Origin of the sequence: Cohnella sp. (genome assembly GCF_041640265.1) — a bacterium.
Lineage (GTDB): Bacteria > Bacillota > Bacilli > Paenibacillales > Paenibacillaceae > Cohnella.
This window is the reverse complement of sequence record NZ_JBEQAP010000034.1, coordinates 1-57,671: the sequence shown is the minus strand read 5'-3', so window position 1 is coordinate 57,671 and position 57,671 is coordinate 1. Positions and strand designations below refer to the sequence as shown.

The following is a 57,671-nucleotide window of genomic DNA, read 5'->3' as shown; positions in this document are numbered from 1 at the left end:
TAAGGGGTAAAGAGATCGCTCTTATTATGCAAAATCCGATGTCCATGTTTAACCCCATGCTATCGATTGGAGACCATTTTGTAGAAACACTGCAAGCCCATATAAAAATAAGCAAAATAGATGCTAAGATTAAGGCGCTTGAACAGCTGTCACGTTATCAGCTGCCAGGAGATCATGTGCTAAATAAATACCCTCACGAGCTGAGCGGAGGGATGCTGCAACGGATCATGATTGCCATAGCGGTTAGTCATTATCCATCCCTGATCATTGCGGATGAACCAACAACCGCTCTGGATACGATGACACAGCTGCGCATCTTGGATGAGCTGCAGGCTTATCAGCAAGACTCAGGAGCCAGCATACTTATTGTTTCTCATGATTTAGGGGTCATTGCCAAAATAGCTGATGAGCTTATCGTTATGAGACGCGGGATCATGGTCGAATACGGCCCCGCTTCCTTAGTCCTTGATAACCCGCGACATCCATACACCCAGGCTTTGCTGGCCGCTAAGGAAAAAAATCGCAGCTTAGATGAGCTTGTTGATCAATATGACGAGCCTATAGTGGAGCCTTTAGTTGAATGGAAACCTGGATATTGGGTGAGGCAATAAGATGGAGGGAACCCATGATTGAATTCATCAACGTATCGAAGCAGTTTCGTGAGGGAATATGGTGGGGACAGAAAAAAAACGTACAGGCACTGCACGATATTTCCTTACAAATCAAGGAAGGAACCTGTTTTGCCATTGTGGGGGAAAGCGGTTCAGGTAAGAGTACTTTAGGAAAACTGTTGATCGGTCTCGAGAAGCCGGATACGGGACAGATTATGTTCCAAGGCTCCAACCTGCATGAAGCGGATCGCCAAAAACGGCAGCTGTTGCGCAGAGATATGCAAATCGTCTTTCAAGACTGTTATAGTGCCGTCAATCCCCGAATGAAAATTAAAGATGTTATAGCTGAACCGATGCGAGTCCATTTCCAATATTCCGCGGCTGAAATAAAGGAAAAAGTGAAGCAGCTGCTTGAAGCGGTTGGATTAGACGAAGAAGCTGGCGAGCAATATTCCCATCAATTTAGCGGCGGGCAGCTTCAGCGGATCACCATTGCAAGGGCGATATCGATTCAACCGAAGGTCATCGTCTTGGATGAGGTGATTAATAGTTTGGATGTACTCGTGCAGATTAGTATATTGAAGCTGTTAAAACGATTACAACACGAATTGAACTTGACCTATCTTTTTATTTCACATGATCTGCATGCGGTAAAACTGTTTGCTGATGAGGTAGCTATACTAGATAAGGGTGAAATAGTAGATTGTGCACATCAAGTTAAGCATTTTGATAAACTGACTCATCCTGCCAGTCGAAGATTAATAGAAGCTCAGCTTCCTATTGTACCTCAGCTGGCTAAGGAGGAGTACCCGGTAAAGAAAGGATTGTATGTATCATAAGAACAGGTCCACTCTCTAAAGAAATGCTTCAAATGTATGCACTGGCGCTTCTTTTCTTTACAGCAAATGCTGTCCTGACCGTCATTTTCCCTTTACAGGCAGCGGGACATGGCTTTAGGGAAGGTGAAATCGGCATCATGATGGGACTGTACATGTTTGTATGTATGGTGCTACGGCCCTGGGCAGGTCAAATGGTTTCCAAGTATAGTGTGTTGACGATCATGAAATGGTTATTGGCAGGTCATGCGCTAGCCTTGCTGTTATATGTTTGGCTAGGAGTGGAGAGCTTGTATATCGTCCGTGCGCTTCAAGGTGTCGTGACGGCATTTTTTTCGATGGCGATGCAAATTGGAGTGGCAGCGATTTTGCGAGATGAAGATCGAGGACAAGGCATGTCCATGTATTCTTTATCTACTGTGCTGCCAGGCTTGTATGGACCTGCCTTAGCTCTCTTGCTTTGGACTCAATATGATCATTTTTATATATTGCTTCTGATTGGCGCCTTAGCGGTGCTTCCATTTTTATTTGTATACAGCGCTCCATTACCAGCAACAAAAGATGAAAAAGGCGGGTTTACTTTCCGCGAGATGATTGCGGTCTTTAAGGATGCCTGTCGAAATAGAGGTTTAATAGTATCTGCCTTTGTTATGCTTATCGGTGCAACGGTTTTTGGTGCGGTTTCAACCTTTTTACCTTTGTATATGGTGACGACAGGCTATGGCAATGCGGCACTGTATCTATTCGTACAGGCGATCGTCGTGGTGGTGAGCCGGTTTTTGCTTCGAAAGTCGATCCCTTCTGATGGCCAGTGGCATCCGGGTTTTATGTCGATTGTACTCGTTAGCTCGGTCATTGGAACAACCTTGCTGGCACTCATGCCGCAAATCGGTCACTTTATTTATGTGTCAGCTATATTTAATGGTTTGGCTGCAGCGATGCTGTATCCAACGATCGTCACGTATATGTCCTTTGCCATTCCAAAAGAAACCAAGCATATTTTACTTGGTGTTTTTCTTGCTTCTTATGATTTAGGCTTTGCCTTTGGCTGCTTTGTTATGGGATTTGTTATACAAATTAGTTCTTTTTCATCGATGTTTGTCACTTGTTCAATTTTTGGACTGGCAGCCATTATGTTCATTTGGGGAAAGCGGAAGGAAACGGATGTCATTGTCGTGGACAAGGGTGCCGTTGCTTAAAGAAAGGGGTGAAAGTGTGAGAGGAGCATTGTCTTGGCATTTTTTACGTTTGTATCTATTGGTTCTTCTCTTTTTTAGTGCCAACTCTATACTGAATGTCATCATCCCTTTACGGGGAGAATCATTAGGCGCCAGTAATACAACGATTGGGATCATCATGGGGGCCTATTTATTTACCACGATGTTCTTTCGGCCTTGGGCAGGTCATATGATTCAAAAGCATGGGCCTATAAAAGTATTACGAATTATTCTAATTATCAATGGCTTTGCATTAATACTCTATACGTTTACTGGATTAGAAGGGTATTTGTTCGCCCGTATGCTGCAGGGTGTATCGACGGCGTTCTTTTCAATGGCACTGCAGATCGGCATTATTGATGCTTTGCCTGAGGAGGATCGCTCACAGGGCATTTCACTTTACTCGTTATTTTCTTATGTTCCGGGAATCATGGGTCCCTTACTTGCGTTAGGGATATGGCAAGCTGGGGATATGAATTATTTTACAGTGGTGATGATAGCCATTGCTATCTCTACAGGTCTGTTTGGTTATTGTGCCAAAATGGATAAAAACACAGATCCACCTGTTCCGAGTCACCCTGAACAGAGAGTCAATATGTTTACATCATTTAGTCAATTAGTGAAAAATCCGTTTTTGTTTAAATGCAGTGTATTGATGTTGATTTCTTCCATTGTATTTGGGGCAATTACATTCTTTATCCCATTGTATGCTATGCAATTAAAAAGCGGTAATGCTGGTATTTATCTCATGCTGCAGGCGGGTACTGTTGTCTTTGCTCGTTTTGCTTTAAGAAAAAAAATCCCTTCAGACGGCAAATGGCATTCTTCTTTTATCATGGGGATAATGCTTGTATTAGCTATATCGGCTCAATGTGTAAGCTATTCTATAACGGGTGGACCTATCTTTTTCTATCTCGGCGCTATTTTGATGGGGGTAGCGCAGGCACTTATCTATCCAACGTTAACCACCTATTTAACCTTTGTTTTACAAAAGGTGAATCGTAATGTGCTGCTTGGTTTATTTATTGCGATGGCTGACTTGGGGGTTTCACTGGGCGGAGTCATTATGGGGCCTTTAGCTGACCTTTTTTCATACTCATCCATGTATATGATTTGCGCTATTTTAGCTGTGGCAATGGTCATTTTTTCCTATGACCGACGAAAAATATTTGTTGAGGTAGCTACAAGAGAATCTTAAATACATAAGCGTCTAATATCCCCCAGCTGTTCCTCCGTTTACGAGTCTGTCAGAATAGAGGCATCTCATTAAACGGAGGTTCTAACATGGAGCAAGCAGCAACCATTTAGGTTCTTTAACCTCATGTAGGGGTCGGGAATATAGGGGGCGTGCCAACATGCTATAAATAACAACTTTGGTTTTTCTTTAAACAACAAGAACGTTGTAGCATCTCGCATATTAAGTGCTATAATAAATCCTCCGTGACCACAATTTCCGAGCATACGGTTAAAAACCATATGAAAAATATTCTGCATAAGCTCAAATTGGACAATCGAGTCCAATTGACCCGGTTCGCGATCGAGCATCAAATCGTGGAGACTTGATTATGTTTCATAAAGCTGAAGACCTCCAATCCCTTGAACAAGCAAAGGACTGGAGGTTGACTTTGTTTAATGGTGATTTGCCGAAGACTCAGATTCGCCTGTTTCATGCTGCTCGAGTGCAGCAATTCTTTCGATGGCTTCCGCTCCGATCGCGATGCGCTTCGCAGGCATTACCTCCAAATTTGAGGAGGCGACGTGACTTTTCAAAATATAAATGCCATCTTCGCTGAAGACATGCTCGGCTTCATAGAGTCCGGGAGAGCTTTCGCTTGCCTTAACCGTTACTGCCTGATCCATCTTGTTTTCCGACCAGATAATGAATTCCGCCAGTTCGGCTTGTTCGAATGGCTTTCCGCTTTTTTTGACATCCAGCTTTAACACAACAATTTGCTGAAGTTCTATGTTGGCAGGAATCTGAAGATCGACTGTCAAATGAGGAGAGAAACCTCTCTCATCTGTATCTGCTACATCCGTCGTACAACTGCTGAGGATGATCATCACAATCAGAAACGTGAATCCAAATAAAAGTCTTTGTGTTTTTGTCATTTCTATCCCATCCTCAAGCAGAGAACCAGTGCCGAAGCGGCTTGATCCTGCGAATAATTAATAGGTCCAGCACAAGTACGACAATGATAGATGCCCCGACCAAAGGCATTACAGCTCCGCAAATCAGAAGCAAGACGAGAACAGTAAGCGTAACTCCCTTATCCTTAGGCCTTGAAGGAGCTCCCAGACCGTCAGGCTTGCGTTTGCGCCACATCATATAGGAACTCACGGCCATCAATATGAGCCCCAAAGCTGCGACAAGCCCAAGCAACTGATTAGCTATTCCGAATGCCTGCCTTCATGAAAGGCAATCCCAAGAGTGATAACCTTGGCCATCACGCCATATTCTGAATAACGGACATCTGTCAATACAGCACCGCTATATTGATCGATGTGGAGAGTCGCATTCTTGCCCGGCGTATTATGAGCGGTCGATAAGGTGTAAACGCCGGATTCACCCATAGGCAAAGTGATCGTATAGGGCAAAAGGACATTTTGTTTATCGGCAATCATTTCAATGTAGTCGACACTAAGGGGCAAGTAACCTCCGCTCGCTGAAGCCGGAACAGGCAAATTCTCGGCGGCCCAAGGCAGATCCTCGGCAATATCTTTGGCCACAGTTACCGACTCCGGTTTCGCTCCAAAGCTATAAGCGAATGGAGGAGCATTCGTATTGGTCTTATTCGCCAGCTTGTCGATCTGTCCGCCTAAAATGCCGGACCAAGGAAGCCCTGATGCGATCATTACCACAAGCAGAAGCGATAGCCAGAAAGCCGGAACCGCGTGGATGTCTCTCCAGAAGGTTCGGGAGCCAGGTTTGCTTAGTCTGATAAGGATCGTGCCCCAGATGCCTGCCTTGTTGCGCGGCCACCATATGATTAAACCGGTCAGGATGAGAATCAATGCCCAGCATGCTGCGAGCTCAACAAGCCGATTAGCCCATGTTCCTCCGATGACAAGCTGACTGTGCATCTTCTTGAAAAATGCGGAAAATGTTTTTACGGATTGGCGAACCAGAGAGGGGCTCGTTTTCTCGCTTGTTTGAGGAGATGGTGCTAATTTTTCAACTGGCATGCTGCTCATCGTTACTGCCCCCGCTTTATGATTTATCGATAAGTTTAAGTATATAAGGGCGAGGATGGTGTTTATATGACTCTTTCGAGCTATTGTCGTTTCTATTTTGTGTCGTTATTGTTTCCCGGAAAGCCAATTCGCTAGATTGACCAATTATTCTTCCGACAACTTGTCTTCGAATGCCGGCATGCCGCCACCGCCGTTAGCGATTTTCTTGTGAATTTATAACCCGAAAGAGTCATCCCAAGAAGCTGAGTCTATGGTATCCTTTAATTTAATTAAAGTAGAGGAGTATGAATTAATTGAAAGCGAGAATTCAAGCATTTACCGCAACTTTATTAATGGGGCTGCTTCTCTTCCCGCAATTGATATATGCACATTCAGCGCTTGTTTCGGCTGTTCCTGCTGAATCGAAACCCACTACTTCCGAGGTAACTGAGATTAATCTGAAATTCAATACCCCGATTGAGCCAGTTAGCAGTCTGAAGGTAACGGATGAATCTGGTTCTGAATTTCCATTAAAGGAAACCAAAACGGATGATGATAATCTGATGGGTGTTTTAGAACAGCCATTAACAAATGGAGTTTATAACGTTAATTGGAAGATCATCGGAGAAGACGGACATTCTATTAAAGGAAGCTATTCTTTCGAAGTACGAATTCCAGAGGAAGAGGCTATTCCATCAGACGAACAACTTCCTACTGATTCCGAGGCGCAAGAACAAGTAGTGCTCCCTACACCCGCCGCAATAATAACACCGTCTGAAACTCCAATAGCTCCAGACAAAGAAGACAATAAATCTACAATAGAGAAGAAGAATACAATCATAGATGTAATTCTAATAGCAGTTTCTGCTCTGGTAGTTATTTCTTTTGTTTCTTTACTTTTTAAAAAGAAAAATAAATGAACTGTCGGAGACGGCATACGAAAATCAACCCAAAGCGTATCGAGTTGTTGCGGATCATACCCGCACGGCAGTATTTATCCTAGGTGATAATTACGGCATTACTCCGTCTAATGTCGACCAAGGCTATGTGCTGCGAAGATTGATTCGCCGAGCTGTTAGATTCGCAATGCAATTGAGTATTCAAGAAGGCGATCTAGCGGATATCGCTAGCGCTGTGATTGACAAGTACGAGCTAATATACCCAGAGCTGCAAAGCAATCGAGATAAAATTATTAGGGAACTCCAGGCGGAAGAAGCTCGTTTTCAAAAAACGCTCGCGCAGGGACTTCGTGAATTCGATAAGCTTTCGATTTCATTAGTAAATGGTCAAATAGACGGTGCAGCTGCATTCAAACTTTATGATACGTATGGGTTTCCCATCGAATTGACCATGGAACTGGCAACAGAGCGTTCCATCGCCATCGATCTGGAAGGATATCTAGAGAAATTTCAGAAGAATAGAGAGTTATCTCAAGCCGGAGCAGCCCAAAAGTTTAAAGGCGGTTTAGCAGATAATTCTGCACAGACGGCAAATCTGCATACGGCAACTCATCTTCTGCATGCTGCACTACGAAAGGTTCTCGGAGATGAGGTGGCGCAAAAGGGCAGCAATATAACGGCTGAGAGACTGCGCTTTGATTTTTCGTTCCATCGTAAAATGACTGAAGAAGAGATCGTGGCAACCGAGCGGCTGGTCAATGAAGCGATTGCCGAAGGCGTCGGGATTACGTTCGAAGAGATGACGCTTGAAGATGCACGTAGAACAGGGGCTATTGGTCTATTCGAGAGCAAGTATGGCCAGATGGTAAAAGTATATACGATGGGCAGATTCTCCAAAGAGATATGCGGCGGTCCTCACGCGGTGAATACGGCTGACCTTGGTACTTTTAAAATTGTTAAGGAAGAGAGCTCGTCTTCTAGCGTAAGGAGGATAAAGGCAGTACTTGAAAGCACTGATGCTTTACGCTAACGAGGAACGTTAGTAATACCAGCTGCCAGATCGCAAGAGAACAGCATATTCACAATCGACAAGTTCGCATGATGAAAAATTCATATCGAGAAAAACAATAACCCCCGACGGTTGCTGATGCTGCAAAGCAAAGGACGACTGTCGAGCGACAAGAACATAGTCCGATTGGAATCCGCTTAAACAGCGGCTTTTTTCATTTATAGGTACAAGTTCTTGTCGATATGCGACAAGAACTTGTACCTATTATCGAAGTGAAATATAATATTATGCAAAATACCTCTATAATGACATCGTAAAACCCATAATGTGGTAAAATATAGTTGTGATCTTACTGAACTATACCAGCTAATAGGCTGTCAATATTTAATAAATATTGAGCGAAACGAAGGATGCTATACTGGTAAAAAGGTACGATAAATAACCGTCCCACAGTATATGGGACGGTTTCCCTCAATGTCTAAGGCTTGCCAATTCAGTCTAAGCGGAAAGCTTCTTTCTTGGTTAAGATGGCATAAATCCAGTGGATCAGTTTATTTGCACAAGCGATCACAGCTACTTGGGTACTGTATCAGAAGCAATAATCGACCGTATCAAGCATAATTCATTTGAAATACTCATTGATGGCAAGTTTTCAATGCGTGAACGACACGGATTAAAAGCGAAGAAATCTGAGGTATTTGCTAATGAATAAGCAAGATTTCAAAGAACGATACGAAGAAGTATATAATCTTTACCATGAGTTACTATCAACACATCATGAAACCTTGATAGAAATCGGTGAACTTAAAGTTAAGACTGAGCTCATGAAAAACATGTTAATTCAAAATGGCATTAATGTTTCCGATATCTATTCTGAATTTTAATTTTGTCTCTTGTTGAGGGTGGTTAAACATATCATCCTCAACAATTACTGTTATCTGCTCTCTCGTCGAGAAGAGTGCTCTATATCTCCGAGAAAGGTGCTCTCGAATTCCGTGATGTGTGCTCTACTGCAACGAAATATTCAGCAATTTCCGGGTTATCGTAAAATGACGTGGAATTTAGGTTCTGTTTATGGTTTAGCTGTAGGCCATTTCCATGCATACCAGATAATTAGACAAAGAAGAGCGACTTCTACAACAGCGCCAAACACCATGTGCACCCAATGCTCTCCTGTCAAATTAAACAATGTATAGGGAATATACACCGCGGCAATAATGATATTTGCCCAGCGACTTACTTTTGCCGGCAGGGCAACAGAAAGGAAAATCATAAGAGCTGGAATTGTTACCGAAATCAGTGCTATCAATAGAAAGACATATGAAATGTCAAATATAAATATTTTTCCTGCCAGAATACCTTCTATTTTGCCCGGCATATATAAGGCGAAATAATCAACATAAATATAGAGAAACATAAAACTCGCCCACAGCGTAGCAATCTTCAGTTTCGAACTGACTTTGATGTCTTCCAGTGCATTTTGTGCTTTATTTTGTGTATTCATATTAATCTCCATTCATAAATTAAAAGTTGTAATCCCTATATTCCACGTCATTTTACATAACCATAATAATTCGATATTTTCGCATATCCTACGAAGAATTCAAGTAGTTACTTCTACATTTTAACATTTTTCATGCTCCTTTCTCAACACACTTGATAAAAACGTACCCATTCCATTTTTCTAACCCTCCTTTTTTAGAAATATATCACAAAGGAAAATTAATACCTAGATACTAAAGTGTTGTTTTTGCATACTGACTTCATGTAAGCAAGTTCAGTTCTTGTGTGCGAAAAATTGCTTCGGTGCGGCTTTTGACTTGAAGCTTAGAAAAAATTCGTTGATTATGCCCTTTAATGGTATTGAGGGTGACAAATAGTCTCTTACTGATCTCTTCATTGGTGAGTCCCTGAGCAATTAATCGTAAAACCTCCAATTCTCTTCGAGTTAAGGGAGCCGTTAATGGAAGTTTCGTTGAAAAATGTGCAAGTATGATGTTTATTTGATCTGTCATAATTTCAAATTGAAGTGCGTTTGTCAAAAGTGCTTGCATTGGGGCTCCTTCATCCAAAAAAATACGTAGATGACCTTCTGCTTTGGCTATTTCTAAAGCCTTTAATAAAGGTACCAAAGCCTTTTCTAGTTCATCAGCCTGAAAAAGTGCTAATGCATGCAAAATCAGCATTTCCATTGAAGCTTGAGACATAGATTCTATTTTGAATAATGCTTGAGCTGTTTCACCTAAAGCCAAATGCACACGAATTTGCTCCTTAGGTAGATCATATTTCTGAACAAGATATTCTGCTGATGGAATATCCTTTAAGTGAAGTCGGGTGAGTACTTCAACCTGTGCAACCTTATACATGTTCTTGGAAAAGTTATACTTATGCAGAGACTGACCTGCTTTTTTGAGTAATACGGTCGTCTGGCTTATTTGTCCTTGGGCAAGGTTTATTTTCGCATGAAATGCTTCACAAACCGCGAGGATATCCATGTTTTCCAAGTGCTGTGCTAATTGTATGGCTACTTGAATGAGATCCAACGCTTCAGTTATCTGATTAAGCTGGTAAGCTATATGTGATAAACCAAGGTAAGCCACAGCCGAAGCTGGAAAATTTAAGTGTCCATCTAAACCCAGCACTCTCATGTAGCTGCCTTTAGCCAATTGGAGTTGGTTTTCAGCTTCAAATACATTACCTAATCCAATTGATGCAAGTACTGTGATAACAAAATGTCCAATGGCTTCACTGCTCTTCTGTGCTTCTTCATAAGATTCTCGTGCCATTTTATTATTGCCTTGCATCTGGTGAGCAAAGCCCAATGTCCATTTCGTTGTAGCAAGCACTGGTATGTTTAGAGGACTAAGGTTTTCCATAGCATGATGAGAGAATTCAATAATACGTGATAAATCGTTCTGCGAAACTGCTAGTGTTGCTCTGATTGCAGAAATTTGTCCTTTTAGATTTTTATTTTTTTCATTATGAGGGAGTGTGCTAAGAGCAAACTCCGCCGTGGCCAGCATTTTCTCCACTTCTCCGACCCTGCCAACAAACAATAGAGTCGAGGCATACAGCACTCTAAGAGAGGGGATAGCATCCAATATATTAGAAGGCAACGATTCCAGCCAACGAAGAATCGGTGTTGCTGCGCCTCGATAAACTAACGGAACGCCTCCTCCTTGAACCAATCTAGCAGCACTCTCAATATCATTTGCTTCCACAGCATGGTAGAAGGCCTCAAGCGTGAAGTGGTTATTCTCATACCAAAGGCTTGCGCGCTTGTGCAGCTCAGGAATAATATCATGGCTGCGGAAAATGCCTTCCCGGTTTTTTTTGAGTCTAATTTTTAATATATCTGCAAAAAGATGATGATAGCGATACCAACGTCGTTCACTATCTAGCGGAATAATAAACAAATTATTTCTTTCCAAATATTCAATAATTGTAAGGCTATTCCAACCAGAATGATTCAAACCATCAGAAAATAAAGCATCACAAAGCGGTGCAGAAAACCGATCCAATATGGATGTAGCCATTAAAAAAGTATGTACGTCTTCAGGTAGCTGGACAAGAACTTCATCTAATAGATAATCCATGACGAAGTGATGACTACCCCCAAAGGATTCGAATAACCTGGTGACATCGGTATCCCCTTGAAATGAAAGAGCTGCAAGTTGAAGACCCACGGCCCATCCTTCTGTTCTTTTTTCAAGCTCAGCAATATTTTTTTTAGTTAAGCTAAGCCCCATGACTTGATTTAGAAAATAGGTCGCTTCTATGTCTGTAAAACGTAAATCGTTAATATAGAGTTCAGTTAGTTGGTTTTTGGCACGGAGCTTGGATAAAGGCAGAATGGGAATATCTCGTGATATGATGGTTAGATTCATATGAAGAGGCATTTGAGTAACTAGGAAGCTTAGACCTTGCTTAATAGAAGGGTTATTCACTAAATGATAATCATCAATGACCATGGTAAAGGCCATCTGCAATGTGTTAAGATCATTAATTAATTGACTTAGGACAGAATTAATTTGTGGCAATTGTGGTGATCTTAACGCAATGAGAATCCCTACTCCTACAGTTGGAAAAACAACTCGAATTGCTTCTATTAAATATGTGAGGAAGCGTATAACATCATTATCCCTCTCATCTAACGAGAGCCATGCAACAGGCCTGTTACAATTTGATGCCCATTGACTCACTAAGGTTGTTTTTCCAAAGCCTGCAGGTGCTGAAACGAGACTTAGCTTATTATCCTGACCTCTATTGAGTAGCTCAATTAAATGTTCTCGACCAACCATCAAATGACGTAAGGGCGGTTTTTCTAGCTTCGTAGTTAGAATATCGCTTGTCACATGAGGTATTGTTTCTTGATTCATATTGAGTTCTCCTTAAACTTGCAAATATAACAGTTGCTAACATTATAGCATATTGATATATTCCCCTCTCATTTATATAATCTTTCTTGTTGACGAAGCACAAAATAAGGCTGGTTAGAAAGGTTTTCCTCAAATCCAGGATATTGCCAAGCCATTCCTGATTCATCATGGATTGTAAAAAAATAAATAAGCGGAAAAGGTGTCTGAGTATACACTTCAGAAATTATGGCTCTATATTCGGATCCATCTTGCTTCATCTCAGCACAATTATAGGATTCAGCAAAATTATGAAGGGGGTATGTATATATTTAATAGGTACAAGTTCTTGTCGTTTATAGGTACAAGTTCTTGTCGCCCGACAAGTGTCGGAAGACAAGAACATTATCCAAATGAGGTCCGCGTAAATCGTGGTTTTTTTTATTTATCGGACAATGTTCTTTGCATTTGACGATGACAAGAACATTGTCCGATTCCCGTTTTGTGACAAGAACATTGTCCGATTACCGATATACTTCCGATAGTAATTGGTCTTATTTAAGCAGCGCAGTCAAGAACATCGAATTATATCAGATTGAAGCCTCTGTTCATGACGTCATTATAGGTTAAACTAGAAAATGTAACAGCGACGAGGTTTTAGGAGGAATTTGGTTGATAGGTGAGCTGCCTATGTATTAACAATGTGTATTGGATGGTAATGAATTTGGGATTGTAAATATTACCAAGTGGTTTTTTGCTTTCGATAATCTGAATATTAATAACCATCTAAACATAATGAAGAGGTGCTACATGTCAGAAAGATATGTTAGAGAAAAACTAGCACAACATTTACGATCTCGTATAAGTGCAAATATTGAACATCTGAAGAAAGCAATGAATTATGATATTAGATACTTCATAATGTATCCGTTAATCTTTCTGGAAGAGGAGTCTCTAAAAAGTAAAGGGAATTTGGCTACGATCTCACATTCAGTAATGAGAACTTCGTTGTCATGGTTTCTTAAAAACATTGAAAATAAAGGCGATTTAGACGATTTGAAATTACGCTTTAATTTAGCACAATATGAGAAATTCAAAAATAAATTTTATCCCTTTATTAAAAAATGTTTTCAGGATTATAGAAATTATCTTGAAGTTTGCGATCACGGTACCTATGCACATAGCCAGTTAACAGAAGTTGAGGGTAACATATGGAGGTTAGAAACTTCACTTGTGAGTAATAAATACTATGTAGAGAAATTTTATTTTGAACGACATTTTGAAGAAAAAAGTATAACAGAAGCTGAAATGGATTTTCGCAATGAGACCGATATAAAATTTTTCGAATTAGTATTAAAAACTATTTCTGAAAACCAACATAAACCTAACCAAGAACTTTATGAAATGTGTCTAAGGAATTTAGAATTCGATTTTAAATTTCTCGGACCTACTCCAATAAGCTCCTTAATACCAGATTTTGATGCATTCAAGAAAGTTTTGGCATCGTTGCAGTATATGGCTAGAGTGAACTTAAGTAAGAATGTTTTGATTGCAGATATTAAAGGCACTATTGAATATAAATCATTGCTATTACAATTTGAAAAAGACAATCTTATTATGAAGATTATCGAACTAAGTGGTTATTCAAAAGAAGTTGTCTCTAATTGTTTGAAATATTTAAGTCTAGATACTGTAGGGAGTTTATTTGAATTTCCACTCATTCAAACTAGAAATAAATTTCTATTGATTCCTTCTTCAATATTAGTAAACGATTGGCATTTTTCTTTCGTAAATGGACATTATGCTCGGAATAGAGATTTTAAAAATAGAAATTCGATGATATCAAGCAAGGTCATTGATATTATTGAAGCTATATCTAGTAAAGCCGGAAATATTAAAACTGCTAGAGAACATTATTATGAATGCCTTGATAGCTATGGAAAACCCATTAACTCAGATATTGATTTTGCTTTATATGATCGAGACTCTAATGTTGTTCTAGTACTTGAGGTAAAGTGGAAGAGCAACCATTACATTTCAGAAATTGATTATAACCATCTAAAAATCCAGAACAGTCTTTTTGAAATATACAATGAGCAAATAAATAAACATAAAGAATTTTTGAGAGATCATAAAAATATTGAGGAACTATTTAAGTGCGAAATTACTATTCCTCCTAAAATTACATATTTAGCAATTGATAAAAGAAATCAATTATATTTAGGGGAAGAAAAAATGATGTCTGTATACATGCTGGCTGCATTATTGAGATCTTTCTTAATAAGCAACTCTATTCACCTCCAAAAGATGATTGAGGAAATTAATTCCTTAAAGACAAAAGTTGAATATTTTCATAGTGAAAGTGAAAACGTAATCCAAATAGATGAACTAACTATTCTAAGTGATCAAATCAGTTCAGATGATTATTTTCAATTATGAGACTTTCAAACGTATGGAATGAATGCAAAAGCAAAAAGCGGCAGCACCAAGCTCTATTAGAGTTTGGTGCTGCCGCTTTTTTATTCACATTTTTTTTGAGAGAAGGTCCGATTTGCCCCTAAAAAAGAAACGTATGGTAGAGGGACGCGCCCTCGACCGTTCTTTGACAATAACATAACCACTCATCCGGTACGTTCCCCGCATGCCTGAAAGGGAAAGCCAATTTGCAGGTACGCCACGGCCATCCCTTATTTGGTTGCGAGCGATCATTACCTAATGCAAAAATAAATAATGGAATCATTTGGGCGATAATCCATGCGGAGGGATAATGATACTTCCGTCTAACCACAGTTATCGCAATGGGGGCGGTTTGCAGCGATCTTGGAAGAGGCGAGAGCCTATGGGGACGGTTAACCGCCGTCCACTGGATGAGTTTTTTATAGTTGAACGATACATATCCGTGTTATGATTTAAATTGATTTACGTGTTCAATGTATTCAGGCATGTGGACTGCCGTGTGTTGCTTGCTCGAAAGGAAGTAACGTTTAAGAGCCGCATTTACCTAATATATTTCGTTTACAAACTCATTTGAGAAAAGTCAAAATGGCGAATGAGAATTGAATTCGCAGAATCTGTTGCAGGATTTATCTTGAAGGAGGAAAGTCGGGATGATCGATCCTATTAATAGCGGTTTGAAAGAGTTGATCAAATATGCAAAAGGGGAGGAAACATTCCAGGACCGAGCCGCTTGGCTCGCCGGACTGACGGCAACCGCAACAGCGCTAACTTTTGCCGGAGTGGGGAGCGATATGGCGACGGCTTTTACGGTCTTGGGCAGCGGTGTTCCGTCAACAGTCAAACAAGTATTGAAGGCGTTGAATCGGCGGGACTTGGAAGTTCAGGCAGTCGACTCTTATGAGAGATGCCGATTTGTCGACTACGCTCTAGCCCGCATGGCTGTCACGCAAGCGATGGCAAAGCTGCTTTCCGACGGGGAACGATTTTTCGCCCGATGGCACTTGAACAAACTGACGAAGGATGAACAGGAGAAACTACATAAGAGGGACGAGAAGCGCGAGGAGCAGCAAGTGCAGAACTACCTAGACAATGGGGTGCTGGGTCACGAGGTTTATTGGGATGACCTTTTAGCAGCTATCCTTCGAGTGGTCGAGGTGGAGGAATATGGTGAGGTAGCATTCAGAGAAAAAATGATCAGCGAGATTAGAAAGACATATGAAGCGTATAAGAATCGTGTTATGAGCGATTCGAAAGAATTCGAGCAGTATATGAACAGCACCGTTTTACCAATGAGACTGACTCAAAGCGTCAAGCGGGAAGTTGAGTCCATGATGAGGGGCTTTTTTCTTACTATTAATCCGTTCTTATTCGGCAGGATATTAGAAAATCGGGGGGAATAGAGCATGGGGGAGAAGGGGACACTTTCGTTTTTGTCGAAAGATCCTTCGCGGGAATAGCTACTTCGCGAGATGAATGACCGCTTCAGCGTGGATTGCCTTGTTCAGGATCCTCATTTGATGCTGAGGGATATGCGTGTTCAAAAGTTGCTATACGTCAATGACGATATCGAAGGGACCCTCTTTTACATTAGTCAGCTTCAGCTTCGGCCTCATCAGTTAATGAGGGAAATTCCGGACCGTTAGTATCAGATTGTGAGCGGCGAGCTGTCGATTTCAATAAGCGAGCTGTTTTTGTACGACGCTAGTAGGCATGCTTTTGGTTGGGAAACTGTGGATCTGTCGGTGCAGGAACGTAACCGAATAATCGCAGAGACAGAGAATCGTTACCAGGCATTGCAGTTAGCGCGTCGCGTGCAATTTACTGTCGGCTTTAATTTTGAAACCCATTAGTGAAACTTGGGTAGTGGTGGGGAATCGGACAATGTTCTTGTCATCAATCGATCATCAATGTCTAGTGACACAAAAGCCCCAACATAAAAATTCCGTAAAGCACGATAGAAGAAGATTTAAGTTGGAACAATTGTGTCGTAAGGAAAAGCACAAATTTGCCAACATTGTAGTTAAACGACACAAATCATCCTACAAAGGAGAAAAAACTTCATGAAATTTATTGAAGATATTAAGAAAATAAACCAATCTGATGAAATATTAGAGCTTCTTATTGATGAGGCGTCTGACTTTACGTTTAAATTTTGGATTAAATGGGACGGTCATGTAGAAATATATTCTAAATCATTTGAAGAAGGACGTTTTTGCCCTTCTGATTATGAAATGTTCACTGATTTGTTGGCAAAGGTTTATGATATTGCTCAAATTCATTTTGGAGATTCGTGGGAACCTAGAACGTGATTGATCCCAGCTGAAACAGAGTGAATACGAGATGCTTTACAGGACTCAGAATTTCTTATGTAGGGGCTATTGTGTCATTTATGTAGGAACATTTGTGTCCTTAGACAATCAAGAGATAAATGAATGGATTGATTGATTGATTTATAGACATATGTATAAAATACGGGTTTTGTGAATAAGTAATTATTGCAGAAGCCATCCCATTGAACCTAAACCTATCATTTTGGCATATAATCTAAAACTTACAGTCAATGAATTCTCTAATGAGTATATATCATCGTTGTTTTAACTGATTCCTAACTGTTCTTTTAATTTGGTACATCGTTATTTTCTTCGTGATAGTTTGCTCTCTCTTCATATTCAAAACTCACTTTCTGTCTGTAGTTTCCGCGATCTGCATAATGTATTTTTGTTCATCTTCGTCGCGTGTTTATCACTGATTTTCTCAGCTGAGAAAGGATTGCTATTAATGCAGAAGATAAAATAAATCCCCGAAGAGAAGTCATTCTCTTCGGGGATGTCTCTTTGATCTTTCAAGAACACTTTTTGTTCTTTGAATATCGATATCATAAGTTGGATTATATTTATTAAAAGTCTCGAAGAAATCTTGCGTACTATTCGTAATGAATTCAAGAAATTCTTTTTTTAGGGAATATCCATTCTTCACTAGTATAACTCCAATCCATCATATTGGGACGCTTAACAATGAATTTTAGTAATCTATCTCCACCGTTCACTTCTTCAAAGCTGTAATCATAATGAATTTCCCAAGTTAACATAATATTTATTATGTTGTAAATTCAATTAGAACAATTTCGCTAGCCGCGCTTTATTCCTATCCGCCGCCATAATGATTATAAATGTTCAACAAAGCTAATTAATAGATTTGCTTGCTGCTCAGTCAAACTTTTTCCGCTCTGGGCGGAAACCTGATTGACGTATGCTCCGAGCATACCATCTCTAGCATTCAAATTACCTTGCTCCGCTTTTTCTTTGGCCGAAAGAAGCTTTACTGTGAGTGAATGTGCGATTCCTTCTTTGGTAACGAAGGACTCGGTCAAGCGACTTAAGCTGTCATAATCCAATGTAATGCTAAATTCAATTTCAGCCATAGTTGCATTCCCCGCATTATCGGTTGCCGAAGCGGAGAGCTTATGAACACCTAGTTGAAGACTATAAGCCAAAGCTTCTAGTTGGGGGCATTCCTCTGATTGAATACCTGACAATTCGTCATATGCAGTGCAGGAAATGGCAATTGTTGAATCTACAGAATACTCATCTTGGCGGCCAGTAAACGTAATAACAGGAGCAGTCGTATCCAATGTGATCTCTTGTTGTATAATCTCGCTAACATTCCCAGCTTGATCATTGAATTGCATATAAATTGTTTTTATGCCATCTCCAGAAGGGAGTGAGAACGTCTTCGAAGTCACATAATTCTCCCAATCCATCCATTCACTTTGATCTGTCCGGAATCGCATCTGATGAACTCCACTGATATCATCCTGCGCTTCTATAGACAGAAGAGCTTCCGTAGCATTCGTGTATTTATCCCCGGAATTAACCATGAAGCTTCCGGTCGGAGGAGTCATGTCGTCGGGTGGTAGAACCGTTACAATGGCATGCGCGTCAAGGCCCGTGTCATTCGTTGTGGCTGTAATAACAGCCGAACCCTGAGTAATCGCAGTAACCAAGCCATACTCATCAACAGTCGCAACCAGATTATCCGATGAAGACCATCTGACTGACTTATCTATCGTATTCTCAGGCAATACCGTAGCTGTTAGCTGATCTTGCTCTCCAGCTTTTAATGTTAAGGAGATCTTATCTAGAACCACATCATAGGACGTATAATCCTGGAGGTACACCTCAAATTCCCATAAGGAGTATCCATATTTGGTCCCCCTTTTGATACCAAACATCTGAACATAACGCGCCTCTACTTCATCTAATGCGATGATCTCCGTTCCGCCCTTGCCGGTGGTCGTATTATACACTGTCTGCCAGTTCACTGCATCATCAGAGACACGAAGCTGATAGCTTGCTCCATATGCGGTTTCCCAGTACAGCCTAACTTCATTAATTGTCTGCTTGGCTCCAAGATCCACATAAATCCATTGTGCATCTGTCCGTGCGGTGCCTGCTCGTGTATTCATCTTACCATCGAAGGCTAAACCAGCTGTGTCAGTGTTTATAGGATCATTGGCGGAGATGAAAGCAGACTTATTCAAGGCTAAATTCCCGTCAACTCTAGGCTCCCGATTCTGCACAGGTAATATGGTTACCCCGTCATAGTACTCTAACAGCAAGAAGTTCATGTCGAACAATCTGGTTGCAGGGGTAATGCTAACACCGGTTGGGCTGTTACTATCTGGCATATATACATTCTCGAACGCAACATCCGTAATCCATGCGGTTTCATGCCCTTTGATCTTACCAAAGGTCTCGCCCTTCTCACGAACTGTAATATTCTTCACTGTAACGTCTGTTATGGGTCCGACGCCAGTAGAGTTATAGACCGAGTGTAGCGTCATCCATGAGCTGTTATCATCATTCTTACCTCTGATCTGTTCAACATCCATATTCTCAAACGTGACATTGCTAATCGTTGCAGAGCCCCACTTATGGTGGATCCCGAAGCCCACAGCTGCTCGATACACAACCCCATTCCTAAAGGTGATGTTATTCTGATTCTGTTCGACGCCCTGACCAACCTTATAGCCATAACATAACGTCCATGCTATTAAATCCTCGAACAGAACGTTATCAACTGGTTCAGGATTGCCTGGCCAAGGAAAATCTCCACTGGCAATATCCGTATGCGCCGCCCATGCCTTCGTCGAGAACGGATCATCCAGCGCGATGCCAATGACATTCTTAACATGAACATTCTGTGATTCGTTTATATCAATTCCATCATTCTCACTCATACCCAAGCTGTTAAAAATTTTAAGATTCGTAAATACCAAATCATTGGAGCGAACGGGTGTCACAGCCCATGCAGACGATTCCCGTACAATAATACCGTCCATCTTGAAATTCTGCGTTGAAATTGGAACTACCAGATTGTTGATCATGCCTCTAGTGTGCGTACTGGAGCTTCTATCACCTGACAGCGCTGAACCGTTGCCATCCAATGTGCCGCGGCCATAAATCTTAATATTCTCCGAGTCATATTCGGTGGAGATCCACCAGGTTACCGGCTGCAGCTTGGAATCCTTATACCAATGCCTGATGTAGTCATCTGCCTTTCCTGTGCCAATAAGGACTGCACCTGGCTCGAGGTAAAGAGCGGAGTTGCTCCTCAGCAGTAAATTCCCAATGTAATATTGACCTGCCGGGACATATACAACACCTTGCTCGCCATTACCCTGAGCCGTCCCATAAGCGCTTGCATCATTAATTGCAAGCTGGAGTGCCGCTGTTCTTTCCGTTGCTCCGCTAACCGCCCCATCGTTGGCAACATGATACGGTGCTTCCGTCACGTTGAATATGCCTGCTCCTGCCGATTCAGGCTTATCCAACTCCGCTGGATCTGCAGCAATGACCATCCGTGTTGTTCTGTTATTCATCATAATAATGAGGTATTCGGGTTTATCCGTTGAGAAGGTAATCGTTCTGCCCTCAACCTTACTGGCTGTGATCCCCAGCTTCTTCGGGCTAATCGAATATTCATGCACCTTATCGGTGTTCAGAATCGTTAGCTCGTAAGTAATCAATCCTTCGGATGCTGAGAAGTGAGCGTAATCATAATCGTTATAAGCACGAATGACCGGAACAGCTACTCCGTTCGCTTTTAACGTATAGTTTGTAGAAGCTTGATATTTGGTCCCCTGCGTATAGGGAAATACCTCAGCATCTGCCGCGGTGGAAGCCGCTACAGAAATTGACGCTGCCGGAGCAATTAAGAATACGAAAGATAGAACAACGATAAGAAAGGTAGATACTCTTCTTTGCAGCTTTTTCATTTTATTAATATCCTCCTTCGTGTTAGTGCATGCAATATTAGAATAGAACACAATTACCTCATTCGTAATGAGGTAAACCACAGCTTAAGGGCAGGTAATCCCACATAACGATCGTTTACAGGCGAAACTAAACAGCCTTAGTCCGATGGAAGTTCGAACCAAGGCTGCCTAAGTATTTTATTATATTCTACTGTCTACTTGACGGGGTGCAGTCCACTGCCATAATTCCCAACTGGCCGTTCTCAATCTCTTGCAGGATAGTAAGTTTCTGTTCCGTACTGAACAGTGATTTAGACATGAAAATGCTCCCCTTACAGCAACAGGTTTTATTATTTCACCTGTCTACCGTATGGGGAGCATATCACGACGGGACAGCATCTTTTTTTACGATAAAGCGGTATCGAAAAAACTTATTAGATGACGATTTGAGCCCAGCGTATTAGGATTTCCGCTTGTTCAGGCGTAAAGAATTTACCTGAATGGTCTTTAACCTGATCGATAAAGCCAGCCATAATGCCTTCGGCAGCTTCGAGTTTGCCGCTGTCGGCCTTCTCTTCGGCCTGATCGAGCTTATGATTGTACGAGCCCGCCACAGATTCCCAAGCTTTGTCGCCAGTTTCCTGCAGGAAGGAGTTCGTCACGGTCTTCAAACTGTCAAACGTGACTGTTACCTCAAACGTATGGGTAACCGTCGTTTGATTGCCCGCCATGTCCTCTACTGTGACTGATACTGTATGCTGGCCGGAGGCTAATGTGTAAGCATTGACCAGAATCAGCGGTTCTTCGCAAGGTGAACCGTATACGCTCGAAACAACATCGGCAGCGCTGCATGTTATGGTCACTGTCTGGTCGATAGTGTACGATGCCTCTCCCGTGATTTGCACCGCAGGCGCCGTAAGATCGATTTTGACCTCCAGCGAACTCGTCTCTCCTGTATCAACGGAACGGCGATACAGAATGTGATGCGTTCCCTCTTGGTTCAAGTTTACAGGTGCACTGTAAGCAGACCAGGTGCTTCCGCCGTCCAAGCTGTATTCCGCGATCGCCGCAGGAGACAGAGTCAACGTGACTGGCGATGTGTACCAGCCGTTCTTGCCGCTTGGCTCAGAAGGATCCAGGGAAGCGGTAATTTCTTTCCACTGCAGTCCTTTGAGCGCCGCTTGCAGGCTCGCTGCTGCCGCATTGATCTGTTGTTGTGTTGCTTCATCATTGTTATTTACGGATTGTGCATTGGCTAATTCCGTTAATAACTTCTGAACGCTCTCCTCCGTGTAAAGCTCGGTGTCGATTGCTGCAGCTTGTTCCAGCAATTTCGGGAGGATGGCTTCTTTCTTATATTGAATAATCAATTGTGGCGCATATTGGCCAGGGCTGCTGGTACCCGTAACAAATTCTTTCGATAACGGATTCCCTTCGCCGCTTGGAACAGACAGCAGCAAGGTCGCTCTGTCCCCCTGGTTGGCCTTCAGGATCTGCGTTACATCAAGATTCCAGGTCGCATTAATGCCATGCTCCGCATAGCCGGTTTCAGGCGTTAATCCGGCAGAAACGGAAGGCGCCGAGAAGAAGCTTGCAATAGCTTGTGAGCTTCCGTCAAAATACTCGTTTTTCAACTGGGCGCCAAGAGTTCCGCTGCCGCCCGGTTCGAGCCAGCCGTCCCACTCCAGATGATGCGCTTGCATCGTTGCCGTTCTCGTATTGTTCCGGTACATCCGAAGCGTGACCGATTCAATATCCGCATCATTGAAATTAGGAATGTTGTTAAAGGTTACGATGCCGTACCTCTTCTGCGTTTCAACATTCGCTCCGCTTGACAGAATCGTCAACTCTTTGAAATCACCGGGAGCGTTCAAATTAAATCGAATCGTTGCATCCTTTTCAACTTGAACGACGATCTTTCCATCTTCGTCGGTGTAAAGCTTTGCGGTTCTCTCGCTTTCCTGCTTAAACCGAGCTGCTGCCGATACATAAAGCGTACCTGAGCCGACACCGATTTGCGGGATGCTTACCTCAGCAAACGTGCCGTCGGAAACGGCTGAGCCTAGAAGCTCATTTTCCGTTGACGTGCGATAAACTTTGACTACCGTCCCTTCCGCCAGCCCTGCAACTTCAACCGTATCCGCAAAACCTTCCGGATTGTTGGTTATTGTGATATCGGATTCGGACGGCTGCGGTGTTACAGCGATTTGCTTCTTATACTTAATAATCAATTCAGGTGCGTATTGACCAAAGCTGCTGTCACCGGAAACATATTCTTTCGTTAACGGATTCCCTTCGGCGCTAGGGGCGGATAGCAACAAGGTCGCTCGATCGCCCGTATTGGCCCTCAGAATCTCCGTCACATCCAGATTCCAGGTCGCATTCACACCATGCTCCGCATAAGCGGTTTCCGGCGTTACTCCGGCCGAGGCGAACGGTCCTGAGAAAAACTCCGTTATTGCTTGCGTACTTCCGCCAAAGTACTCGCTCTTCAATTGAACGCCGAGCGTGCCGCTTCCCCCCGGTTCGATCCAGTCGTCCCATTCCAGATGATGGGCTTGCATCGTCGCCGATCTGGCGTTGTTCCGGTACATCCGGAGCGTGACCGATTCAATATTCGCATCATTGACGTTCGGAACGCCCGCGAAGGTGACGATGCCGTAGCGCTTCTGCGTCTCGTAATCCGTCCCGCCGGAAAGAATCGTCATCCAGTGAAAATCGCCGGGAGCGTTCGCATTAAAGCGCACCGTAGCATCCTTCTCCACCTTAAAAACGATCTGTCCGTCTTCGCCCGCATACAATTTTGCCGTCTTTTCACTTTCCAGCTTGAACGGCGCGGCTGCCGAAACATAAAGCGTACCCGATCCGGCGCCGATCTGCGGGATGCTTACCGATGCAACCGTCCCGTCCGAAACGGCGGAGCCCATCGGTTCGGTGTCGGTTTCCGTACGGTACACCTTGGCAACCGTTCCTTCCGTTAGCCCCGAAACTTCAACCGTATCCGCCAGTCCTTCCGGATTGTTCCTGACCGTAATATCGGATTCGGATGGCGTCGTTGTGACGTTATCCGTCTTATATTTTACAATCAGTTCAGGACCGAATTGTCCCGGAATGCTGGTGCCGGACGTATATTCTTTCGTATGCGGATTCACTTCTCCGCTCGGAACCGACAACAGGAACGTCGCTCTGTTTCCTTGATTCACTTTCAGAAGCTGCGTCACATCCAGATACCAGCTTCCGTTAATGCCATATACCGAATTCTTATCTTCATTCGTTATCATAGCCGAGGCATGCGGTCCTTCGAAGAACGCGAGAGCCGCTTCCGTGCTTCCGCCAAAATACTCGCCCTTCAATTCGGCTCCCAGCGCACCTCCCGTCTCCTTCCAATCGTCCCACTCAATAGGGTGCGCGCGAAGGAGAGCTGATCTTCCGTTGGAGCGGTACATTTTTAACGTAACCGACTCAATATTTTCATCGTCAAATTCCGGTACGTTATCAAAAGTAACGATGCCGAATCGTTTATTCCCTTCGTCCTGCCCGAAGGAAAGAATGGTCATCGAAGGGTCGCCGCCGCCCGTATTCATGTTGAACCGCAGCGTGGCATCCTTCTCCGCCTTCAGCTCAATCAGTCCGCTCTCGCCCGGGTACGACTTGGACGTTCTCGCACTTTCCATCCGGCCCGGAGCGGTTACGGTTACATACAGAATGCCCGTTTCCGTGCCGATCTGAGGAATGCTCACCGTCACGAGTTCGCCGTCGGAAACGGCGGAGCCAAGCACGGTCATATCTATAGGAGAACGGTACACCTTCACCTTCGCGCCAACCGGCAGACCCGTTACTTCTATCGTATCGTCAAGACCTTCAAGGAAGTTTTCCACCTTGATGCTTGATACGTGAGGCGCAGGTGTTTCATTCGGCGGATAGACCGTATCGGAAAATCCGATGATCGTTCCGTCCATAGCAATGGCTGCAACTTTATAGGCCGGGAAATTGTCGAAGCCCGGTCCGATATCTGTATACGTCAATAACGGAGTCCCGGAAGCCAGAACCGTCCATGGGGAGTTTTCCTCCAGCTCCAAAGTACCCGCTTTGAATACCGGGTCGGTTGAGCTTGCTTCCTTATTGTCCGTGCGGAACAGACTGAATTTGACTGCTTGGTCCGGCTTATTCCAGGCAAGCGAGATACTGTTGACGTCTCTTTGCACATATGGGTATACCTGACCGCGCGGCAATTCTTCTGCCGATACGTTGCTGAAGCTCGCGTCTCCGGAAGTTGCAACACCCGCATAGACCGCATAAGGGAACGGAGTGAACATCCGCTTCACCATCTGCCATTCCGCGCCGTCCTTAGACACATAAGCATGGATATAATGCGAATCGTAATCGCGAACGAGCTTCAGGTACGGATAATCTTCCGCACGAAGTCCGATCAGATTTGCATTCATCGGGCTCTTCTTCTCTTCCGAGAACGCGTGGCGTGAATCCCGGGTACGGTTTTGCAGGACTAGATTACCGTCTGGATCTACGCCGAAGTACATGTAACGGGTGTTCTCTTGCAGCTTGTCGCGGAACATGATGCCGTTTACGTTTCCGCTCCGGTTGTCCAGCTTCGCGCTGACCGAAAAACTGCCGGCTGCAACCTGATGTACTAAATGCAACGAATCCCGGATGTCCCGGTCGTAGATCATCAGGTCGTCGCCTTCGCCCAAGCCATGGCCGTTAGCGCCGGTGATCGCGATATTCGATCCGGATACCGCCGCGTTGCCCGATGAAGTGCCGATCCGGTCGTCGCGCCATGCCGAATTCCCAAGTCCCGACACAGGGGCGGACAAATCGACTTTGGCATGGTGGGAGGACCATCCGGCCCCGTTGGCGTTCACACCGGTTACTTTGTAATAATAGACATTGCCGTTCTTTACCTTAGTATCCTTGTAATAATTGCCCTTGACTCCGGAAGCGACCGGTTGGTAAGGACCTTCCGCTTTGCGGGCGCGTTCAATCGTGTACGTTTCTGCTCCCGCTGTCGTTTTCCATGTGATGCCGGCATATCCGTTGCCCGCCAGTGCGCTGACGAAGTCGACATGATGCGGCTTCAGAGCAGCATCCGCAGCCGATGTCAGCTTCAAGACCATCGCCTTCTTGGACGGAATCGTCACCTTGCCATTCTTCACACGAATCAGGCTGCCCGATACAAGATCCAGCACGGTGTTGCCACTGTAATCCGAAGGCAATTCCACTTCAAAGGTTTGCGTGTTTCCGTATTCATCCCGGGTCGTATTGAAAATCATGAAATACTTGCCGTATCTTGCCGTCAGCAAATCCGGATAACCAGCATAAGGCGTGTCCGCCTCGAAATTATCGCGGTCCGTCCTGCCTACGCCCGGCTGATACGTCATCGGGATCATTTCGCCTGCCATCGACTGCGGCGCTGTGGCGCCATTCGTCACTTGATCTTCGAAGAAAATCATATCGACTTCGTTCATTCGTATATAATAATCTTCATACTGAAATTTGCTGTTGGTCGCGATTTGGACAATATGGTCGTAATTTTCACCCAGCACATGAAGCCTGCCGTTGGCTCTGTAGCCTTTGTTCAGCTCGTTCAGGTTCGCAAAGATCCGAAGATCGCCGTCCCGCATCGAGATAAACATATTGTCAATGTCCGCCCAGGCAAACTGTTCGTAATCGGCCGGGTTCACATTGAGGGCCGCAATTTCATCTGCCGTATAATAATCGAAATCCGTCTGCGCAAGGACGGCGCCTGCTGTCACCTGACCGCCGAAGCGGCTGAAGCCGGCCCGCTCGCCGGAGACGTATTTATAAGTGTCTGCCAGATGGTAATCCTCTCCGCTGTTCGTGCCTCTGGTTCCGAAGGTGAAATTGAACAGTTGGTGATCCGCAAGCTGCTGCTGCGCGAAACCGACCGCTTCCTTCGCATACTGCCAGTACTCGTCCCATTCCGGACCGCTGTACCTTTGCTCGTTGTGAACCATCTCCATTTCCAGAGAAGCGTACTGCAGCGACATGCCAGTTACAGTTCTCGCGCCATACGCGTAGAAACCTGACAGAGCCGTGTTCCGCTCATCCGTAACTTGTTCCGCTCTCATAATTCGTTTCCCGTCATCATCCAAAGACGAGTACCGGACAAACCCGCGGGCATGCATGTTTTTCAATGCCAGCTTCAGGATTTCATCGTTCAATTCCTCGTCGCCGGCGTGGTTTAACGTTTTGTAGAAATACTTCAGAAGGTAGTTGGCCGCCTCGCCGTAATTGGCGACATATCCATTTTCCCTTGTCAGCCCCGCTTCCGTCAGGTTGTAGTAATGCTCGCCGTACGGCAGCCGTCTGACGACGTTCCCATTCGCATCCAGCTTGCTCTTCGCGAGTCCCTTGGCAACAATTTGCACATAATCTTCCGTAAATCTGGCCGTCTGATCATGATAGAACAAGGAATGGTACAAATCCAATTGTTCGCCGTTCGGGCCGACCAGCACTTCTTCTCCTAGGAACGGTTGCCCCCCTAACGATTCAAGAAGAATCTGATGGCTGCGCTCTTTGCCTTCATAGAACGGAGAGCCGATCAGGCGCAGTCCTTCGTGCGCTTCCCATGCGCCTTCGTACGTATACACCACTTGATTATAGATGTAGGACAGTCTGGAACGGGCAAAGTCGAAATTCGCTTTCAGCACGCGCTCCCACGCTTCCCGGCGAGATAATTCGCCGCCATTCCAGTCTACTCCCGCAAGCGAGTACTGACCGTCGACCGTTCCCGTCACGAACGGCTGATCGAGAAGTGCGTTGAATGCCGCCTCGCCATAGATGGCGTCATCCTTGGTGAACTGTTCGACAATATACAGCGCCTCGCCTAATGCGCCATAATAGCCGCCCCAGTCGCCTTGATGACCGCCCCTGGTTACCAGCCTAATGTTGCCATAATAATCCTTGACATGATTGTCGATTACTTTGAAAATACGCTCCAGCGCCGCCCTTTTTTCTTCCGCCGTCTTGGCAGGAGACCAGTCATAATGGAGGGCATTTGCATAAAACTTCAGTTCATCCGTATACCTTACGATCGATAATTTGGCATTCGCGCCGTCGTCTATTCTGGCGGAATACGAATTGAAGTTATTGATCATGGCTGCTATATATTCGTCGATTTTGGCCTGCTTCTCTTCGTCCGTTATATCGTCTCTTACATAGGAGACGTTGTCACCGATTTTAGTACCCTGGTTTTCATCAGATACGTCCAGATAGGCATCGGTATGCGTGTACGCGTCGTAATACCCTCTCGACCCTTGATCTACGATCGCGCCGAAGTTCCCACTGAACGTCTTTACCGTGATTTCGACAGTGTCGCGTCCTTGGGTAAGCTCGAGCGGAAGCAAGGTCGTATTGTAATAGAAACGGTTCGGCAATGCGCCGCTTGTCCCCATTTCGAGTGCCTGATAGTCCCCGACGCGTCGGTAGCCGATCTGCTCGCCGTTAATGTACACCATTGTTTTGTAGCTTGACTCGTCACTTCCCCAAAACTTTGCTGTGAAATAGTTTTGGGCAATCGGATCGACTTTCATCGTAAACGTCATTTCCCCGCCCTGAATATCGGCGGGCGTACGCGGAAGCGCGATCCGTGCGGATTGACCCAACGCGCTGGTAATGGCGCTTGTGAAGTCGCCTTTGAATTGATGGGCTTGCTCCGACGACGTATTGCCGAAATCCAGCTTGTCCAAATAAGTGGAAGCTGCTGCTTCGGAGTCACGGCTTACCGTGATCCGATTCAGGCTGAGCGCCTTCGAATCGCCACCGATAAATACCCGCATGGCCTGAACGCCTGCCGTCAACTGAACCGTATCGTCCACGGTTAACGTGTTCCACTCGGTTGCTCCCCCGGTGCTTGGCAGTGCGACATCCTCCGTCGCATCCGAACCGTTAAATGCAAACTTGATGGAACCGCCTGCGGCCGCTGCGGCATACTCTACATCGATCTTGTAGGTTCCGGTTGCTGGCACATAGACGGAATAGGTCAACCATTCGCCGTTCGCAAGCTCCGTCAACGCATACCCGCCTGCGCCGTCGGTCCCAATGTCCACACCGTCATTGCGGTACTCTCCGCCGGAGTTGCCGGAGGTCAGATCATGGTAGGTTCGGCCCTCTCCATCGATCGGCATATGATCATAATGCTCCGCTTCAATGGTTCCAGGAAGCTTGTTCATGCTGAAAACAGGGACGCCGTTTGCAAATCCGCTAATCGGATCTCCGGCCATGAGCTCCGGTCTGCGGAACGTCAGTGCACCCCACCCCGGATGATCCAGGCTATGGCCGGTTTTCTCGTAGCCTGCCTTAGCTATGGCAGTATCCCGTCCTCTTTCCGTCCAGAGCGCTTCGTCTCCCATTCCCATTCTAACCTTGAAATGAGCAAGCGCCTGCTCGTAGACAGGTCTGCCCTCCACAAAATTCCCGCGGCTCAAGGTAGAGAAGTCGTTCTCATAGTACGGATTGATTTGTTTGGAAAACCATCGGCCCGTCCGATCCAGACGCTGGATGAAATTGTCCGGCTCCCAAGGCGTCTGCAGATCAGGGTATGAGGCCACGAAGGATGTATTGTATTTGGACATGAATTCAAACCCTTTGAGCAGCCGGTTATCGAGCGAATTCCACACGTCGACGCCCTGATTCCACGCCACTTCAGCTATGCCGGCTGCGGTCCCTAGACCGAAGAAAGCATGCTGCTGGTCGCGCGAGCTCTCCTGATTCTGTCCGTTCTCCCAAATATAGTTCTCTAACGTACCGTTATAGCCGTAATCCGGCGTCGTTCCTTGAGGACCCGTGTACTTGAACGTGGTGAAATAATCATTATCTGCTAGCTGCTCCCCCGATTGCGACGGTCCAGAAGCATACGGCAGATCGTCCGGCCTGTGCGGCTGACCTGTAAAGTAACGGAGCGCACGGTCATACATGGTTCTGTTGTCCATGAAAACGGCCATCGTGATCATCGCTCTCCAGGCGATCATGTCCTGGTTGCCGTGCCGCCCGAAATCCCCGTTGTAAATCCGCCAGTAGAATGTTCCGTTGTTCTTAGTTACGGAATCGGGTACTCCCGTAGCGGAATAGCCGGGATAAACAAGCATATCTTTAAACTTCTGCAAATCTGCAGGAGCCCAGCCGTTGTAAGTACTCTGTATAATCTCGGCCGCTTCTACCAGCTTCCAGATGTATAGGCCGGCATTCAGCGCCTCGGTGCCTCCTCCGGTGAATTCCGTCAGATTGCTCCACACCTTAAAGATTTCAACCGCTTTGTCGGCGTGCCGCGTGTCGCCTGTAATCGACCACATTAACGCATTCAAATAAGCGGCTGTTACATCCGATTCAAATTCACCTGAATGGATGCCGTCTTCCCTATTCACGACAGTCCAGCTCGAATTTCCTCGAACTGTATAGTTATAGCTTGCTTTAGATTCAGCTTTTAGATTGTTGTACGACGTAAGCCATGGATCGATACCGGCTTCCACCATGTACCTCATTCGCTCCAGATCGGACTTCTTGAACAGTCCACCTGGGTGAACGAAAGCAGGCTCATCTGCCGATCCTGGTGAAGCGGTCAGCATCTGATCCGATTCAGCCATAACACGCGATTCTACCCCCCCTGTCATAGGCATTGCTAGAGTAACGATAAGAAGAAGAAGCAAGACTCGTTTAGCAAGATTTATAGTCTTCTTTAAATCGGGTAACACATAATTGTGCATAGTATACCTCCTCTTATAATCTGATTAGTAGCTGTTGCTATCCCCCTTATATGTTTAGAATTAATGAGTGCGCTTACACAATTCCCTCTCATCATATCATCGATATATCTTATAAAAGATGTGCCTTTTTAAAGCTCGAACTGCAGGTTTTTTAAGCGATTTATAAAGAAAAACGGGAAAGCATCCTCTATGGAGCCTTCTCGTTTTTTGTATGTATTATTATAATCACCAGCGATAATGGCCTTCTATTCCATCCCGCGCATCGGGCACATGAATCTTTACCTTACGTATTTTTAAAAAGTGAGGTTTGAACCGATTGGCTTTTTCATCTACGAATTCCGTTAGCGGCAAGCTTGACTTTCCCCTCGGCAGCACGTATGCTTCATACGAATACTTATCGTCAATCGTGATTTTCACCTGATTCCATACAAACGAATCTCCGTTTACGACAATCAAATGATTGCTGGTCACCGCAATATCTGCGATTAGCGGAATAGACCCGGTTTGTCCAGTTCGGCTGCAGCCGACCATCCAACCCGTCAGAAGGACGATGAAAGCAATCCGCAGTCCTATCGACAACATCGTGCGTTGATATTGATCTTCTTTTGATTTTACCAGCATCTTGAAACGATCCTTCCTATTCGAATTCGCCTGACAGGCTGAGGTCAAATATTAATTGGGGTGCTGCAGGATGGCTGCGGTGCATTTCCACAGCGATCGAATTCATGCCCTTGACCAATTTGTCCGTATGTCCCTTCAGATCAAATGATTGATAGAAAGAAAATTCGTTCGGTTCAGCCAGTGCGGAATGGGTCAACAGTCCGGTTCGAATGCCGTCGCGGGCAACCTCTTGTCCGTTCAGGTAAACAACAAATCCGTCCTCGTAGGCGGCATACAGAATTAACCCGGTTAATTTGTCGGGATCGCCGTCGAATTCGAATGACTTGCGGAAATAGTAGGTCGGCGAATTTTTATTAACGGACAATTGGGTTCGGATCAGCTGATGCAAGAAACTCTCATTCGAGTGACCCAACGGAGCCCTGCCGGTTTCCCAGGAGAAATCGTCGTATTCCGGGCTTCGCCAATCGTCCGGAGGCAATTGGAATCGACTCGTAATTGGATGTTCGCCTGTCACATCGAATCCTTCCGGAATGGACACCTTGATATTCGAATCCCCGGGGTGGTAACGCCACATGGATTGAATGCCGATTAACGTTCTCTCTATCGTCGTCGGTTGTTGCCCCAAATTTCGGGTATCCTGCTCAAGTTGATCCAGCACTTTTCCTTCATTGTCTTCAGCTTTGATGACTAATGTGTTGTCAACCGCTTCAATCACCGTGATAAAAGGTGTTTCCATCAACGCGGATAAATTCCAAATTCCCCAACCCTCATATTCTGCGGGGATATACTCGGATGGCTGCTGCTTGATGACAGAATCGGGGGTATATATGGCATCCCCAACGAACACAGCATGAATTCCGATGGACTTCAACTCATTCCACCATTCGGGCTGATTCGGATTTTCTCCCATCCATACAAAGGTATACGTTTGTTTGTTTTGCTCTACCGTCTGCCGCAGCCATTCCAATTGGCGATCCTCAGCGTCCGATAATCGTCCAGCGTTCAAAAAAATAAATCGGGCATTTCCGTAATCGATCGAATAGACGGATTTTCCGTACCCGGGCAGCATATCGCCGGGCAGTTGGGAATAAGCCTGATTGAAATCGGCCTCGGTAGTGGAACCGTCAAATACGGGATACACTTGAGAAGGCAACATCCCTGCGGAGCTTTGCAGAAGCCGATGGGGTGCAGTAAAAAAAGAAATTTCTTCAGTTTGCTCGATCCATTCCCGAACATTCCCGTCGTTCCGGCTGAAATAACCGAATCGATAAGAAACGGAATAGGGGTCGGATGATTTCACTCCTTGTGTCGGTATATTCGTCCATAGAAATGTGCTGAGCAGCAGACAGACGGATAGACAGAACAGAACTGAAAGTTTATATCTGTAAATCGTGGACATGATTTGCTCTATCCTCCCTTACCATTAACGTTATGGGAAAGCGGGCAGCCAGCCCAATACGGCGTGATAAACCGGAGGCCAATTGACAATCAATATGACAAAAAAACCGACTGCAAAGACTTGCGTCCATGCCTTTAGGTTAAACTCTCTATTTCTAATGATAACATGAAGAATAGCCCATGCGGCCAACCAGGCTAGCAGCCCTACGGTTTCTTTTCCGGCATAAGGCCCGATGCCCCACCATCCGGGAATCCAGGATCCCAGCTTCAACAGAATGGAGTTTGCTCTTGAGAGATCGTAAACCGTCCATAAATGGCTGGCGGTCATCGCCGCAATGCCCAGCCATACTGATACCAATACGGCAATAATTTCTCCCGTTTTTCGTTGTTTGTTGGCGTGCACAATCTTTTTCCCCTTCCGGCCATTCAACCTCAAACCATTTTTAATTTGGCCAAACCGATTCCAAAAATAAACGCGATCAGCAGGCAAATCCAGGACAACGTGATGAGCAGGGCTATAACACTGTTAATCGCGCTGCCCGCTTCCAATTCATGGCGAAACCGCCGCAGCAGAACGGCTGCCGCAATACCTAACGGCAAAGGATATAAAGATACAAACTCTTTAAACTCCATAACGACGAAATGAATCGAAGGATTGTGGTACATCAGCCACTGCTGGGCGCCGTCGGGTGCCCGGTAGGCGATATACAGCCAATTTCCAAAAATGATCGTAAGCAGGACAAGTACATTCGTCAACCAGAGCATCAATTCTAGTTTCCCTGCAATTTCTTTCTTCCCCCGAAGCAAGGGATACACCAAGTGAATCGTCTGACAGCTGAGCAGGACCGTTAAGGTTGCTCCCAACCCGTGAAGAACCGCCATCAGTTTATTCGAACTGAAGCCCATGATATTAAACAAAGGGATTAATAAAAAAAGGAGAGCGGTTACGCTCGCTTGCGTAACCGCCAAGTCTTTCGATGTGAAAGGCAATTTCATACGCTGCTCCATCTTCTCTCTATTTCTTTATTCGTAAGTGATCGTCAATTTCGGGCGGTTGCTCGTAGTAGAGGTCTCGCCTGATTTGAAATCCAATCCGTCGCCTACGGAACTGTCGCTCAGGATAAAGCCGTTGTTGGAATGAGTGCCGTCGACCCAGTATTGAATCTGTGAAATTCCGTACGAATTCAGGTTAAACGTATAGTTACCTGTGCTGCTTGCAGTAACCGTGCCCAAGACAGTTGATCCTCTGTCGTTCGTGCCGTTGGCTCCGGCCACTTCCCAATTGTACCCGGATGAATATTGATTCCAGGTTGACGAGCTTTGGGACCAGTTGCGTTTCATCCGGTAGAGCTCATATGAACCGCTGCTCGCATCCGTGACATGTAGGGTAATGCTTGCCGATTTGATCGTACTGCCGGCCGGAATACTGGAAATATCCCACTCGAGGATGGCTGATTTATCCTTGCCGCTTCCGCCTGGGTCATCTCCGTCAACCAAAAGCGTAGTGATCGAGCCATAATTCGTCGTCGCGTCGTACTGCGAGAGGTATGTATCCTTATTCCCTGCATAGCTGGAAGTCGGATATACGCCGTTCTGGAACGATTTCGTTGTCGATGTTGAACTGCTGCCGCTTTTGTCAACCTTAAATGAATCGAGTTGGCTGTTGTTATTGTCGTAAACTTTAAAGGTTGCTACAGCATCGGCAATATCGACCGTCATGTAGTGATATTTCGCAACAGGTCCGACGATCACATTTTTCGAATCTTTAACCGTCGAGCTCAGCGGAGCACCTGCGGCGCCAAGCGTAAGTTGGTAAATCTGTTTGTCGAACGCGTAGCCGTTTCCGTTAAAGGAACTATCAATCAAACGGCGGTTATAGTTGTGTTCATGCCCGACCAATGCGGCCGTCACATTGTGCTTGTCGATAATATCCCAGAATGCGTCGCGGTCGGCAGGACTTGCATCGAGCGAGTTGCCGTAGTGCGAACCGATCGGATAAGCGGGAACGTGCCATTGAACAAATGTATGTATTAACCCATTGTTTGCCGCACCCTGCAGGGTACTGTCCAGCCAGTTGCGCTGCGTAGAAGTAATGACGTAATTTCCGCTGGAATTTTTACGGTCGGAGTTCAGCGTAATAAACCGCGAGTTGCCGTAATCGAAGTAATATGCCGTACGTTTGTAACCAGACAATTGTTCGCTAGGAAGGTAATTGAAAACATTGGTGAAAACCGTTTCATCATGTTCGTGGTTCCCCAGGGACGGATAAAACTTGTTGATCGGATAATAGTCGTCCACAATGGCTTTCCACTCGTACAATTCGGTTTCCACATCTGAACCGCCCTGTACCTGGTCACCTGTAAACATAACAAAAGCAGGTTGCGTCGATAACCCTTTGACTTGGGTCATCAATTCACGAAGCATGGTCTCGTTGATACCGTCTGTCGAAGCGCGGCTGTCACCCATTACCACAAAACGGAATGAAGTGGTGGCGGCATCGGCACTGTGCTTGTCGCTTACCGCGAAGATGGCGAACAGGGAGAAAACCATCGCGATCACAAGCATAATGGCCAGTCTTTTTTTACGCAAAACATAACTCATTACAAAACCTCCTATTCATTTTTGTTATGCCGAATACTAGAGTCGAGCATAACAATTAAAGTATATAAGAGGTTTGTAATCTGTATATTTTTTGTATAATAATTATTTGTGATGAATATTAAAGTTTAATAAGCAGGCGGTTGAGCGATAAAATCAGGTTTTACTTCACGTTCCTCGAAGCTTTGATTCCATATTGGTGTTGCTGCCGGTGACATCGGAGGAATTAACCACGACCAACGCCCATTTACACTGCGACCATTATCATGTTCTCGTTTCATAAATCGCATGAACTGATCGGCAGCCGTATGATGATCGACAATGCTGACTCCATTTAGTTTGAAGGAATGAATGACAGCGGCATTGAGTTCAACAAGCGCCCGGTCTTTCCAAAGCGAAGTATTCGTCGTTCGATCCAAACCCAATAGATCCGCGATAACGGGAAGTTGATTGTAACGATCGACATCCGCTAAATTACGTGCACCTATTTCAGTACCCATATACCAGCCGTTAAAGGGTGCAGCCGTATATCTGATACCGCCTAAATCTAAAACCATATCCGATATAATCGGCACTGCGTACCATTTCAAGTTCAATTCGGCGAAATTATCGATATCAGCGTGAACCAGTTCAACCTCTTTAATATGCGACTCAGGTATGTGGAACCACTTAGGCTCACGACCATTCAACTGGACGACTAACGGTAAAATATCAAATCTTGTTCCTTTTCCTCTCCAGCCTAGACGCCAGCAATGCTCGGTAAAGGCGACTGATGCAGGGTCTCCTACAATTCCTTCAGCAGTCTTATAACCTGCATAACGAATAAGCTGATGGTTCCATATCCGAATATTCTGATCCCCGCTCTCGGGAGCAAAGATCGTAATAACAGGGCGAATACGCCCTTCATTCGTTGCATAATCTATATGCCGCAGTAGAGCCTCAGCAACAGCTTCTTCCGAATCCGCTGATCTAGCGTCGATAACTTCAAGGGATTCCCAGAAAAGTCTGCCGATGCATCGGCTGTTGTTACGCCAGGCCACTCTTGCTCCGTAGGCCAATTCCTCGACCGTATGTGAGTAACGGCCTGTCTCCTGCAGACATCTTAAAATCTCTAATAATCGTGCATCCCGTTTTTCCTCGGATTGTCCCATCTCTTCATAGAACATACGTATAAAGGAAATGGCCTCTTGTTCAGTTGACTTCATATCCTTAATGGCATTAATCATTATGATACTCCTATATGTTTACATAATTATTGTTATGTCAATTATAATGCACGAAATAAGGCCACCACCTACAATGACGGAATCGCAAGAAAGTACAAAAGAAAACCACTCCGTCAATGGAATGGTTCATTTATTGTAGAGCTAGAAACCGAACAAACACTATTCTTCTTTAATTTTACCCCATCCTATACAATCTTACCAGAATCAACATCCACCCTCCCACATTGCTAGTTCAACTTTACTGCAAAATCCTCACTATAGTTAACCTCATTAAGCTTTTCTTCAGATTAAATCGGTTCATTAACCGGCTGCGGGGCTTTTTTACCGAAAGATATGAAATACAAGAGCACGCAAGCTGAGATAACTAAGCCTATTATCAGAATGAGATTGCCGTACAAATAGGCACGTGAGTCCTCAATAAAAGGATGAAACGGGAAAGCGAACAGCTCATTCTCTATCGCTTTGGCGACTAGTGCCGTCACTACCGCCCCGGCAAGAGTCGCTGCCATATTAAAAAAGCCCATGCCGACGCCGATTTGGTGAGCAGGCAATATTTGCGTTATACTTTCCGTTAGTGCCGTTTGAACGAAGGAAAATCCAATATACATCAGAACGAGGGCAGCCCCGATATACCACACCCAAAGCCCGATGGAAGAAGATTGCAGCAGAAAACTAAGCGCTAACAAGGTCAGCCCCATATACACGACAAAATGGCTTCCGCGTTTGACCGTCATATTGCCGGCAACTCTTCCGAATATAACCGCGCTGAATGCTCCCGGAAACATAAGGAGACCGATACTCTCCGTGTTCAGACCGTATATATTACTTAACATGAGCGGAATCACAAACAACATAGAGATTACGGAACCGAATATAAGAAAGCTGATGATGACCCCGGTCCGATACAGCGAATTCGAGAAAAGGGCGGGATCGACAAACGGCTCCTTCACCCGGCGGATTTGAACGATAAATAGGACAAGGGCTAATATGGCTGCGAGCAAATAAAGCCAGCGTGCTTCTGTCGTAAACAGAACCAGCATCGTCACTACAATACCAAGCAGCGCCGCTCCGACAATATCCAATTTGCCCGCTCTGCGTTGCTCCTTCGGCAGAAGCTTTTGGAAAAAAGGAATGGCGACGAGTACGGGGAGCGGAACGAGAAACAAATAAGCCCAGTGGAACGAGCCTGCGATATAACCGCCGAGTACCGGACCGATACCAATCGCGAAAGACACTGTCGACGTTATGATACCAAACATTTTCCCTCGTTCTTCCGCCGTAAAAAATCGGGCTACCATGACAAAGACCAGCGCCGGGATGGCGGCACAGCCAATCCCTTGAAGAGCCCTTGCTAAGATGACGGCGGGGTACCAAGATTGTAAAACAAAGCCCAGAATAGACCCCAAGCTGTACAGGATTATTCCTATCGTTATCAATTTTTTGATACTGTACATATCGGAAAGTTTGCCGAAAATGACCATTCCCATGCCGATGAAAATAAAAAAGATCGTAACTACCCAGCTGACGCCAGAAGCATCCAGCTCGAACTGCTTGGCAATGCTTGGGGTGGATACGTTAAATACCGATTCGTTCAGCACGGCAAAAAAGAGAACAAAATAAATCCAAGGTACACTTTTCTTTATGTCGGAAGTGTCCGATACAGGTTTGGTATTACTCTCCACAGTTTTCATTACTTTACGCTTCCTTCCTCTCGTATAACAATTTGCAGCACTCCTGTTATCTTAGCATGTAACATTTGATTATATTTCTTATCGATTGCTAGAGTGACTTGCTGGTGGGGAACGGTGAAATAAGGTCCGACTATGATCGGCTCCTTCGATCGGGTACGCAGAGTGGCGTACGGAAGCAGAAAATCCAAGGCCTGCACCCCCCAAGTGACCGAAGTAGCCATAAGTAATAAGATAACCCCCTCAAATGGAATCTCCGTTTGGATGGTCCCTTCTTCCTTGCGTGTTGATTTGAAGCAGACTGGCGGCGTTCGCCTGGATTAAGGATGCGATTAATCCTATTTTATCCATTGCATTGGAAGTTTTCAAACTAGAACGTAAAAGATTGAAATACCGATTAACCTCGGCTTGTTTGCATTTCCCGTTTCTTCATTTTTTCTTTTATATATTCCGCCGTACGCAAGGCTAGCGACATGACGGTATTCGTCGGATTCCCCGCCCCGGAAGTGACGAAAATACTCGCATCGCACACATACAAGTTGGGAATGTCGTGGCTTTGTCCATACGAATTAACGACGGAATCGGCAGGGTTGTTCCCCATTCGGCATCCTCCCGCCATATGTGCCGTATCCGGAACGACGAACTCCACTTTTCCCCCCTCCGCTTCCAAGATGGAGCTCATCGTACGCTCTGCGTGCTTTATTAACTTCCGATCATTCTCACCATAACTGAAAGTCACTTTAGCCCGCGGCAAACCGTATTCGTCTTTCTCGTCCGCCAAAGTTACGTGGTTATTCATATTCGGCATTACTTCACCGACCAACGTGATTCTGCCGTAATGATTGTAATCCAAAAGCGCCTGTCTAAATCGCTCGCCCCATATCGGGCCGCCCTGCGCTTTGGAAACACCGTTCGCGAATTCAACCGGCCTTGCGCCGTGGGAATGAAGCGTATAGCCGCGAACAAAATCGCGGTTGGGGTCTGTTCGGTAAAAATCCAAAGTTGTCGCGAGTACCGGCGTTCCTTTGTACAAACGGATTTCATCATCAAACTTGGCATACACGTCATTACTGCTGTGCACCATGATGGATTTCCCGACCATTCCGCTGCTGTTCGCAAGCCCATACGGAAACTGCTCGTTTGCTGAGTTGAGCAGCAGCCTGGGAGTCTCTACTACAAATGCGCTAACAATCACTATTTTTGCTTTTTGCTCGTACGTTTTACCGTTATGGACGAAAGTCACTCCCTTGGCCATTCCGTCTTTGCCCATCAACACTTGCGTTACCATACAGTCCGGCAATACCTCGGCTCCTGCCTTTATCGCTTTTGGAATGTGAACGATCAACGTGCTGAATTTAGCATCCGGCATGCAGCCTTGATTACAAAATCCACGGTTAATGCAAGGTGGACGACCTTCGAATGGTGCGGATAATATGGCAAGCGGCGCAACGGACGAACGTATTCCCAGCTTGTCACAACCGTTCATGAACATATAAGCGTTCGGACTCAGCGGTTCCCTTTCTGGGTAAGGATAAGGTCCATTAAAATGCCCCCAGGGAAAATGCTTGGGCCCGGAGACGGCAATTTCTTTTTCCGTTCTAGTGTAATAAGGCTCGAGATCTTCATAGCTTATAGGCCAATCTTCACCAATCCCGTCGATCGTCTTCCCCTGAAAATCCACATCCTGAAAACGCAGAAACACCGCTGTAAAATGAACGGTGCCGCCACCGACACCTCGCCCGGAATTATTATGGCCCATCGTGAGTGGATCGGTGCCGTCCACAATTCGTGTATCCTGCCAACCGAGATTCCTCATAGAAAGCTCATCGCTGGCAAAATCCTTCTGCGCGTCCCGGAGTGGACCGGCATCCAGAACGACCACAGAGAGTCCGGCTTCACTCAATTCTTTGGCTAACACCCCTCCTGCAGCTCCCGCGCCAACAATGACAGCATCCACTTCTTCATTCGCATATTTACGCTTCATTTTCCTTTTTCGCCTCCCATGGATCCAGTTGTCCCAACTGCGTACGAACATATCCTCGCGGATAAGCCGGACCTGCATAACCGATGTCCGACCAGACCTGCGGATGGGAGCAATACGATTCGACGGTCAACCGCATTAGTTTTTCAAACAGCGCCTTCTGCGGTACTCCATTCCATATTGAAGAAGGTTCCGCCTTACTATAGCTGATGTCATTGATTATATTCTTTTGTTTTACTGCCTCTAATTCTGTAAAAGATAGGGAGTATATTTGTTGTGAAGACTGCTCCATCGCCTTCAGCCCATGCCGAATCAATTCCGATGCGGCCGGCACACCGACTTTTCTTTGCCCTTCCCCTGGTGAAGAATACAATGTTTTATCGATATGGGAGATAACGAACGCAAGCGTATCTGGCGAAGAGTCGTCAACTAACAAACTGCATATGGAGCGCAATATCTCAGCCTCACGTTCACTTAGAAACTGATACTTGTCTATCGAATGATTTCTTGAAGTTACAATTTGCTGCGTATGATCATCCCAGGCATCTTTTTCATCCAAGACGTTAAAGGATGGATACCGCGTGTTTCCGCTCATGCGTATTTCCGCCTTTCTCTCACTATATTATTCATCGATATCAAGCTTCCCAGTACACTGCAATAAGCCCCAATACGCTTATCGCTGTAAACATCATAGGAAGTGTAACCGGCGGTCCAATCAGGAAGTTACGGAGCGCCCATCCCCCTACCCGAACACCGACCCCCCGGACATGAAAATAAAATCCGATTAATCCCGAGATCACCCCGAACCACATCATGACTTGAAACAAACCGTTTAGCCACACCACGTTGTAGAATGTAAGAGCCAGTCCGACCATAAAGAAAAGCGGTGCAGAAATAACGGGGAGCCACATGGATTTATGGTGAAAGTTTTGCCTGTAATGAAACATTGTTACTTGAATCCCGATCATCATGAAAGCCAGGCTGACAAACAGAATCAATATTCGTTCAATGGGCCAAGCATCCCAATACATGTATCTTCCTCTTTTCACGTTTTCCGTTATGTTGTACCACAGCCAGAAAATCTATCCATATTTGGATGAGTAAATAACCATTGGTTGGACTCTAAAAATGGTAGTAATTTGTCGACTCTACACATTGGATCTCCAAGAGTCATACACTACAGTAGCCTAAGACGTAAACCATTGGAGGAGTACTCAGTATCATGCTCATTCATGTTAATCAAGCTATTCAACTTATGGCGCAGCACCTCGACATGAAGCAGTCGCAAGACGGTTCATGGAGGTTTTGTTTCGATAGCGGTGTAATGTCAGACGCCTATATGATCATTATTCTGCGCACCTTGCAAATCACTGACGAGGAGTGGATACGCGCCCTTCATCACCGGATTATATCCAAGCAGGAAAAGAATGGTGCCTGGAAGGTGTATCCGGACGAGACGCAAGGGAATTTATCCGCGACGGTGGAAGCATATTACGCTCTTCTCTATTCCGGTTACAGTAAACCAACGGACTTCAATATCCAACAAGCCAAACAGTATATTCTTTCCAATGGCGGAATCCGGAATGTCAAAGATCTCATGACCAAAATCATTCTCGCATGCACCGGGCAATATTCTTGGACTTCTATCGTTCCGCTTCCCATCGAACTCATCTTGCTTCCTTCCGCAGCTCCGATCGATTTCTACGATTTTTCCGGTTATGCCCGGGTTCATCTAGCTCCCATTATGCTTCTCGCAGATAAAAAGTTTGTGATGCGGAATGAAAGAACACCTGATTTATCCGACTTGTTCGTCCGCGGCGTTTTTCCCGAAGCACATTACACAAGTTCCACACTTCGTCCCGACGCAATATGGAGCGAAATGGATCGATTTATACAAAAACTCGCTACTCTTCCCAAACACATTCATCAACAATCCATAAAAAAAGCGGAACAATACATGTTAGATCGAATTGAACCCGACGAAACCTTGTACAGTTATGCCAGCGCTACATTTCTTATGATACTTGCACTTCTCTCTATCGATTACGACAAACGTCATCCTATCATCGTACATGCTATCCATGGCTTAAAATCGCTCCTTTGTCAGACGGATGGCTCCATCCATGTACAAAACTCGACATCAACTGTTTGGGATACGGCATTGATCAGTCACGCTCTTCAACAAGCAGGCCTGCCCCCTGAACATACCTCGATCCAATCCGCAGGCCGTTATCTGCTCTCCAAACAGCAAACCCGGTTAGGCGACTGGAGCCGCCGCATCAAGAATCCTATTCCCGGAGGCTGGGGCTTCTCTGATATCAATACCATTAATCCGGATGTCGACGATACGACCGCCGCACTGCGAGCGGTCCGCAATTTGGGTACTCGCAGTATGGAATACCAAGAAGCGTTTAGCAAAGGACTTCAATGGATATTATCTATGCAAAACGACGACGGCGGGTGGCCCGCATTCGAGAAGAATACCGATAATCCTTTATTAACCATGCTCCCTTTGAACGGAGCAGACGCGGCGGCCATCGATCCGTCAACAGCCGATTTGACTGGTAGAACACTGGAGTTTCTTGGCAAAGACGCTGGATTGACCGCCCGTCACCTTTTTATTCGCCGCGCGGTTCATTGGTTGCAGAAGCACCAGGAAACGGACGGTTCCTGGTATGGCCGCTGGGGGATTTGTTACATTTACGGGACATGGGCTGCGTTGACCGGTATGCTTGCTGTTGGAGAAAACCCGGAACAATCATGTATACAGCGTGGCGTACAGTGGCTGAGGAGCATTCAAAATCCGGATGGAGGTTGGGGAGAATCTTGCGAAAGTGACCAGGAGAAACGATATATCCCACTGCGCCATTCCACACTTTCTCAAACGGCGTGGGCTCTCGACGCACTGGTAGCCTATTATCCGAAACCGAATTCAGCCATGGAAAAGAGTGTTCAATACCTGCTAAACACCATGAACAAGGCGGATCAAGAAATCTATCCGACGGGAGCCGGTCTACCTGGCTACTTTTATATTCGATACCATAGCTATCCCTACATTTGGCCTGTGCTTGCATTGAGCCATTATAAGAGCAAATACGAAACAAAACATAAATAACCTCTAAAATCGAACTGAGCATCGGTCCGCTAGTTGCAAAGAAACACGATAGCAACATCAGGATCTGCCGTATTCTGCGGTATCTGGAATAACAACGGTTGTGTAGGGAGTCGGCTGATGATGGATAGTATGTTTTACAGCCGTTTCCGCATAAAATTTTCTGGCATTCTCTACACTTCGTTTGCCCCATCCGGAAGTCCGTACTTTTGGATCATGAGCCGTGCGCCCTCCTTGGGCTACTGCCTGATAACAAACTGGGCGGGTACAACCATCCACTCCAACGGGTTTCCCCTGACATAAGTTGATTTGAATCATGATTAACGGTTCAACATCATATTGAGGGAGGTGGAACCTATGCAATCGTTTTGTCCCATTTCTGTAGATGCGATTCGCCCATACATCGGTAAACAGGTCTGTGCTGTTTTGCACGATGGAACACATTTATATGGTACTATCACTGATTGCCGGGAAGGACAACTGTTAATAAGCGGATGCGTAAAAGGGCCTGGAACTGTGACGACCAGTGCAATACAGGCAAAAGCCCAAATCCGCACTAAACTTAAAAACAAAGCAAAAATATCTGCGTTTACCCCGTTTTTCGGCTTTGGCGGAGGAGCAGCGGTCGCTGCGATTTCGCTAGCCCTGATCGCATCTCTGTTTTTTTTCCCGTTTGGATTTGGATTTGGATTTCCGTTCTTCTTTTAATTGTTTAATGCTAATGCAAATTAGCGGAACCTGTTTTCTTTCAGGTTCCGCTATTTCTTTTTTGTAACGAGTTCTGCTACCAAACAGTATCCAATAGAAATTGTACTTGTTACGTGTACAAGACCGGAAAAAAATAAGTTCGAGTAAACGATTGACAATATGGGTGATATCAATTATTTTGTATTAGACTAAAAGTTTTGCATTAAGGAAAAACATTTATATCACAAGAAACAATTGCCGTAGTTTATAGAGAGGTGTTTAGTCGTTCATCTATCAGATTATCTACGAGGAGGTTAAAAGTGAATGATTGGGCCCTTGCAGAAGCTTCAAAGACAGAATCTGGAAAGACGGGGGTTTGAATCATTGATTTTGTTGTTGCGCGTTCTTTTCGGTTTGGGTTGGCTCTTGGCGGGGGTTACTAAGATTATAGGGAAATCCTGGTTCGGTGAGCCGGGGGTATTCCTCAGAGATTACTTAATCGACGCAATGGGAAAATCGAATGTGCCCGGATTTTATAAATATCTCATCGAACATGTGGCATTAGATCATGTTTTGTTTTTGAATTACAGCATTCCGTTGGTTCAGATCGTGCTAGGATGCTTACTCGTTACAGGCTTACTGACATTCCCATCCATTCTGATTTGTATTTTTATACATATTAACTTCATTCTGTCAGGCAATATGAATTTAATCAGTCTTACTCTTTATACCAGTGCTTTCAGCCTGATACTTTGCGGAAGACGCGTCTACATGCTTAGTTTAGATCGATACTTCAAATTGGAGAACTTATTTGCCTTCCATAAAGAGGAGTCACCGTTGAAGAGAAATTAATGACGTATATTATTTATACTTCCTAACAAACGACGAATCGATAACCTGCTTCAATCGCCAACACCATTTACCGTGAACGGAAATACCCCGATAGAGCAGCAAGGCTTCCCCTTCTCCGGTTGACAGAATCGACAAGTATTTCGATTGGGGGCTGTACTTCTTTAATCTTCTCCCTGACAAATATCGTTCCATATTTAGTTGAGACATTCATAAAAGTAGACCCTTTTTTAGACATATTCAGAGAGATGATTCAAGTTGACATGAACGGACATGCGACCTGTTTTGATTACACCGTCTTTGGACAAATCATTCAAAACCGTCGTAACGGTTTCCCGCGTGGAACCGATCATGTTGGCAATTTCCTGATGACTTAGCGGAATGCCATGAACGGTCCGATCCACCCCCAGAATGCATACAGTTCCCACATATGCCCCATATAAGCTGCATTCATTTGAATCAGCTTTTTATTATTCCTTATCATAGAAAATGATTGAAAGAATGACCTAGCAGCGTTCTTCTTTGGCTCAGGGTCTAATCGATAAACAAACATCATGAATGCGCCAACAAAAGCTGTGCATGAGGTGAATAAGATAATCTCACGCCAGTTGAATAGAGCGGTTAATGGCGCAGCAATAAAAAATGAACTTCCTGAACCAATAACCAGAGATCCCACGAATATTCCAAACACCTTGCCGCGCTCTCTTGAAGGATACAATCCAGATAAATACTTCAAACCAGGAACATAGATTCCACCAAGTCCAAATCCAACCAAAAACCGCAAGGAAATCGCAGTCCAATAACTGTTGGCAAGTTGTGCGAACATGATCCCCGCCGTACCCGTTATCAAGGCAAACACAATAAATATATGCCTAGGTTTTACACGATCTGTTAATCTGCCTACCAAGATCACAGAGAGCAGATACCCAAACTGAAAGCTCGACAGAACCATCCCCGCTTGAAAAGAAGTTAATAGCAAATCCCGTTGTATGAGAGGCAGTAATGAAGAAAAGTTAAACCAGCCCAAGATAACTAGCCATTGTGAAAAGCTTATAATCCAGACCGGAGAAATTCGGTATTTCATTAGATGATTCCTCCGCTTAGGCAATGTGTATCAATTTATAATATTCCTCTAAAATCAAAAAGATTGTTTAAATAGGCGGACAATATAGCCAACTTATTGGTAACCAGGAGGATTCCGATGGCGATCAAGACTACACCTCCCGATTTCATTAACACAGCCGAATAAGATAATCGAACCGAGCATAGGTCCGATGCATGGTGTCCAACCGGCGGCAAATCCGAGCCCGAGTAAGAATGAACCGAGATAACTTCCTACAGGTCGTTCTATGTTCATTGCTCTCCGATCTTGTACAAACCACTTCAAACGAAGTAAACCAACAAGTATGAAGCCCATAACGATGAATAGAATACCGCTGCCGATGCGGATCCATTCCCGATAGTCAATCAGCCATTGTCCGAGCAAGGTAGCGGAAAATCCAAGCATGAAATAGATCAGAGAAATTCCAAGAATAAACACTGCTGTATGTGCCATAATACGATTTCGGATCTGTCTGCTCTTGCTAGGATCCGCAATCTCTTTGTAGGATAGTCCGGTTAATCGCGAGATATATGCGGGATAAAGTGGCAGTGCACAAGGAGACAGGAAGGATAGAAGACCTGCCGCGAATGCTAAACCGAGTTGCAAATTCATGGTTATCCTCCCTGTTCACTCATTTCCTCGATCAAGTTGTCCAGGATGTCCCGATAGGCTTGTACACCCTTCTCACCTGCCGCTCCTACTTTTTTATATGCCAGATTGCCTTGATGATCAAGTAGTATAAAAGTAGGCGTGCTTAATACTCGAAAGCTTTCGGTTACTTCTCCGTCTTGATCGAGGTAAATGGGAATTTGATATTTATTTTTCAGGGCATAAGCTTCCACGTCCTTAACTGAATCTCTTCTTTGCAGAAATGGCACCACGTCGCCCAGAAGCTTAAGAACATCGGTTTATTCACAATAGAGCTATCGATGGTCGTGTCGTTTAATCCCTGCAATTTGAAATCGGCAGTTTCAGGTCTATTCTCTGAAGAAGCTTGTGGTAGTGATTGCGGTGGTGAAGACTTCTCTTCCACGTTAGAGCAGGCACCGAGCACAAAGATCATAAGTAGTATCGCAATGATCCATCCTCGACGATTCCATGTTTGTAGGTTCTTCATTGTTTATCCACCTCCGGATTCGTATCAGTAGCTTCCACCCATTTAGTTGGAAAGAACTCTATACAGATTATACCTGCAAGAACTAAAGCCATTGTAATCGGTCCGTAAGGATTAACATGTGACTGAAAAGTGAGAGCTGAAATCCCGATCAGAACGACACCAACCCGATTTACTCCTTTGATGTATAATGCTACGGCTGCGAGTAACATGGCAGCCACCCATGACCATACGGCTAAGTTCATGATGATTGGTCCACCGGGCATATCCAAATTAAACAAGGCCAGAAACAAACCAAACATGTGATCATAAGCCGCATCCCCCTCAGCGATAGAGGCACCACGAACATAGCGAAACAATATGCCTGATGCTATTCCCGCTATCGTATCGAATGCGGTATACGATATCGCAAAGATCCATAATGCTACTCGGCTCAACGAGGCAAATAGATTGTCCGTTTTTCGTAACAATAACCATACCGACGTTGCAACTAATGCAAATAGCGGCATCTGAAGTATATGAAGAATTAACCACCAGTCTCCATGATGAGAATGCGATAGCATTTCATCAAAAAACACATGCGTCGGATGCCAGATTCCAAGTAAACCCAAACTAGCTGGAGCTCCTATTAAAACCAACCATCTTAACCACTTTTTCCATTGCAAGAGAGAACACACCCCTTATCTTTATCGTCATCTATTTCATATCGTAACAGATTATATATTTTCCTTATGTAAGCCATCTTACATACTTGAGATTTCCGTCACCTATATAATTGTAATTGTTGAAATCATTATAATCATTAGATTCGAGGAGGCAGAATGATGACAAGTTCTAAAGGGAAGATCAATTTCAAAGCGGGGATCATTGCTAGTCTTGTTGGCGGATTGATTATGGCCATTCCGATGGGAATGATGGGTTCCTTACCCGGCATCGCAACCATGGTCGGTAGTGACACGGCCGTCGTTGGTTTTATTGTACACATGGTTATCAGCTTGATCTTTGGTATCGCCTTTTCCGTATTTGCTAGTATGATCAAACTGAATCCGGCGGTCATCGGTCTTATCTTCGGTGTGATCATTTGGGTTATCGGGCCGTTGCTCTTGATGCCTATGCTTACAGGTGGAGCAGGCGCTTGCGGTACAGCAGCTTGCGGCACAGCTGAAAAATCTGCTTGCGGTACAGTTGAAAAATCTGCTTGCGGCACAGTCAAAAAATCCGCTTGCGGTACAGTTGATAAATCTGCTTGTGGAACTGCAGCGGTAACTTCGAATGCTTGCGGCAATCCGTGCGCTGGAGGCGGGGCATCGGCAATGCTACTAAGTCTGGCTACACACCTTCTTTACGGCTTGATTACAGGCGTTACTTTCAAAATGGTTGCCAGGAAGACAGCTTAATCATAAAAAAGCCCGCATCGATTCCTTGTAGGAACATGCGGGCTTTTATTTTTGCCACTATTTAAATTTTCCGTTCTTTTTCTTCTTGCATCTTTATCCTTTTCTGATTTTGATTTGCCAATGCGCATCACCAATTTGTTGAAACTCGAGGATATGGTGTCCATTCCGTATGACCCATCGCGGAAGGGTTTCCGTCGCTTGCGTGCAACCAAAATCTATTCGCCGCCAGTAAGGACCTGAATGCAATCCCGATAACCAGAAACGTCCCCCAATCCAAAGTACTCCAGTATTCTTGATTTTTCTGTAAGATAGATTACTTATCGGAAAAGACAAAAAACTGAATCTGAATATGATCATAAACATACAAGCGGAGCGATCAGCTCGCGAATAAATTGAAAAATTATTTGAAAATAAGTGATCAGAATCATGACTGTGAAATCAAAAAGCCTCTTATTATCTTCTTGACCGACGACAAACAAAAAAACCGACCAGAACGAATCTGATCGGCCAATTAAGATGGTGGATTAAGCGAGGAAATTAGATAACCGCACTCCCTGCAATAATGATCACCAGAAGAATAAATAGGACCAACGCAAACGTAGCAGCGCTACCGTAACCAACTCCAACACCCATGGATTTTCAACCTCCACCCTCTCGGTATTTGTGATGTCTTATCACTCTGTCATGATATGAGGGGGTCAGATGGACGGTTTGTACGTTTGTTCCTTATTGACAATTTACTACTTTTATAGCCTTAAAGTCGCATGCGCGAAAAAACATAAGGGAATATTCACGTAATTCTAATTTTCCGCTACAGGTTTTGTTATTCATAACGAAGATTCAGGTTCTGATCATTCCCATGTATTGTATATTACGACTTGGGATGGAAGACCCGTTCATGTACATCAGTTTTCCGGCGTCACCTCTTTTGATGTCGGACATCGACATCAATACGCAGGCACTACAGAATCGGCACCCTCGGGAGTCCCCCATTTCCATGGTTACTCTACTTACACGTCATTTGACGATGGTCATACTCATGTGATTAGAGGAACTACGGGACCCGCTATTCCCTTACCAGCCGGTGGACACATTCATTATTTTGAAGGGTCTACTACGGTTAATGGCATGATTCCACACACACACAGATATAGTGGTAATACCGGAGATGAATTACACTAACACAGATGAATATAATCCGGCTGGACTATTTGAGAATGATGTCAGAAACATAAAACCGGCTTCCGAATGTTGGAAGCCGGCTTTCTTATTCAAATACCCTGACATAACGAGAAAACCCAATTTTTGCAGAAATGAAATTGCTGTTGTATCGCGGGATGGATTCGGCGCCGTTGTCAGCAGAGAGATGATATAAATATTTGAAATCCAGGTAAGTGACTTGATCCATAAGGTAAGCGGATTGGGTACTATTCGGCTTCCTATGCTTATTAAGTGCAGCGATTATACCATTCGCATTTGTTATGCCAATCCCGTGCCCGTAATACAGGTTATCATCGAGCTTAACAACGTTCTCACCCTGCCACTCCGTTGTATCGGGGTTTACATCCGGATTTTTAAAATAGAGAATATCTCCCGGATAACTTTCTCTAGTGGTGTTAATGGTTGTTAATCGAAGATCTTTATCATAGTTCCAGTCCCATAAAAGGAGATCTGTAAAATAACGATTAAAGCTATATTCACCGATGGAATCAAGAACCGCCTTATACAAAACGATTACTTTCGCTGTAGCGCACTCAAAAGCATAAAGAGAACCGTTCGTAAAAATATCTCTTATCGCAGTTGAAGGAAGAACGCCACTTCTAAGCTTAAAACCCCCGTATTCGGTTAGATTCCAAAACATAGGATTGCATTTTGATTTCTCAAAGGTAGCAAATGCTGAATTGCTCCTTAACAGTGCATGAGCGGTCTCGACTATTTTTGTTCTTAGCTTCATTTCAAATCTTAACTCAGGCAGTGATTCATAGCTGTAGACGATCGGGCTCTTATCTTTCAGCATAAAAATGGTACGCTCCATGCCAAGAAATAGGGATGGATCTATTGAATTCATTCCCAATACGGTAATCACAATGCTCATCCTTTCTATTCAGACGTTTTGACAGTAATATCTGTGTTAGTTAGAATATTCTAACATTCGATTAAAGTGAAAATCATCTTCTTGAACTAGGCAAGAAGAGAAGCGCATACTACATTGGTGAAAAAGGTTCCCGGGACAGGAGTCAAATTGGACAAGCCTCCACCAATAAAAAAAACTCAACAAGCTACCTCCCAAACACGGTACGAGGGGGTTGCTTATTGAGTTAGGTAAGTTAATATCTAATTCAATTTCTATTTCTATTTCTTTTCTTGCGCTTCGATAACGTGACATCTGGAACAATCGGATTGTTTGGTATTGTCAGGCTGAATCGGGTGTTATCAAGAGAGACCTCTCCGGTGACACCTTCGCCTGATTCCTCGTTGTTCTTCGTCGTGTTATTAGGGGAAATGTTGATGACATTTCCAAAAATGATCGTACCTTCGTTTTTTGCAATATTAACCCTTCCGATATGACAAGACATGAAATGATCAACTTCCTTTTATCTATTTCTACGTTATTTGTACATGCCACTATTTTATGTGGAGATATTAACATCGGCATTGGCTTTTCCAATAGTAACATGAGCCTAAATGGTAATTCCAATATAAAATCCCTCCTTCATTGCAGGAGGGATTCGGATTTTTTGTCAATTTATGAGGATATACCCGTACCTTTATCAGCTATCTTAGTGGCGTTCGCTTATCCCAGACTTGGCCGCATATTCACGTACGCCAAGAGATTCAGAGGGCTGTCTCCGCAATTGCTCGGTGATCGCATCCATGCCGCTGTCTGTGTCTCGTTTGCGGCGCGGACGACTGAGCTCGTTCACCCTCTCATCGAGTTCTCTTGTTATATGAATAAGCAGTCGCATGACTTCTGATTGAACCATCGTTACATAATTCGATCGACGCTGGCAGAATTCTTCATACATGATGTTGAATGAATGCTGGAAAAAACCGTACCTGTCATGCAGGTGCAGCCAAGATTGTTCAGGATATGCGCTTTTAAGCAGTTGACGAAGGCGCTCGTCCTCCAGGAAGCTGTGAAGCAATCGTATAGAGAACAATTCGGTAAAGATACAGTTGTAGACGATCAATCGCCTTTGATCAGGAGCTGTTGACGTCGGGCGGAACACATGAGACACCCCAACCGGCAGAAAAAACAAATCTCCCTTGTCGACCGGGATGGTATTCCCTTCAATATAGTGATATCCCTTGCCTTCACTGACATAACTTAATTCGATAAACGGAGACACGATTCACAAACACTGGCACATCCGGTGTCAGATATTGGCTGATACTTGTTACGGAGACGAATTTTTTCACTTCAGGCACCCCCAGAGGCTTCCATGAAATCAAGTGTATCTGCACTTTCTGCTCTTGACAAGAAAACTGTGAGATGACGACATGTTGTTCCATAACTTCCGCATTAGTCACACACACTTAAAAATAGCCGTATCACCCCCATATTTTGTCCGAAACCGCCCTTCTATCAGCATTTCTTTACTTTATAATGAAGCAGTGAAATCGAATGTTATTTCTAATTGGGGGGTCTACTTATGGATCATCAATCTCAGTCAGATTGGAAAGCATCCTGGATATGGGGTATAGGGCAGGAAAGCCCGAGGAATGAATGGCGCTGCTTCAGGCGTTCCTTCACTCCTGAAACCTATGTAAAGCAAGCGAAGCTGCGGATTACGGCGGATTCCCGTTATGTGTTATATGTCGGTGGTAAGCTGATTGGCCGCGGTCCCGTTAGATCGTGGCCCACCGAATTGGCGTACGATGAATATGAAATAGGACATCTCATGAGCTCCGGAGTTGAGACCGTTGTCTCAGTACTTGTGCTTCATTACGGTCTTTCCACATTTCAATATTTGCGCGGCCGCGGTGGATTGCTTCTGGAGGTAAAGGGTGTTGGGGGCTCTGACGAGAGTTCGATGCTGGCAACAGACTCCGCTTGGAAAACATCGATCCATAAGGGATACAATTCAACCTCATCCCGCATGTCGTGCCAGCTAGGCTTCACGGAAATCGTCGACGCTCGGGATTGGGACAATGCTTGGACGGAACCCTGTTACGATGATAGCGAATGGGAAGCGGCTGCGGTCATTGGTCCAGTTGGAATGCAGCCATGGACCAAGCTGGTTAAACGGCCTATCCCTTACTTGACCGAAGAGCCGATATACCCGGACCGTGTGGAAGCTTTTAGCGCTGTTAAGCCTGCGGCATGGAGTGCCGTCTTCGATCTACGCGGCATTATGATGCCGGAAAGCGCGGATCACGCGAACAATGTCCAATTCAGCGGATTCTTTGCTGCAATCATTCAGCTAGATCAAGCGGCTACATTCACGATCGGCATTGTCGACGACGGGCGCTGCAAAAGCGCCATCAGCCTTGACGGCCAATGGTACGAGCTCGACAACTATGTTGGCGAAGCACCGGAGCGTTACCTTACCGTCGATCTGCAGTCCGGAGAGCATTTCCTCTTGATTGATGTCACGTGCGTCACTCACGGCCATGGCTTTCATCTTGGTTTCGACGCTGCTGGTACGAAGTTCGACGTCCTTCCGCCCGTTGCAGTCAATGATGGCTTCGCCCCTTTCGTCGCGATAGGACCGTTCGATAAACTCGAAATCATCGATAATCAGCCTGGTCGGAAGCTGATCATAGACCATCCAGACTATGAATCCATCCGCAATGTCTCGTCTTCAGAAGGACTGAAGCCTCACCTTGCGTGGATTCGTCCAGTTGATCCTCAACTGTTCAATCGGAACGATGTCTTCACATCCAACGTCTGGAAGACAACGGAGAGGGCAATGTCCGTGCCTTCAGCGTTGCAGCACGCCGTCATTCCCGGTCCCGACTCTGCAGAAATCCCAGTCTTCGCCGGGTTGGACAGCGAGCTCGTGATCGATTTCGGCCGCGAGTTGTCCGGTTACGTCGCCTTCGAGCTGGACGCTGCAAGCGGCACTGTCATCGACGGTTACGGACTCGAATATATGAAGGACGGATGGCGACAGCACACCTACTTGCTCGATAATACATTTCGGTACACCTGCCGCGAAGGCAGGCAATCCTATGTGTCCTTCGTGCGAAGAGGACTTCGTTACTTAACTCTTACCGTTCGCGGCGCTGCGCGCCCGGCAAAGGTATATGAGGTTAAGCTGCTGCAGAGCAATTATCCGCTTGCTAATGTCGGACGGTTCCGGAGCAGTGATCCGCTGCTAAACGATATATGGCTCATCAGTCGGGATACAACCCGACTTTGCATGGAAGACACTTTCGTCGATTGTCCCGCGTTCGAGCAAGTATATTGGGTCGGCGATGCGCGCAATGAAGCACTCGTAAATTACTATACGTTCGGCGCCCGCGAAATCGTGGAACATTGCCTGAAGCTCGTGACGGGCTCCAGCTACCAGACACCGCTATATTCCGATCAGGTGCCAAGCGGCTGGAACAGCGTTATTCCCAACTGGACATTCTTCTGGATCGCCGCATGCCGCGAATATTACCAGTTTGACGGCAAGCTGGTCTTCCTTACAGATATCTGGCTTCATATCAAGCATACTTTGAAGCATTACTTGGTTCTTCTGAATGATCAAGGTCTCTTCGAGCGGGAGGGTTGGAATCTTCTCGATTGGGCGCCGTTCGAGCAGCCAAGAGAAGGCATTGTTACACCGCAGAACATGTTCCTCGTCAGAGCGCTTCGCCATGGTGCTGAGATCGGAACTCTCGTAGGCGATCATACGAGTGCAGGAGAACTTCTCGAAGAAGCGGATAAACTGCGCGCGTCAATTGATCGACTATTATGGAATGAGGAACGAGAGGCCTACTTGGATTGTATTCGATCGGACGGGAGCCCATCGTCAACCGTCAGCATGCAGACGCAGATTGTCGCTTACCTGTGCGACATTCCGAGCGAAGCGAGGATGAGTCGTTTAGAGGAATATATCGTTTCGCCTCCGGAATCGTTCGTGCAAGTCGGCAGCCCTTTCATGTCCTTCTTCTATTACGAGGCATTAGCAAAGGTGAAGCGTCTGGACATCATGTTGAAGGATATACGAAATAACTATGGCTTTATGATCGAGAACGATGCCACCACCTGCTGGGAAATGTATCCGTGGAGCGGTTACAACGAGAATCCGAAAATGCTGACGCGCAGCCACTGCCATGCTTGGTCAGCTGGTCCCTCTTACTTCTTCGGCGCGTATGTGTTAGGCGTTCAAGGCTTGACACCGGGATGGTCCAAGGTACGAATTTCTCCACAGCCTAGCGGGCTGAAATGGGCCAACGGAACAGTTCCGCTTGCGCACAACGGCCGCATCGACGTCTCCTGGCGAATCTTGGAGAAAGATCGACTGCACCTTCGAGTCGAGGCTCCGAGACAGGTTGAGATTATCGCCGATGCGCCCGAAGGATATGAGATGACAGTCGAGCACATATACTTGGAATAGCTTTGTTACTTCGTGTATTACCTAACCACAACAAAGAACCGATAGACGTATCCACGTCATCGGCTCTTTGTTTGTATTTCTGTAACCGGAATATACAACTGTCTCCGATTATTCTTTTAATTTTAGTTTTTCTTCAATGGACTGAAGCTTCTGCTCCATCGACCCTTTCTTATCCCTGCGATCATCGATTGTGATGGAAGTAGAAACTCTCATAGCCCCATTCTCGAATGGGACTTCATGCATTCGTCTTACAACCGCTAGCAAATCATCCAGTTCCCCTTCAATAATCGTACTCATTGGAGTGAGCTGATATTTGATCTCTTCCTTTGATTGTTCTAACACCTGATGAACCGACGCAACATAATCGCTAACACTCGGCGTTCCTGTCCCTAGAGGAACAATCGTAACTTGAATAATGGCCACTTTGAAATCCCTCCGATCATTTTCCCCTTAGTACTTAATGACACTAACTATTGGACTCCTACTAATAGTTTACATAATTATTATTATGTACTATTTGACCTCATAAAGTGGAGGTATAACAATTAATTAATTTTTCGTTTCATAACCCAGTTAACAACCCAAAGCACGGAAGCAATAATATAAATTGGGATAACAACAACGATTAAAGTTGCGAGGTCAGACAGATCATCCCAACCGTCCTTCTCTTTCAGCATCTCATAGAGAAAGATGAGTATTCCAACGAGATAGAGCGCGGATGGCCACCAACGCCTCTTCCATAGCGCCAATGTCGGTGCCGCAATAAGTAATGTCCAGATTAATACATAGCCGATGCCATCCATCGCACAACCTCCACTAGTCTAAAAGTCATCTAACAATCCGCACCTGCGTGACCACTTGTTCATCCATAATCTGATATCCCGGGAACCAAATTTCTACCCGATCCCCCACCTTGATTTGTTTAGCATCTGATAAAGCATCGTTCAGCAAGTAATCCGTTGATGGGATTAGGCTCAGCTTTTTACCATCCACCTCCATATAACTTTTCAATTCATCGGAATCATCAAGGTAAACGTTGGTTACTGTTCCTTGCAGGTCGCCCTTGCCAACATTGGAGTTTACTACCTCCAGCCTAATTCCTTCAGTTTGCATCGGATAGCTCTCAAGCATGACTCCAGTGCTCCAAGCCTTCACGAGGTAACCAATTTTAACTCCCTCTAATTGCTCTTTATTGAATTTGACCCATATCGGAGTCGGCGTTGTATTGCCAGGGATAGCTGTCTCTTTGTCTACGATGAGCAGACGATTCCCCTCCATAGAGGTGATCGTTCCTTTAATATCAGGCTCGGCGGACCTGAGGTTTGATCCGGTAGATTGGTTATTCTGCTTCTCTCCACATGCGGCTAGAACGACTATGAACACCAACACCATAACCATAACTGTGAATACTCTTTTTATTTTCATAGCATAACCCCCCCATAATTATCAACCACAATAAGCTCTATGTTATCTAGACGTTATTATTAATATCAATGTTGCTTCATAAACGCCTATTTATCGCCGCCAACACTTGTATAATTCCATAACTCCTATTACAGTTGAAAGAGACAGCTAATGAGGTGAATGCATGAACCTGCAAAAGAAAAAAGATCGCGAAGAGCTCGATCAACGAATTCCAAGAATGCCTTGGTACGTCGAGAAATTCATGAACTATAAACTGCCGGACTTGTCCCCTTCCTCCTTATTGGAGTACATACGCGATTATGAAACATTTCTTTCCTGGTTGATGGCAGAGGGATTAACGTCAACGGATAAAATGACCGAGATTCCTTTGGAGGATCTAGAACGTCTTCACATGGACAGCGTCGATAATTTCCGAATGTTCCTTGCGACCAAGCGAGACCATGCGAACACGAAGACAACTATTTCTCGTAAGCTCTCATCCCTTCGCTCCTTGTTCCATTACTTAAGCCAGATTGCCGAGGATGATCATTTCTACCCCTTGCTTAAGCGCAATGTGATGGCTAAGGTCTCCGTCAAACGCACACAGAAACCTAAGGATACCGCTGCTAAGCTGGAAGGTAAGCTTCTTCAGGAACAAGAGATTATCGAATTCATTAACTACATTAAACAAGATTATGCTCATGATGTGGCAACGAATAAACAGGCGATCTATTCCCATGAGCTCAATCGGGTGCGAGACTGCTGTATCGTAAGCTTAATTCTGAATTCCGGGCTTCGAGTGTCCGAGCTCGTGAACTTGAATATGGATGATATAGACTTTAAGAAAAGACTTGTCTATGTCTTCCGCAAAGGGAAGAACGACGATACGTTCAAGACGCCCGTCTACTTCCGACAGGATGCGGTCAGCGATCTTGAAGAATACCTGGCTCAGCGAGAAACAAGATACAAAGCTCCTAAGAAAGAAAAAGCCCTATTCCTCGCCATCGCGAATGGAAAGAAGGAAGGCTCAAGAATGACCAAACGTGCGATTCAAGAGATGGTCATGAAATACGCCAGACGCTTCGGCAAGCCTTACTTGTCCGTCCATAAGCTGCGTCACTCTTTCGCTACCGACTACTACTTAAGTAACGATCTATACAAAACCCAAGAGCAGCTCGGTCATGCGTCACCTGAAACAACCCAAATCTATGCGCATCTCACTGATAAGACAATGGCCGAAGCGATCGACCGCCGAAAGACGGATGAGGCTTAAAGCGGTATTAGTAGAGTAGAGAACTGAAATTTCATTGGAGGGCGCAAGCCCTCTTTTTACTTTTTCAGCTCCCCCTGCATCAAACCGGACGTGAGGTTTTCCCTCATCCGGCTTTCCGA

49 protein-coding genes and 2 pseudogenes (1 of these 51 running past the window's edge) are annotated in these 57,671 nt (G+C 45.0%); 19 read left to right on the top strand and 32 right to left on the bottom strand.

All coding sequences use genetic code 11. The features are described 5' to 3' along the window. From ACESLK_RS20710 to ACESLK_RS20690, 5 genes and pseudogenes are all read left to right on the top strand, one after another. Positions 1-611, top strand: the 3' portion of a protein-coding gene (locus tag ACESLK_RS20710; protein WP_373231608.1) for an ABC transporter ATP-binding protein. The gene continues 247 nt to the left of window position 1, outside the view; 611 of the gene's 858 nt are visible here — the last part of the coding sequence; its start codon lies beyond the left edge, outside the window; it ends in the stop codon at positions 609-611. 14 nt (positions 612-625) lie between these two features. After that, positions 626-1,450: an ABC transporter ATP-binding protein gene (locus ACESLK_RS20705; RefSeq protein ID WP_373231607.1), complete on the top strand. Its 825-nt coding sequence runs from the start codon at positions 626-628 to the stop codon at positions 1,448-1,450. Further along, positions 1,435-2,646 (top strand): staphylopine family metallophore export MFS transporter CntE, encoded by a 1,212-nt coding sequence (gene cntE, locus ACESLK_RS20700; RefSeq protein ID WP_483862623.1) that lies wholly within the window; start codon positions 1,435-1,437, stop codon positions 2,644-2,646. Before ACESLK_RS20705 ends, cntE (ACESLK_RS20700) begins: the two co-directional genes overlap by 16 nt. 16 nt (positions 2,647-2,662) lie before the next feature. Then, positions 2,663-3,862 carry a staphylopine family metallophore export MFS transporter CntE gene (gene cntE, locus ACESLK_RS20695; protein ID WP_373231615.1) on the top strand — a complete coding sequence of 400 codons (1,200 nt, stop codon included), beginning with the start codon at positions 2,663-2,665 and terminating at the stop codon, positions 3,860-3,862. A 251-nt stretch (positions 3,863-4,113) separates the two neighbouring features. Next, positions 4,114-4,227 (top strand): annotated as a pseudogene (locus ACESLK_RS20690) (response regulator transcription factor); the annotation flags it as partial. Positions 4,228-4,293: 66 nt separating this feature from the next. Here the strand turns inward: ACESLK_RS20690 and ACESLK_RS20685 are convergent. From ACESLK_RS20685 to ACESLK_RS20675, 3 genes are read right to left on the bottom strand one after another with little or no spacing between them, the layout of a single operon-like run. Beyond that, positions 4,294-4,773, bottom strand: a complete 480-nt coding sequence (locus ACESLK_RS20685) for a FixH family protein (RefSeq protein ID WP_373231605.1) — start codon at positions 4,771-4,773, stop codon at positions 4,294-4,296. 13 nt (positions 4,774-4,786) lie between these two features. Next, the gene (locus ACESLK_RS20680) at positions 4,787-5,008 is read right to left on the bottom strand and encodes a hypothetical protein (protein ID WP_373231604.1); all 222 of its coding nucleotides are present in this window, start codon (positions 5,006-5,008) and stop codon (positions 4,787-4,789) included. A 44-nt stretch (positions 5,009-5,052) separates the two neighbouring features. After that, complete coding sequence (locus ACESLK_RS20675; RefSeq protein ID WP_373231603.1) at positions 5,053-5,856, bottom strand: PepSY-associated TM helix domain-containing protein; 804 nt, start codon at positions 5,854-5,856, stop codon at positions 5,053-5,055. 293 nt (positions 5,857-6,149) lie between these two features. On the opposite strand from ACESLK_RS20675, the gene ACESLK_RS20670 reads away from it, so the two are divergent. The 3 genes from ACESLK_RS20670 (at position 6,150) to ACESLK_RS20660 (ending at position 8,627) form a co-directional block, all read left to right on the top strand. Further along, positions 6,150-6,755, top strand: coding sequence for a copper resistance CopC family protein (locus ACESLK_RS20670; protein WP_373231602.1), 606 nt, complete (start codon positions 6,150-6,152; stop codon positions 6,753-6,755). After that, positions 6,721-7,764: an alanine--tRNA ligase-related protein gene (locus ACESLK_RS20665; protein ID WP_373231601.1), complete on the top strand. Its 1,044-nt coding sequence runs from the start codon at positions 6,721-6,723 to the stop codon at positions 7,762-7,764. The genes ACESLK_RS20670 and ACESLK_RS20665 overlap by 35 nt, the downstream gene beginning before the upstream one ends. 683 nt (positions 7,765-8,447) lie before the next feature. Then, entirely contained in the window at positions 8,448-8,627 is a 180-nt protein-coding gene (locus ACESLK_RS20660; RefSeq protein WP_373231600.1) for a hypothetical protein, read from the top strand. A gap of 188 nt (positions 8,628-8,815) precedes the next feature. Here the strand turns inward: ACESLK_RS20660 and ACESLK_RS20655 are convergent, their stop codons facing one another. The 3 genes from ACESLK_RS20655 to ACESLK_RS20645 all read right to left on the bottom strand — a co-directional run bounded on the left by ACESLK_RS20655 (position 8,816) and on the right by ACESLK_RS20645 (position 12,379). Next, the gene (locus ACESLK_RS20655) at positions 8,816-9,247 is read right to left on the bottom strand and encodes a DUF6326 family protein (protein WP_373231599.1); all 432 of its coding nucleotides are present in this window, start codon (positions 9,245-9,247) and stop codon (positions 8,816-8,818) included. 259 nt (positions 9,248-9,506) lie between these two features. Then, a complete protein-coding gene (locus tag ACESLK_RS20650) occupies positions 9,507-12,122 on the bottom strand; it encodes a winged helix-turn-helix domain-containing protein (protein WP_373231598.1) in 2,616 nt (871 codons plus the stop codon). A gap of 68 nt (positions 12,123-12,190) precedes the next feature. Further along, complete coding sequence (locus tag ACESLK_RS20645; RefSeq protein ID WP_373231597.1) at positions 12,191-12,379, bottom strand: hypothetical protein; 189 nt, start codon at positions 12,377-12,379, stop codon at positions 12,191-12,193. Between the two features lie 193 nt (positions 12,380-12,572). Between ACESLK_RS20645 and ACESLK_RS20640 the strand changes: the two genes are divergently transcribed. The 4 genes from ACESLK_RS20640 to ACESLK_RS20625 all read left to right on the top strand — a co-directional run bounded on the left by ACESLK_RS20640 (position 12,573) and on the right by ACESLK_RS20625 (position 16,864). After that, positions 12,573-12,728 carry a hypothetical protein gene (locus ACESLK_RS20640; RefSeq protein WP_373231596.1) on the top strand — a complete coding sequence of 52 codons (156 nt, stop codon included), beginning with the start codon at positions 12,573-12,575 and terminating at the stop codon, positions 12,726-12,728. Between the two features lie 180 nt (positions 12,729-12,908). Beyond that, positions 12,909-14,537, top strand: coding sequence for a hypothetical protein (locus ACESLK_RS20635; RefSeq protein ID WP_373231595.1), 1,629 nt, complete (start codon positions 12,909-12,911; stop codon positions 14,535-14,537). A 668-nt stretch (positions 14,538-15,205) separates the two neighbouring features. After that, positions 15,206-15,955 (top strand): hypothetical protein, encoded by a 750-nt coding sequence (locus tag ACESLK_RS20630; RefSeq protein WP_373231594.1) that lies wholly within the window; start codon positions 15,206-15,208, stop codon positions 15,953-15,955. A gap of 660 nt (positions 15,956-16,615) precedes the next feature. Continuing rightward, positions 16,616-16,864 carry a hypothetical protein gene (locus ACESLK_RS20625; protein ID WP_373231593.1) on the top strand — a complete coding sequence of 83 codons (249 nt, stop codon included), beginning with the start codon at positions 16,616-16,618 and terminating at the stop codon, positions 16,862-16,864. An 854-nt stretch (positions 16,865-17,718) separates the two neighbouring features. Here ACESLK_RS20625 and ACESLK_RS20620 read toward each other — a convergent pair. The 13 genes and pseudogenes from ACESLK_RS20620 to ACESLK_RS20560 all read right to left on the bottom strand — a co-directional run bounded on the left by ACESLK_RS20620 (position 17,719) and on the right by ACESLK_RS20560 (position 41,094). Then, positions 17,719-20,832, bottom strand: coding sequence for a galactose-binding domain-containing protein (locus ACESLK_RS20620; protein WP_373231592.1), 3,114 nt, complete (start codon positions 20,830-20,832; stop codon positions 17,719-17,721). 413 nt (positions 20,833-21,245) lie between these two features. Further along, a complete protein-coding gene (locus tag ACESLK_RS20615; RefSeq protein WP_373231591.1) occupies positions 21,246-30,551 on the bottom strand; it encodes a carbohydrate-binding protein in 9,306 nt (3,101 codons plus the stop codon). A gap of 225 nt (positions 30,552-30,776) precedes the next feature. Continuing rightward, the gene (locus tag ACESLK_RS20610; RefSeq protein ID WP_373231590.1) at positions 30,777-31,172 is read right to left on the bottom strand and encodes a hypothetical protein; all 396 of its coding nucleotides are present in this window, start codon (positions 31,170-31,172) and stop codon (positions 30,777-30,779) included. Between the two features lie 16 nt (positions 31,173-31,188). Continuing rightward, on the bottom strand, positions 31,189-32,571 hold the full coding sequence (locus ACESLK_RS20605; RefSeq protein ID WP_373231589.1) for a hypothetical protein: 1,383 nt from the start codon (positions 32,569-32,571) through the stop codon (positions 31,189-31,191). Between the two features lie 30 nt (positions 32,572-32,601). After that, positions 32,602-32,973 (bottom strand): hypothetical protein, encoded by a 372-nt coding sequence (locus ACESLK_RS20600; protein WP_373231588.1) that lies wholly within the window; start codon positions 32,971-32,973, stop codon positions 32,602-32,604. A gap of 29 nt (positions 32,974-33,002) precedes the next feature. Continuing rightward, a complete protein-coding gene (locus ACESLK_RS20595; RefSeq protein ID WP_373231587.1) occupies positions 33,003-33,566 on the bottom strand; it encodes a hypothetical protein in 564 nt (187 codons plus the stop codon). 27 nt (positions 33,567-33,593) lie between these two features. Continuing rightward, positions 33,594-35,171 (bottom strand): DNRLRE domain-containing protein, encoded by a 1,578-nt coding sequence (locus ACESLK_RS20590; RefSeq protein ID WP_373231586.1) that lies wholly within the window; start codon positions 35,169-35,171, stop codon positions 33,594-33,596. 125 nt (positions 35,172-35,296) lie between these two features. Further along, the gene (locus tag ACESLK_RS20585; protein WP_373231585.1) at positions 35,297-36,394 is read right to left on the bottom strand and encodes a nitric oxide synthase oxygenase; all 1,098 of its coding nucleotides are present in this window, start codon (positions 36,392-36,394) and stop codon (positions 35,297-35,299) included. Between the two features lie 287 nt (positions 36,395-36,681). Then, positions 36,682-38,085, bottom strand: coding sequence for an MFS transporter (locus tag ACESLK_RS20580; protein ID WP_373231584.1), 1,404 nt, complete (start codon positions 38,083-38,085; stop codon positions 36,682-36,684). An 83-nt stretch (positions 38,086-38,168) separates the two neighbouring features. Then, positions 38,169-38,354, bottom strand: a pseudogene (locus tag ACESLK_RS20575) (AraC family transcriptional regulator); the annotation flags it as partial. A gap of 125 nt (positions 38,355-38,479) precedes the next feature. Further along, the gene (locus tag ACESLK_RS20570; protein WP_373231583.1) at positions 38,480-40,066 is read right to left on the bottom strand and encodes a GMC family oxidoreductase; all 1,587 of its coding nucleotides are present in this window, start codon (positions 40,064-40,066) and stop codon (positions 38,480-38,482) included. Further along, the gene (locus ACESLK_RS20565) at positions 40,056-40,658 is read right to left on the bottom strand and encodes a gluconate 2-dehydrogenase subunit 3 family protein (RefSeq protein WP_373231582.1); all 603 of its coding nucleotides are present in this window, start codon (positions 40,656-40,658) and stop codon (positions 40,056-40,058) included. The genes ACESLK_RS20570 and ACESLK_RS20565 overlap by 11 nt, the downstream gene beginning before the upstream one ends. A 40-nt stretch (positions 40,659-40,698) precedes the next feature. Further along, positions 40,699-41,094, bottom strand: coding sequence for a hypothetical protein (locus ACESLK_RS20560; protein ID WP_373231581.1), 396 nt, complete (start codon positions 41,092-41,094; stop codon positions 40,699-40,701). 191 nt (positions 41,095-41,285) lie between these two features. On the opposite strand from ACESLK_RS20560, the gene shc reads away from it, so the two are divergent. Further along, positions 41,286-43,178, top strand: coding sequence for a squalene--hopene cyclase (shc, locus tag ACESLK_RS20555; RefSeq protein WP_373231580.1), 1,893 nt, complete (start codon positions 41,286-41,288; stop codon positions 43,176-43,178). A 57-nt stretch (positions 43,179-43,235) separates the two neighbouring features. On the opposite strand, the gene ACESLK_RS20550 is transcribed toward shc, so the two are convergent. Further along, on the bottom strand, positions 43,236-43,493 hold the full coding sequence (locus ACESLK_RS20550) for a hypothetical protein (protein ID WP_373231578.1): 258 nt from the start codon (positions 43,491-43,493) through the stop codon (positions 43,236-43,238). Positions 43,494-43,532: 39 nt separating this feature from the next. Between ACESLK_RS20550 and ACESLK_RS20545 the strand changes: the two genes are divergently transcribed. Both ACESLK_RS20545 and ACESLK_RS20540 read left to right on the top strand, forming a co-directional pair. Continuing rightward, a complete protein-coding gene (locus tag ACESLK_RS20545; protein WP_373231577.1) occupies positions 43,533-43,883 on the top strand; it encodes a hypothetical protein in 351 nt (116 codons plus the stop codon). 303 nt (positions 43,884-44,186) lie between these two features. Then, the gene (locus ACESLK_RS20540; protein WP_373231576.1) at positions 44,187-44,714 is read left to right on the top strand and encodes a hypothetical protein; all 528 of its coding nucleotides are present in this window, start codon (positions 44,187-44,189) and stop codon (positions 44,712-44,714) included. 9 nt (positions 44,715-44,723) lie between these two features. Here the strand turns inward: ACESLK_RS20540 and ACESLK_RS20535 are convergent, their stop codons facing one another. The 6 genes from ACESLK_RS20535 to ACESLK_RS20510 form a co-directional block, all read right to left on the bottom strand. Further along, positions 44,724-44,906 carry a hypothetical protein gene (locus tag ACESLK_RS20535; protein ID WP_373231575.1) on the bottom strand — a complete coding sequence of 61 codons (183 nt, stop codon included), beginning with the start codon at positions 44,904-44,906 and terminating at the stop codon, positions 44,724-44,726. 35 nt (positions 44,907-44,941) lie between these two features. Continuing rightward, positions 44,942-45,064, bottom strand: coding sequence for a helix-turn-helix domain-containing protein (locus ACESLK_RS20530; RefSeq protein WP_373231574.1), 123 nt, complete (start codon positions 45,062-45,064; stop codon positions 44,942-44,944). A 20-nt stretch (positions 45,065-45,084) separates the two neighbouring features. Then, on the bottom strand, positions 45,085-45,795 hold the full coding sequence (locus ACESLK_RS20525) for an MFS transporter (protein ID WP_373231573.1): 711 nt from the start codon (positions 45,793-45,795) through the stop codon (positions 45,085-45,087). A 93-nt stretch (positions 45,796-45,888) separates the two neighbouring features. After that, the gene (locus ACESLK_RS20520) at positions 45,889-46,425 is read right to left on the bottom strand and encodes a cytochrome c biogenesis CcdA family protein (protein WP_373231572.1); all 537 of its coding nucleotides are present in this window, start codon (positions 46,423-46,425) and stop codon (positions 45,889-45,891) included. 2 nt (positions 46,426-46,427) lie between these two features. Next, positions 46,428-46,694, bottom strand: a complete 267-nt coding sequence (locus tag ACESLK_RS20515; RefSeq protein WP_373231571.1) for a TlpA family protein disulfide reductase — start codon at positions 46,692-46,694, stop codon at positions 46,428-46,430. Positions 46,695-46,926: 232 nt separating this feature from the next. Continuing rightward, positions 46,927-47,538: a hypothetical protein gene (locus ACESLK_RS20510; protein WP_373231570.1), complete on the bottom strand. Its 612-nt coding sequence runs from the start codon at positions 47,536-47,538 to the stop codon at positions 46,927-46,929. A gap of 213 nt (positions 47,539-47,751) precedes the next feature. Between ACESLK_RS20510 and ACESLK_RS20505 the strand changes: the two genes are divergently transcribed. After that, positions 47,752-48,324 carry a hypothetical protein gene (locus tag ACESLK_RS20505; RefSeq protein WP_373231569.1) on the top strand — a complete coding sequence of 191 codons (573 nt, stop codon included), beginning with the start codon at positions 47,752-47,754 and terminating at the stop codon, positions 48,322-48,324. 825 nt (positions 48,325-49,149) lie between these two features. Beyond that, positions 49,150-49,506 (top strand): YmaF family protein, encoded by a 357-nt coding sequence (locus ACESLK_RS20500; RefSeq protein ID WP_373231614.1) that lies wholly within the window; start codon positions 49,150-49,152, stop codon positions 49,504-49,506. An 85-nt stretch (positions 49,507-49,591) separates the two neighbouring features. On the opposite strand, the gene ACESLK_RS20495 is transcribed toward ACESLK_RS20500, so the two are convergent. The 3 genes from ACESLK_RS20495 to ACESLK_RS20485 all read right to left on the bottom strand — a co-directional run bounded on the left by ACESLK_RS20495 (position 49,592) and on the right by ACESLK_RS20485 (position 51,674). Then, complete coding sequence (locus ACESLK_RS20495) at positions 49,592-50,359, bottom strand: protein-glutamine gamma-glutamyltransferase (RefSeq protein WP_373231568.1); 768 nt, start codon at positions 50,357-50,359, stop codon at positions 49,592-49,594. A gap of 304 nt (positions 50,360-50,663) precedes the next feature. Continuing rightward, positions 50,664-50,900 carry a spore germination protein gene (locus ACESLK_RS20490; RefSeq protein WP_373231567.1) on the bottom strand — a complete coding sequence of 79 codons (237 nt, stop codon included), beginning with the start codon at positions 50,898-50,900 and terminating at the stop codon, positions 50,664-50,666. A gap of 204 nt (positions 50,901-51,104) precedes the next feature. Further along, entirely contained in the window at positions 51,105-51,674 is a 570-nt protein-coding gene (locus tag ACESLK_RS20485) for a cupin domain-containing protein (RefSeq protein WP_373231566.1), read from the bottom strand. 303 nt (positions 51,675-51,977) lie between these two features. On the opposite strand from ACESLK_RS20485, the gene ACESLK_RS20480 reads away from it, so the two are divergent. Continuing rightward, positions 51,978-54,875, top strand: coding sequence for a family 78 glycoside hydrolase catalytic domain (locus ACESLK_RS20480; RefSeq protein ID WP_373231565.1), 2,898 nt, complete (start codon positions 51,978-51,980; stop codon positions 54,873-54,875). Between the two features lie 108 nt (positions 54,876-54,983). Here the strand turns inward: ACESLK_RS20480 and ACESLK_RS20475 are convergent, their stop codons facing one another. The 3 genes from ACESLK_RS20475 to ACESLK_RS20465 all read right to left on the bottom strand — a co-directional run bounded on the left by ACESLK_RS20475 (position 54,984) and on the right by ACESLK_RS20465 (position 56,300). Beyond that, the gene (locus ACESLK_RS20475; RefSeq protein WP_373231564.1) at positions 54,984-55,298 is read right to left on the bottom strand and encodes an MTH1187 family thiamine-binding protein; all 315 of its coding nucleotides are present in this window, start codon (positions 55,296-55,298) and stop codon (positions 54,984-54,986) included. 122 nt (positions 55,299-55,420) lie between these two features. After that, positions 55,421-55,678, bottom strand: a complete 258-nt coding sequence (locus tag ACESLK_RS20470; protein WP_373231563.1) for a hypothetical protein — start codon at positions 55,676-55,678, stop codon at positions 55,421-55,423. A 25-nt stretch (positions 55,679-55,703) separates the two neighbouring features. After that, positions 55,704-56,300, bottom strand: a complete 597-nt coding sequence (locus ACESLK_RS20465) for a DUF3221 domain-containing protein (RefSeq protein WP_373231562.1) — start codon at positions 56,298-56,300, stop codon at positions 55,704-55,706. 163 nt (positions 56,301-56,463) lie between these two features. Between ACESLK_RS20465 and xerS the strand changes: the two genes are divergently transcribed. Further along, positions 56,464-57,552 carry a tyrosine recombinase XerS gene (gene xerS, locus ACESLK_RS20460; protein WP_373231561.1) on the top strand — a complete coding sequence of 363 codons (1,089 nt, stop codon included), beginning with the start codon at positions 56,464-56,466 and terminating at the stop codon, positions 57,550-57,552. Positions 57,553-57,671 lie beyond the last annotated feature (119 nt).

Bases quoted from the DNA above. Each gene is read 5' to 3' on its own strand.
- ACESLK_RS20705 (WP_373231607.1), top strand. From the start codon at position 626: ATGATTGAATTCATCAACGTATCGAAGCAGTTTCGTGAGGGAATATGG.
- ACESLK_RS20685 (WP_373231605.1), bottom strand. From the start codon at position 4,773: ATGACAAAAACACAAAGACTTTTATTTGGATTCACGTTTCTGATTGTG.
- ACESLK_RS20680 (WP_373231604.1), bottom strand. From the start codon at position 5,008: ATGGCCGTGAGTTCCTATATGATGTGGCGCAAACGCAAGCCTGACGGT.
- ACESLK_RS20675 (WP_373231603.1), bottom strand. From the start codon at position 5,856: ATGAGCAGCATGCCAGTTGAAAAATTAGCACCATCTCCTCAAACAAGC.
- ACESLK_RS20660 (WP_373231600.1), top strand. From the start codon at position 8,448: ATGAATAAGCAAGATTTCAAAGAACGATACGAAGAAGTATATAATCTT.
- ACESLK_RS20655 (WP_373231599.1), bottom strand. From the start codon at position 9,247: ATGAATACACAAAATAAAGCACAAAATGCACTGGAAGACATCAAAGTC.
- ACESLK_RS20650 (WP_373231598.1), bottom strand. From the start codon at position 12,122: ATGAATCAAGAAACAATACCTCATGTGACAAGCGATATTCTAACTACG.
- ACESLK_RS20645 (WP_373231597.1), bottom strand. From the start codon at position 12,379: ATGAAGCAAGATGGATCCGAATATAGAGCCATAATTTCTGAAGTGTAT.
- ACESLK_RS20640 (WP_373231596.1), top strand. From the start codon at position 12,573: ATGACAAGAACATTGTCCGATTCCCGTTTTGTGACAAGAACATTGTCC.
- ACESLK_RS20635 (WP_373231595.1), top strand. From the start codon at position 12,909: ATGTCAGAAAGATATGTTAGAGAAAAACTAGCACAACATTTACGATCT.
- ACESLK_RS20630 (WP_373231594.1), top strand. From the start codon at position 15,206: ATGATCGATCCTATTAATAGCGGTTTGAAAGAGTTGATCAAATATGCA.
- ACESLK_RS20625 (WP_373231593.1), top strand. From the start codon at position 16,616: ATGAAATTTATTGAAGATATTAAGAAAATAAACCAATCTGATGAAATA.
- ACESLK_RS20620 (WP_373231592.1), bottom strand. From the start codon at position 20,832: ATGAAAAAGCTGCAAAGAAGAGTATCTACCTTTCTTATCGTTGTTCTA.
- ACESLK_RS20615 (WP_373231591.1), bottom strand. From the start codon at position 30,551: ATGCACAATTATGTGTTACCCGATTTAAAGAAGACTATAAATCTTGCT.
- ACESLK_RS20610 (WP_373231590.1), bottom strand. From the start codon at position 31,172: ATGCTGGTAAAATCAAAAGAAGATCAATATCAACGCACGATGTTGTCG.
- ACESLK_RS20605 (WP_373231589.1), bottom strand. From the start codon at position 32,571: ATGTCCACGATTTACAGATATAAACTTTCAGTTCTGTTCTGTCTATCC.
- ACESLK_RS20595 (WP_373231587.1), bottom strand. From the start codon at position 33,566: ATGAAATTGCCTTTCACATCGAAAGACTTGGCGGTTACGCAAGCGAGC.
- ACESLK_RS20590 (WP_373231586.1), bottom strand. From the start codon at position 35,171: ATGAGTTATGTTTTGCGTAAAAAAAGACTGGCCATTATGCTTGTGATC.
- ACESLK_RS20585 (WP_373231585.1), bottom strand. From the start codon at position 36,394: ATGATTAATGCCATTAAGGATATGAAGTCAACTGAACAAGAGGCCATT.
- ACESLK_RS20580 (WP_373231584.1), bottom strand. From the start codon at position 38,085: ATGAAAACTGTGGAGAGTAATACCAAACCTGTATCGGACACTTCCGAC.
- ACESLK_RS20570 (WP_373231583.1), bottom strand. From the start codon at position 40,066: ATGAAGCGTAAATATGCGAATGAAGAAGTGGATGCTGTCATTGTTGGC.
- ACESLK_RS20565 (WP_373231582.1), bottom strand. From the start codon at position 40,658: ATGAGCGGAAACACGCGGTATCCATCCTTTAACGTCTTGGATGAAAAA.
- ACESLK_RS20560 (WP_373231581.1), bottom strand. From the start codon at position 41,094: ATGTATTGGGATGCTTGGCCCATTGAACGAATATTGATTCTGTTTGTC.
- shc (WP_373231580.1), top strand. From the start codon at position 41,286: ATGCTCATTCATGTTAATCAAGCTATTCAACTTATGGCGCAGCACCTC.
- ACESLK_RS20550 (WP_373231578.1), bottom strand. From the start codon at position 43,493: ATGATTCAAATCAACTTATGTCAGGGGAAACCCGTTGGAGTGGATGGT.
- ACESLK_RS20545 (WP_373231577.1), top strand. From the start codon at position 43,533: ATGCAATCGTTTTGTCCCATTTCTGTAGATGCGATTCGCCCATACATC.
- ACESLK_RS20540 (WP_373231576.1), top strand. From the start codon at position 44,187: ATGATTGGGCCCTTGCAGAAGCTTCAAAGACAGAATCTGGAAAGACGG.
- ACESLK_RS20535 (WP_373231575.1), bottom strand. From the start codon at position 44,906: ATGGAACGATATTTGTCAGGGAGAAGATTAAAGAAGTACAGCCCCCAA.
- ACESLK_RS20530 (WP_373231574.1), bottom strand. From the start codon at position 45,064: ATGATCGGTTCCACGCGGGAAACCGTTACGACGGTTTTGAATGATTTG.
- ACESLK_RS20525 (WP_373231573.1), bottom strand. From the start codon at position 45,795: ATGAAATACCGAATTTCTCCGGTCTGGATTATAAGCTTTTCACAATGG.
- ACESLK_RS20520 (WP_373231572.1), bottom strand. From the start codon at position 46,425: ATGAATTTGCAACTCGGTTTAGCATTCGCGGCAGGTCTTCTATCCTTC.
- ACESLK_RS20505 (WP_373231569.1), top strand. From the start codon at position 47,752: ATGACAAGTTCTAAAGGGAAGATCAATTTCAAAGCGGGGATCATTGCT.
- ACESLK_RS20495 (WP_373231568.1), bottom strand. From the start codon at position 50,359: ATGGAGCGTACCATTTTTATGCTGAAAGATAAGAGCCCGATCGTCTAC.
- ACESLK_RS20490 (WP_373231567.1), bottom strand. From the start codon at position 50,900: ATGTCTTGTCATATCGGAAGGGTTAATATTGCAAAAAACGAAGGTACG.
- ACESLK_RS20480 (WP_373231565.1), top strand. From the start codon at position 51,978: ATGGATCATCAATCTCAGTCAGATTGGAAAGCATCCTGGATATGGGGT.
- ACESLK_RS20470 (WP_373231563.1), bottom strand. From the start codon at position 55,678: ATGGATGGCATCGGCTATGTATTAATCTGGACATTACTTATTGCGGCA.
- ACESLK_RS20465 (WP_373231562.1), bottom strand. From the start codon at position 56,300: ATGAAAATAAAAAGAGTATTCACAGTTATGGTTATGGTGTTGGTGTTC.
- xerS (WP_373231561.1), top strand. From the start codon at position 56,464: ATGAACCTGCAAAAGAAAAAAGATCGCGAAGAGCTCGATCAACGAATT.